The organism is Pseudoalteromonas sp. 68 DY56-GL68, from assembly GCF_041414825.1.
Classification (GTDB): Bacteria; Pseudomonadota; Gammaproteobacteria; order Enterobacterales; family Alteromonadaceae; genus Pseudoalteromonas.
The window spans coordinates 57,672-115,342 of sequence record NZ_JAOCZL010000025.1; the positions used below are offsets into that span (position 1 = coordinate 57,672).

At 41.5% G+C, this 57,671-nt stretch carries 42 protein-coding genes, 1 pseudogene and 1 riboswitch (1 of these 44 only partly in view); of the genes and pseudogenes, 24 read left to right on the forward strand and 19 right to left on the reverse strand.

Features of this window, described 5'->3' with window-relative positions; genetic code table 11:
* Positions 1-765, forward strand: partial view of an aldose epimerase family protein gene (locus tag NYF15_RS20785; protein ID WP_237120214.1) — the 3' portion only. The gene continues 447 nt to the left of window position 1, outside the view; 765 of the gene's 1,212 nt are visible here — the last part of the coding sequence; its start codon lies off the left edge, out of view; the stop codon is at positions 763-765.
* 12 nt (positions 766-777) lie between these two features.
* Positions 778-2,727, forward strand: coding sequence for an RICIN domain-containing protein (locus tag NYF15_RS20790; protein WP_237120215.1), 1,950 nt, complete (start codon positions 778-780; stop codon positions 2,725-2,727).
* 67 nt (positions 2,728-2,794) lie between these two features.
* On the opposite strand, the gene NYF15_RS20795 is transcribed toward NYF15_RS20790, so the two are convergent.
* From NYF15_RS20795 to NYF15_RS20810, 4 genes are all read right to left on the reverse strand, one after another.
* Positions 2,795-3,211, reverse strand: a complete 417-nt coding sequence (locus NYF15_RS20795; protein WP_371354553.1) for a hypothetical protein — start codon at positions 3,209-3,211, stop codon at positions 2,795-2,797.
* Between the two features lie 122 nt (positions 3,212-3,333).
* Positions 3,334-5,337: a methyl-accepting chemotaxis protein gene (locus NYF15_RS20800; protein ID WP_371354554.1), complete on the reverse strand. Its 2,004-nt coding sequence runs from the start codon at positions 5,335-5,337 to the stop codon at positions 3,334-3,336.
* A 195-nt stretch (positions 5,338-5,532) separates the two neighbouring features.
* Entirely contained in the window at positions 5,533-8,955 is a 3,423-nt protein-coding gene (locus tag NYF15_RS20805) for a LamG-like jellyroll fold domain-containing protein (protein WP_371354555.1), read from the reverse strand.
* A 343-nt stretch (positions 8,956-9,298) separates the two neighbouring features.
* Positions 9,299-10,261, reverse strand: a complete 963-nt coding sequence (locus tag NYF15_RS20810; RefSeq protein ID WP_054562986.1) for a glycoside hydrolase family 43 protein — start codon at positions 10,259-10,261, stop codon at positions 9,299-9,301.
* Between the two features lie 597 nt (positions 10,262-10,858).
* On the opposite strand from NYF15_RS20810, the gene NYF15_RS20815 reads away from it, so the two are divergent.
* The 4 genes from NYF15_RS20815 to NYF15_RS20830 all read left to right on the forward strand — a co-directional run bounded on the left by NYF15_RS20815 (position 10,859) and on the right by NYF15_RS20830 (position 18,261).
* Positions 10,859-13,696, forward strand: a complete 2,838-nt coding sequence (locus NYF15_RS20815) for a TonB-dependent receptor (RefSeq protein WP_371354556.1) — start codon at positions 10,859-10,861, stop codon at positions 13,694-13,696.
* Positions 13,697-13,965: 269 nt separating this feature from the next.
* Positions 13,966-15,303 carry an MFS transporter gene (locus NYF15_RS20820; protein ID WP_371354557.1) on the forward strand — a complete coding sequence of 446 codons (1,338 nt, stop codon included), beginning with the start codon at positions 13,966-13,968 and terminating at the stop codon, positions 15,301-15,303.
* Positions 15,304-15,380: 77 nt separating this feature from the next.
* Positions 15,381-17,825, forward strand: a complete 2,445-nt coding sequence (locus NYF15_RS20825; RefSeq protein WP_371354558.1) for a beta-L-arabinofuranosidase domain-containing protein — start codon at positions 15,381-15,383, stop codon at positions 17,823-17,825.
* 10 nt (positions 17,826-17,835) lie between these two features.
* Positions 17,836-18,261: an FKBP-type peptidyl-prolyl cis-trans isomerase gene (locus tag NYF15_RS20830; protein ID WP_371354559.1), complete on the forward strand. Its 426-nt coding sequence runs from the start codon at positions 17,836-17,838 to the stop codon at positions 18,259-18,261.
* Positions 18,262-18,344: 83 nt separating this feature from the next.
* On the opposite strand, the gene NYF15_RS20835 is transcribed toward NYF15_RS20830, so the two are convergent.
* Positions 18,345-19,319 carry an arabinan endo-1,5-alpha-L-arabinosidase gene (locus NYF15_RS20835; RefSeq protein WP_371354626.1) on the reverse strand — a complete coding sequence of 325 codons (975 nt, stop codon included), beginning with the start codon at positions 19,317-19,319 and terminating at the stop codon, positions 18,345-18,347.
* Between the two features lie 133 nt (positions 19,320-19,452).
* Between NYF15_RS20835 and NYF15_RS20840 the strand changes: the two genes are divergently transcribed.
* On the forward strand, positions 19,453-20,481 hold the full coding sequence (locus tag NYF15_RS20840; RefSeq protein ID WP_371354560.1) for a family 43 glycosylhydrolase: 1,029 nt from the start codon (positions 19,453-19,455) through the stop codon (positions 20,479-20,481).
* A gap of 42 nt (positions 20,482-20,523) precedes the next feature.
* Here the strand turns inward: NYF15_RS20840 and NYF15_RS20845 are convergent, their stop codons facing one another.
* Positions 20,524-22,152: a sodium:solute symporter gene (locus NYF15_RS20845; protein WP_237120223.1), complete on the reverse strand. Its 1,629-nt coding sequence runs from the start codon at positions 22,150-22,152 to the stop codon at positions 20,524-20,526.
* A gap of 260 nt (positions 22,153-22,412) precedes the next feature.
* Here NYF15_RS20845 and NYF15_RS20850 point away from each other — a divergent pair, with 260 nt between their 5' ends.
* The 4 genes from NYF15_RS20850 (at position 22,413) to NYF15_RS20865 (ending at position 25,708) form a co-directional block, all read left to right on the forward strand.
* Positions 22,413-23,135, forward strand: coding sequence for a FadR/GntR family transcriptional regulator (locus NYF15_RS20850; RefSeq protein WP_130150906.1), 723 nt, complete (start codon positions 22,413-22,415; stop codon positions 23,133-23,135).
* A gap of 45 nt (positions 23,136-23,180) precedes the next feature.
* Positions 23,181-23,960: an SDR family NAD(P)-dependent oxidoreductase gene (locus tag NYF15_RS20855; protein WP_105173867.1), complete on the forward strand. Its 780-nt coding sequence runs from the start codon at positions 23,181-23,183 to the stop codon at positions 23,958-23,960.
* 128 nt (positions 23,961-24,088) lie between these two features.
* Positions 24,089-24,796, forward strand: coding sequence for a sulfite exporter TauE/SafE family protein (locus NYF15_RS20860; protein WP_130150908.1), 708 nt, complete (start codon positions 24,089-24,091; stop codon positions 24,794-24,796).
* A gap of 36 nt (positions 24,797-24,832) precedes the next feature.
* Positions 24,833-25,708: an SMP-30/gluconolactonase/LRE family protein gene (locus tag NYF15_RS20865; protein WP_371354561.1), complete on the forward strand. Its 876-nt coding sequence runs from the start codon at positions 24,833-24,835 to the stop codon at positions 25,706-25,708.
* Here NYF15_RS20865 and NYF15_RS20870 read toward each other — a convergent pair.
* The 3 genes from NYF15_RS20870 to NYF15_RS20880 are packed head-to-tail and all read right to left on the reverse strand — an operon-like array spanning position 25,703 to position 27,997.
* Positions 25,703-26,590 (reverse strand): LysR family transcriptional regulator, encoded by an 888-nt coding sequence (locus NYF15_RS20870; RefSeq protein ID WP_130150909.1) that lies wholly within the window; start codon positions 26,588-26,590, stop codon positions 25,703-25,705. The genes NYF15_RS20865 and NYF15_RS20870 overlap by 6 nt on opposite strands.
* Positions 26,591-26,644: 54 nt before the next feature.
* The gene (locus NYF15_RS20875) at positions 26,645-27,511 is read right to left on the reverse strand and encodes a pirin family protein (protein WP_371354562.1); all 867 of its coding nucleotides are present in this window, start codon (positions 27,509-27,511) and stop codon (positions 26,645-26,647) included.
* Between the two features lie 60 nt (positions 27,512-27,571).
* Positions 27,572-27,997, reverse strand: coding sequence for a DoxX family protein (locus tag NYF15_RS20880; protein ID WP_371354563.1), 426 nt, complete (start codon positions 27,995-27,997; stop codon positions 27,572-27,574).
* A gap of 128 nt (positions 27,998-28,125) precedes the next feature.
* Between NYF15_RS20880 and NYF15_RS20885 the strand changes: the two genes are divergently transcribed.
* Positions 28,126-28,662, forward strand: a complete 537-nt coding sequence (locus tag NYF15_RS20885) for a hypothetical protein (RefSeq protein WP_371354564.1) — start codon at positions 28,126-28,128, stop codon at positions 28,660-28,662.
* Positions 28,663-28,688: 26 nt separating this feature from the next.
* Here NYF15_RS20885 and NYF15_RS20890 read toward each other — a convergent pair whose 3' ends face one another.
* From NYF15_RS20890 to NYF15_RS20915, 6 genes and pseudogenes are all read right to left on the reverse strand, one after another.
* Positions 28,689-29,531 (reverse strand): DUF4198 domain-containing protein, encoded by an 843-nt coding sequence (locus tag NYF15_RS20890; RefSeq protein WP_371354565.1) that lies wholly within the window; start codon positions 29,529-29,531, stop codon positions 28,689-28,691.
* Positions 29,532-29,540: 9 nt separating this feature from the next.
* Positions 29,541-30,041 (reverse strand): DUF2271 domain-containing protein, encoded by a 501-nt coding sequence (locus NYF15_RS20895; protein WP_055198551.1) that lies wholly within the window; start codon positions 30,039-30,041, stop codon positions 29,541-29,543.
* On the reverse strand, positions 30,041-30,673 hold the full coding sequence (locus NYF15_RS20900; protein ID WP_371354566.1) for a PepSY-associated TM helix domain-containing protein: 633 nt from the start codon (positions 30,671-30,673) through the stop codon (positions 30,041-30,043). Before NYF15_RS20900 ends, NYF15_RS20895 begins: the two co-directional genes overlap by 1 nt.
* A 203-nt stretch (positions 30,674-30,876) precedes the next feature.
* Positions 30,877-31,257: pseudogene (locus NYF15_RS20905) on the reverse strand (YbaN family protein); the annotation flags it as partial.
* A gap of 181 nt (positions 31,258-31,438) precedes the next feature.
* A complete protein-coding gene (locus NYF15_RS20910) occupies positions 31,439-32,764 on the reverse strand; it encodes a porin (RefSeq protein ID WP_371354567.1) in 1,326 nt (441 codons plus the stop codon).
* A 102-nt stretch (positions 32,765-32,866) separates the two neighbouring features.
* A complete protein-coding gene (locus NYF15_RS20915) occupies positions 32,867-33,355 on the reverse strand; it encodes a MarR family winged helix-turn-helix transcriptional regulator (protein WP_130150922.1) in 489 nt (162 codons plus the stop codon).
* Positions 33,356-33,685: 330 nt separating this feature from the next.
* On the opposite strand from NYF15_RS20915, the gene NYF15_RS20920 reads away from it, so the two are divergent.
* The 5 genes from NYF15_RS20920 (at position 33,686) to NYF15_RS20940 (ending at position 39,872) form a co-directional block, all read left to right on the forward strand.
* Complete coding sequence (locus NYF15_RS20920) at positions 33,686-34,537, forward strand: D-hexose-6-phosphate mutarotase (protein ID WP_371354569.1); 852 nt, start codon at positions 33,686-33,688, stop codon at positions 34,535-34,537.
* A 54-nt stretch (positions 34,538-34,591) separates the two neighbouring features.
* Positions 34,592-35,125: a PH domain-containing protein gene (locus tag NYF15_RS20925; RefSeq protein WP_371354570.1), complete on the forward strand. Its 534-nt coding sequence runs from the start codon at positions 34,592-34,594 to the stop codon at positions 35,123-35,125.
* Complete coding sequence (locus tag NYF15_RS20930; RefSeq protein WP_371354571.1) at positions 35,118-36,650, forward strand: PH domain-containing protein; 1,533 nt, start codon at positions 35,118-35,120, stop codon at positions 36,648-36,650. Before NYF15_RS20925 ends, NYF15_RS20930 begins: the two co-directional genes overlap by 8 nt.
* A 79-nt stretch (positions 36,651-36,729) precedes the next feature.
* Positions 36,730-36,972 (forward strand): hypothetical protein, encoded by a 243-nt coding sequence (locus NYF15_RS20935; protein WP_130150926.1) that lies wholly within the window; start codon positions 36,730-36,732, stop codon positions 36,970-36,972.
* Between the two features lie 77 nt (positions 36,973-37,049).
* Complete coding sequence (locus tag NYF15_RS20940; RefSeq protein ID WP_371354572.1) at positions 37,050-39,872, forward strand: TolB family protein; 2,823 nt, start codon at positions 37,050-37,052, stop codon at positions 39,870-39,872.
* A gap of 1 nt (position 39,873) precedes the next feature.
* Here the strand turns inward: NYF15_RS20940 and NYF15_RS20945 are convergent, their stop codons facing one another.
* Positions 39,874-41,013: a tetratricopeptide repeat protein gene (locus tag NYF15_RS20945; protein WP_371354573.1), complete on the reverse strand. Its 1,140-nt coding sequence runs from the start codon at positions 41,011-41,013 to the stop codon at positions 39,874-39,876.
* A 272-nt stretch (positions 41,014-41,285) separates the two neighbouring features.
* Between NYF15_RS20945 and NYF15_RS20950 the strand changes: the two genes are divergently transcribed.
* The gene (locus tag NYF15_RS20950) at positions 41,286-41,900 is read left to right on the forward strand and encodes a hypothetical protein (RefSeq protein WP_130150929.1); all 615 of its coding nucleotides are present in this window, start codon (positions 41,286-41,288) and stop codon (positions 41,898-41,900) included.
* Positions 41,901-41,950: 50 nt separating this feature from the next.
* Here the strand turns inward: NYF15_RS20950 and NYF15_RS20955 are convergent, their stop codons facing one another.
* The gene (locus NYF15_RS20955; protein WP_371354574.1) at positions 41,951-44,461 is read right to left on the reverse strand and encodes a zinc-dependent metalloprotease; all 2,511 of its coding nucleotides are present in this window, start codon (positions 44,459-44,461) and stop codon (positions 41,951-41,953) included.
* A gap of 253 nt (positions 44,462-44,714) precedes the next feature.
* Here NYF15_RS20955 and NYF15_RS20960 point away from each other — a divergent pair, with 253 nt between their 5' ends.
* The 5 genes from NYF15_RS20960 to NYF15_RS20980 all read left to right on the forward strand — a co-directional run bounded on the left by NYF15_RS20960 (position 44,715) and on the right by NYF15_RS20980 (position 52,591).
* Positions 44,715-45,890 carry an efflux RND transporter periplasmic adaptor subunit gene (locus NYF15_RS20960; RefSeq protein ID WP_130150931.1) on the forward strand — a complete coding sequence of 392 codons (1,176 nt, stop codon included), beginning with the start codon at positions 44,715-44,717 and terminating at the stop codon, positions 45,888-45,890.
* Between the two features lie 9 nt (positions 45,891-45,899).
* Positions 45,900-49,037, forward strand: coding sequence for an efflux RND transporter permease subunit (locus NYF15_RS20965; RefSeq protein WP_371354575.1), 3,138 nt, complete (start codon positions 45,900-45,902; stop codon positions 49,035-49,037).
* A 122-nt stretch (positions 49,038-49,159) separates the two neighbouring features.
* A riboswitch (cyclic di-GMP riboswitch) is annotated at positions 49,160-49,250 on the forward strand.
* Positions 49,251-49,363: 113 nt separating this feature from the next.
* On the forward strand, positions 49,364-49,933 hold the full coding sequence (locus NYF15_RS20970) for a hypothetical protein (RefSeq protein WP_062567491.1): 570 nt from the start codon (positions 49,364-49,366) through the stop codon (positions 49,931-49,933).
* Between the two features lie 109 nt (positions 49,934-50,042).
* Positions 50,043-52,118 (forward strand): S9 family peptidase, encoded by a 2,076-nt coding sequence (locus NYF15_RS20975; protein ID WP_371354576.1) that lies wholly within the window; start codon positions 50,043-50,045, stop codon positions 52,116-52,118.
* A 56-nt stretch (positions 52,119-52,174) separates the two neighbouring features.
* A complete protein-coding gene (locus NYF15_RS20980) occupies positions 52,175-52,591 on the forward strand; it encodes a hypothetical protein (protein WP_371354577.1) in 417 nt (138 codons plus the stop codon).
* A gap of 57 nt (positions 52,592-52,648) precedes the next feature.
* Here NYF15_RS20980 and NYF15_RS20985 read toward each other — a convergent pair whose 3' ends face one another.
* A complete protein-coding gene (locus tag NYF15_RS20985) occupies positions 52,649-53,380 on the reverse strand; it encodes a LytTR family transcriptional regulator DNA-binding domain-containing protein (protein ID WP_371354578.1) in 732 nt (243 codons plus the stop codon).
* Positions 53,381-53,596: 216 nt separating this feature from the next.
* On the opposite strand from NYF15_RS20985, the gene NYF15_RS20990 reads away from it, so the two are divergent.
* Positions 53,597-56,446: a TonB-dependent receptor domain-containing protein gene (locus NYF15_RS20990; RefSeq protein ID WP_371354579.1), complete on the forward strand. Its 2,850-nt coding sequence runs from the start codon at positions 53,597-53,599 to the stop codon at positions 56,444-56,446.
* A 476-nt stretch (positions 56,447-56,922) separates the two neighbouring features.
* Here the strand turns inward: NYF15_RS20990 and NYF15_RS20995 are convergent, their stop codons facing one another.
* Positions 56,923-57,396 carry a Dps family protein gene (locus tag NYF15_RS20995; RefSeq protein ID WP_062567494.1) on the reverse strand — a complete coding sequence of 158 codons (474 nt, stop codon included), beginning with the start codon at positions 57,394-57,396 and terminating at the stop codon, positions 56,923-56,925.
* Between the last annotated feature and the right edge of the window lie 275 nt (positions 57,397-57,671).

Genomic DNA, 57,671 nt, shown 5'->3' on the forward strand with positions numbered 1-57,671 from the left:
ACTAACGATGGTGACAACCACTTACATGGTGGTGTGCAAGGTTTCGATAAGAAAGTATGGAACATGACACCGTTCACGACGCAAAACAGCGCCGGTGTTACCCTAAGTTTAGTGAGCCCTGATGGTGACCAAGGTTACCCAGGTGAAGTAACCACAGAAGTGACTTACACGCTAACGAACAACAACACGCTAGATATGCAGTTTATTGCTACAACAAGCAAGCCTACCATCATCAATATGACGCAACACAGCTACTTCAACCTAGCGGGTAAAGGCGACATTCTTGATCACCAAATGCAAATTAACGCAAAAGCAATTACCCCTGTGGATGGCGGCTTGATCCCAACTGGTGAGTTGATGGATGTGGCTGGCACACCGTTTGACTTCCGTACTGCTAAAGCAATCGGTCAAGATATCAAAGCAAGCAACGAACAACTGAAACTTGGTAAAGGTTATGACCATAACTTTGTGCTTAAAGATACGCCAAGCAATGAACTTATTGAAGCAGCGACGGTTTATGAAGCAAATTCTGGCCGTACGTTAACTGTTTACACAGAAGAGCCTGCAGTACAGTTTTATTCAGGTAACTTCTTAGACGGTAGTACTGTGCAAGCGTCTGGCTTAGTGCATAACATGAGAAGTGGTTTTTGTTTAGAGCCACAGCATTTCCCTGATGCACCAAATCAGCCGACGTTCCCAAGCACAACATTACTACCAGGTGACGTGTATTCAACACGCATCGTGTACGAATTTGGTACAAAATAAAGGAACACAATCGTGAAAACAACAAAGCTTAAAAGCGCAATGCAAAAGGCCGGTTTAGCTAGCCTATTTGCCTTGTCGTTTGGCGCTCTGACGGGCTGTCAGACTACAGCTGAAGACAACACAGCTAAGAAAACTGACGTGGCAGCCACAGAAAAAGCGCCAATCCAAGATAATGGTATTTTTACCAACCCACTTTTTCCTAATGGTGCCGATCCATGGCTTGAGTACTGGGATGGTAACTATTACCTAACCACAACAACATGGACATCTGAGTTAGTGATGCGTAAATCACCAACACTCGCTGGCCTTGCTGATGCAACACCTGTCAATGTTTGGTCTGATTCAACCCCTGAGCGTTGTTGTAACTTCTGGGCGTTTGAGTTCCATCGCCTAAAAGGACCAAACGGCTACCGTTGGTACATGATGTACACAGCTGGTACTGATGGCACTTTAGATAACCAACACTTAAATGTATTAGAAAGTGCCGGTGACGATCCTATGGGTCCATACGAATACAAGGGCGCATTAATGCCTAACGTATGGAACATCGACGGTAACTACTTAACATACAAAGACAAGCTCTATGTGATCTACTCACAATGGCAAGGCGATCAGCAATTAAACATTATTGCTGAAATGGAAGATCCGTGGACACTGAAAGAGAACTCACCGCATACAGTGATCACGCGTCCTGAGCTAGATTGGGAAATCAGTGGCCGTAAAGTAACTGAAGGCGCTGAAATTTTACAGCACAATGGTCGTACGTTTATGACGTACTCAGCGAGCTTCTGTAATACCCCAGATTACAAACTAGGTATGCTTGAGCTTGTTGGTGACGATCCGCTTAAAGCGAGCAGCTGGAAAAAATACGACAAACCTGTATTTGAGCGTACAGAAGAAGTGTTTGGCCCTGGTCATAACGGCTTTTTCACGTCGCCAGACGGTACAGAAGACTGGTTAGTTTACCACGGTAATGATTCGGTAGAGCACGGTTGTAGTGCGACTCGTTCATTACGTGCGCAAAAATTTACTTGGAATGACGATGGCACGCCAAGCTTTGGTAAACCATTAACACCAGGCGTTGAAGTAGCACCGCCATCAGGTGAGTACGGCCCTCTTGTCACGCGAGTGCAAGGTCAACGTTATCAATTAGTGAATGCAACAAGCGGCTTATGTTTAGACATTGCAGCTGATCCGCAAGATGCACGTGCAGTTCAACGTCAGTGTGCAAGCACCAATGGTCAATGGGTTATTGATGCAACAACAGATGGTTTTGTTCGTTTAGCTAACCGTGAAGACAGCAAGTTCTTAGAGCTTGAAAGCTGTAATGACGCAAATAACGCCAAAGTACAATCTGCAGCATGGCGTAATAACTTCTGCCAGCAATGGAAAGTAGCACCAAGCACAGATGGTAATGTATCTATTACTAACCGTTACACAGGCAAGCCATTAGCGGTTGCTGGTTGTTCTGCCGCACAAAACCAAGCGGTTTTACAGCAAAGCGACGCAACAGCGTGTGGTGACTGGCAATTACGCCCAATGGGCAGTGTTGTTGTATTAAGTCAACAAAGTGGTAAAGCACTTAGCGTGGCAGATACAGTTAAAGCAGGTACTAATGTTGAGCAACAAGCTTATACGCATAAAGATGCACAGCAATGGTTCTTCACACCAACAGATACAGGCTATGTAAGCCTTAAACAAAGTGCTGACAGCGAGTTCTGTGCTGCGGTAGCTGATAATGCCTTAGTACCAGGTGCCAACGTAGAAATGGCTTCCTGTGCAGCGAAAACAGCACAGTGGCGCATTGCTCCAGTAGAAGGTGGTGGTGTTATGCTTATCAACCGCTACACAAAACAAGCACTTGGTTTAAGTAACTGTGGTTTAGCGGAAAACACTAACTTTGCACAACAACCTGATTTAGGTAACAAGTGCCAAGTGTTCCATCTGCGTGAACCAAATTAAGTTATAAGTAATAAATCGACTCAACCAAAGCCACTTCATTTATGAGTGGCTTTTTTTGCGCTCATTTTCACACCAGCGCACTAATTAATACCCCTGGATCGCTGATACCGGCCTCTTTCATTGCATCTGCGATAGCTTGGCTTAGTGACATAACTTGGTTTTGTAACTCCATGACTATTTCAAGTTGTATTTCGATTTGTGTTTTAACTGCATCATCTTGTTGGTTTTCTGAGGCTTGTAGTTTTGCAAGTTGCTCTTTTGCTTGCTCAAGTTGTTCTTTTAAAAGTTCTAACTGGGCGAGCATTTTTTGAATTGCAGCTGGCAGTTCACTCTTTTTTTCTTGCGCTTTTGTTTCTGCTGTTTGTTGTCCAGAAAGAGTTGCTCTCTCAGCAATAGAGAAACGATAGTCGGATGTCGTATCGTCTTTTGCCGTCGATTTTTGGTTATCTATGTTCAGGGCATGCGCTAACGAGTTAATATTCATCGCGGTTAAGTATAAGTGAAGGATAAATTAGTATCGGCAATGGGTACTATTTCTTTAGCTTTTATTTAATGTAGCACTGGAGCTGTTACCTCGATACCGACAAACTGGTATCGAGGTTTTGATTAATCTGCTTTAAAGAAACTAATTTGCCGTTTGAGCCCTTCGGCAAGGGTTTTTAAGTCGTCAGCAGAGCTTATTGTGCCTTGGGTACGAGATTCACTGTCTTTTGCAAGTTGACTTATTTGATGAAGGTTTTGTGTTATCTCTTGTGCAACCGTGCTTTGCTGATCGGTTGCTTCAGCAATGTTACTTGAGGAGCGGGTTAATTCCCCAATACTGATGGTAATAGACTCTAATTGCTCTCCTGTTTTTTTGCCTTCTTCTGAAGACTTAAGCCCTAGCTGCTGGCTTTGTTTCATCTTTTCTGCCGCCATGGTAACTTGGCTTTGTAGTTGCTCGATAGTTTGGCTTATTTCGACAATCGATTTTTGTGTGCGCTGAGCTAAAGTTCTGACCTCATCGGCAACAACTGCGAAGCCTCGTCCTTGTTCACCTGCTCTGGCCGCTTCAATTGCTGCATTTAGCGCTAATAAATTAGTTTGCTCAGCAATGGCATTAATAACTTCAGTCACTTTACTTATTTCATTGCTAGCATCATTCACTTTTTCTACCGCATCATGACTGTTATTAAGTTGCTGACTAAGCAGCATTAAATCATTGATGACTTGCGTTAATTGGCTTTGTCCTGATTGGGCATCTTTATCAACTTGAAGTGTCTGGTTCGCGCCTTCAGTGGCATTATGTGCAACATCTTTTATCGAGCACGACATTTGCTCTATTGCCGTTGCAATCTGTGCGGTTTGTGCCATCATTTCATGGGCTTCTTGACCATTTTGTTGTGCTAAGTGGTGAGCCGCAGATGCTTGTGTTTCAAGTTGTACTATTGATGTTTGTAAAGCCAGTATTAGCTTTTTAAGCTCCACAGACATTTTACTCACACTTGCCGTAATCGTTACAACTTCATTATCACTAGGCTGGTTAGTGGCTTCAATATACTGCAATAAGTCACCTTTACCCAGAGCATCAACTGTTTTGGTTAGTTTTTTTAGTGGTGCGAGCGTCTTTACTAGCCCCCAAAATAATAGAAGGGTAATCATGATTATGCCGGCGAGAGATGCCAGTGCATTTACACGCATTAATTGCCAGCTTTCGTCATTTAGCTCATGTGCTTTTACGCGAGCGAGTAGTGTCCAGTTCCAGCCTTTTACCTTTTTAGCAAGTGCAAACATCGTTTCACCTTGTTGGCTGGTATAATAGACATGTTCGTTTGAGTTGGTTTGCTCAATCGGCAATCCTTGCAAGGTTTGTTTTGTTAACTGTTCTCCTGATTGACTATGCGGACCTACAATAATTGTGTTATTGGCATTATTGAATAGTAACAGCTTTCCTGATTCTTCTATTGTTAGACTTGCAACAGACTCTCTGAGGGCATTAAGAGAGTCGTTTATATTAAAGCCAATATAAAGTATACCTATGACTCGGTTAGTACTATTTTTAATGGGCTTATAAACGGTCATGTATTCATTCCCGAAGAGTTTAGCGTACCCTTCATATTCTTCTCCCGCAATGAGCTTTTCGTAACCCGGGTGCTTGTTTCCTAGGTAAGTACCTACAGCGCGTTCGCCATTGTCTTTTTTTAATGATGTGGCAATACGGAAAAAATCATCACCATCTCTTACAAAAACTGTTGCATTGCCTTTTGTCAGATCTGCATAACGGTCGACCGTATTCATATTGTTATTAATTAATTCGCCGTTATGCGCTAATGACGGAACCTGATATTGACCGACTTGTGTTTTTTGTTCACTTAACGTAATTGAACCAGAGTACATATCGCTAAATACATTTGCATTTCGCCGTGCAATGGCAAGTAAGCTGTTATATTGAAGTTCGAGCAGAGATGATATTTGGTTAAGGTTAGCCTTGATCGTATGTTCACTTTTATTAGTTAAAATTGTTTTAGCACTGAAATAAGATGAGGCACCAACGATGGAGAATACACATAAGGATAATATAAATGCGAGTGCACCAATTTGTTTTGCTATAGGCCAGTTCCGAAAGTTCATAGTACGCCCTTTAAATAGTAGCATTGTGTATAAGTTAGTTATTAACCCATAAAATGCCAATGTATTGGTAATCTACTTATCGGCAGATCTACTTAATAATGAATGATTATTTTGTTTTAGGTAAGAAAAAAGCCGAGTTTTCACTCGGCCTTTCCTGACAACACATAAGTAAGGTGAGACAGCTCACCTTATCCGTTACTCTTCTTGTGCAGAAGCTGCGTCAAAGAGTGCTTTTATTTCTTCAGCACTGATTGCACCGTTGAAAATTTTCAGTTCATCAATAGCCCCGTTGTAGGGGGTGTCCCAGTAGTTAACACCGAGTGCAAACTCGTTGGTTTCACCAGGGACTGTAAATACACGTGGAAAACCATTTGTTTCTAGTTGCAGTTCACCATTCACGTACATTTTTAAAGCATTACCATTCGTACCATCGACTGTGAATGCAACATGTGTCCATTCTCTAAGAGGAATGCGACTATCTAACTCAGCATTATCGAAGAATGCGCCGTTATTTGCCCATAAGCGGGTAAGTGCAGTTCCAGACATTGATGGAACATAACTTAGCCATGAATTTGCACTTGCTCCTGCAAAGAATGCTGTCGTGTAATCAGTGAAGGTTTCTGGTTTAAGCCACATAGATACAGAGTAGTCATTGGTGGTAATTAGATTATCTGGTAAACGAACCCCCGAACCGTCAAGAAATACGGCTTGGCCTATAATGCCATCTACATAAGTAACATTGCCGCCAGTATTATTAATTAAACCACCAGTTGGTTTGCCAGCTGCGTAGGCATCATTTAGCGCACTTAAGTCACCTTCAAAGCTGTATTCAGCTGGTGCAAGTGATTTTAAGGTTACATCGAATGACTTGGTATCAGTGAAGTCTTTATATCGAATAGTGGCCGTTAATGTCACAACTTGGTCGCCAGCTGTCGCACTTGGCTGAGTGACAATAGCTGTGCCATTGACAGGTTTTAAATACTGTTCGTTGTTGGATGTCCAGCTAATACCTGATACAAACGGACCAACGCGAGGTAATTCAAAGCTTTCTCGTACTGCAGATAAGTCACCTAAATCAAGGGCATTTGTGATAAAGCCTTCAAACTGAGTTGAATCAGTTAAGTTGTTAATCGCTGCGCCGTTAATGTCTAAGCTATTGAGTGCGTAGTCATACACAATAAACTCATCAATTTGACCTTGGAACGGTAAGTCCCAGCCATAGTTTACACCTAGCGCAAAGTTGCCCGTTTGTGTACTAAAAAAGTCAGGGCGCGGCATGCTACCTGCAAGCTCACCATCACGGTATAGTGTTGCTGTACCATTTGCATAGGTAATGGCGATATGGTTCCAATCCATCATTGCTGGTGTTGCTGAGATTATTTGATTCCAGTTATCTGTGCCGTCTTCTTCTTGATAACGGCTCCATAGCATGGGTGTTGAGGTAAAGTGTGTATTACCCGGAATTAGACTCATCCAGCGAGCATCCGATGTTGCCGCAAAAAACGTTGGTGAGAAGTCAGTTAAAACCGTTGGTTTTAGCCAGTATGAAATGGTGTACTCATCGCCAGTGACAAGATCATCAGGTAAACGAACACCCGTTGCACCATCGAAGTTAAAGGCTTTACCTGTTTGGCCTTGTGCATATGTGGCTGTACCTACGCCAACATTGAGCATGTTGTTATCAGTTACATGGGCATCCTCAAGGTTGTTTAAGCCGTCGCTGAGTGAATCTTCGAATGCGTAGTGTGCAATCGCGTTTTTAAATTCTGGGCGGGCTTCAAGGTTTACATTGAAAGTTTTGGTTGTACTTTCGCCGTTGAGCGAAATATTCGCAGTTAAAGTAACTGCTTTATCGCCGCGATCTGGCGTTGGAATAAATACCGAACCCTCGCTGGTGATGTAGTATTCATCGCTACTCTCCCAGTTAATTGCTGCACCGTCTTTACCTTTTGTCGGTAATGAGTAGCCTTCGTCTGCAATCGATAATTCAGTTTTAATATCAAGCGCTTCTTGAACAGTATCAAGCACATTTGCAGTATCTGTGATTTCATCACGTTTACTTGCCCAAATGGTTGCACCTTCGCTTGATGTTGCCGATACAGTAACGGCCATTGCTTTAGTTGCATCATCCCATTGCCATTTAGCCACACCAAAGTAAGTACCAGAATCTAACTCAAGTTTAATATTTGAGTCATCAATCATGTACCAGATACCTGGATCATCACCGGTAACAGAATGATCTTCGTTAAGCGCAATATGCGTTGAACGAATAGCGTCGGTGTTAACCTCATTACCGTGGTTGATAAACTTGTAATAACCGTAAAGTTCATCTGCCACAACCATGTTGTCGCCTTCAAGCGGCACATAGCGTTGTGGTGAAGCCATTGGCCAACCTAATGAGTTAATAAACATTTCATGTACGCGAACTTGGTGCGCTTCTGAAATGGTTGGGAACTCAGTCGATGTTTGCGGGAAACGTGTATGCGTTACTAAAATATGACGACCTGTCGTCTCATCGTAGTAAGCTGAGTTATGACCAGGTGATTGGTAGCCCCATGCTGGTGCTGTTTCGCCAAGTTCTTGCGTGTACTCAAAGCCACCCATTAGTTTTTCGCCCACTTCCAGTCCGCCCATTGCAGCAATGTCGTTACCTGCGTTATCTAGGTATGGACCATCAGGTGTTTTTGAGCGAGCGACACGGATGTTGTAACCATCGTTTAGCGCAAAACCAGCTACTGAGTAGAATAAGTAGTAGTATTCACTTTCGGGGCTGTACATCACAAATGCACCTTCCATTGCTCGGAAGTCACCGCCTACTAGTTTTTTACCATAGCCTTGACCTGCTTCTGGCATACCGGTCTCTTCATTCATTGCTAGCACGAAAATACCGCCAGAGTAAGAGCCATAAACCATCCAAAGTTTGCCATCAGCATCATAGAATGCCGCTGGATCAATAGCATTCGGATCAACGGCACCATTCCATGTCGTTTGGCCGTTATCAAGTGGATAAGCTGTAAATTCAGCATCAGAGCGATAACCGCTACGTAAGAAAATACCTTTGTTTTTATAAGGGCCTTCAATACTGTCAGCTTCGGCTAAGCCAAGGTAAGAGCGGTTCCAGCACACTTCATCAACAACATCCGGTGTATCAGGGTTATCTTGTGCGCAGTGGTTATAGTAAAACCAAAATTTGCCATTTGGCGCTTTGATTACATCTGCTGCCCAGTTACCTGTGAAGCCATCTGTCCACTCAATACCTTCGGCAATTTCAGTGGTGTAGTTGAAATCAAATAGTGGACTCTCATTAACTGCTGCATTAGATGAAAGGCTTGAAATCATTTCCCAGTTCAAGAGATCTGTAGATTTAGCAGCTGCAAGGTGAGAGCCAAAAATATAATAGGTGTCGTCAACTTTAACGACTGAAGGATCGTGCACACTTACATTAGCCACCATGACGCTACCAGATTCAGTGTATTGAACACTGCTGCTTACACTTGGTTTTGCGCTTTGTGGCTCGGCAACCGCAGGGGATGAGTCAAGCTTAGTACCCTCTTCTTTACCACAACCTGTAACAGCCAAAGAGCAAGCTATGAGCATGGCTAATTTATTTAATTTCATTTTATGTGTCCTCTTGAAACTGGGATTATTTTTATTCGATTGTTGTCAATAAAATTGCCGCGTGCCTATATCAAACTAATAAGAACGTAGTATTGTAATTTTATAGTACGATTTGAAATGTGCAAATACTTTTGCAAAGGTAATTAAGATGTAAACGCAGGGTTTCATGTTTTACAATGTTTACAGGCGTATTTTTAATTTTTTTGAGAGGCTGATTTTGATGTTTTATGAGCTATATTTAGTTTTTTAAATTTAATATTAAGCTAAAAGAAGGCGAGGAATGTGTTTATTTGTATTACATTTAAACAATAAAAAAAGGCTCCTAAAGAGCCCTTTTTTGAAATTATTTGTCTTGTTTACTGAGGCCTTCAGTGGTCATAATAATGCGCTTTAGCGTGCCATCTTCATTGTAGTAAAGTGGCTCAATAGCGACCGAACGACGAAAACGTCCGCCACTTGGTTTGCCATCAATCGGTGGCACTGCACCAGTATGATAAATAAAGTAGTCTTTACCTTTGTATTCGATGATTGATTGGTGATTTGTTTCGCTGTTACCCGCTATTTCATTCAAGATTCCTTTATACTCCCAAGGTCCGTGAATACTTTTACTCATGGCATAACAGATCTTCTCAGGGAACTCACATGCGTACGAAACATAGTAGTTATCGTTTTTCTTATGAACCCATAACGCTTCGGTAAAGTTAGGCAAGTCTAGCGTTTTAATTTCACCATCAAGAGACAGTAAGTCGTCGCTTAGCTTAACGTATTTTGGCATTAAGTTACCAAAGAACATGTAAGTATCGCCGTTTTCCTCTGTATAAATAGCAGGGTCGATGTCGTCCCAATCATTTGGCGTATGTTTGGTCATGTCATCGGTCACAAGCGCATGGCCAATGGCATCTTTAAATGGACCTGTTGGTGATTTAGAGGTTGCAACACCAATTGCAAAACCGGGTTTTGTATCATTGTGGCGCACTGTGGTAAAGAAATAGAAAGTGCCATCACGCTCAATCATGTGTGAAGCCCATGCTTCGCCTTTAGCCCATTTAAAGTCAGTGGCTTTCATAATTGGGCCGTGTTTTTTCCAATTCACCATATCAGTAGAAGAAAAAGCCAGCCAGTCATGCATTTCAAAAAAGACATCATTATTAGGGGCTTCATCATGACCTGTATAAAGGTATACAGTGTCGTTGTGTACAAGTGCGGCAGGATCGGCAGTAAATACATCAGTAAATAATGGGTTCTGTGCAACGGCTAAACTGCTTGAGAAAAGTAAAGGCAGTGCTAAAGCTTTGAGTTTCTTCATGAGTGTCCTCTTTGACTAATAATTGTTGTTCGAGCTATTGCTTTGTCCACACTAAAATCTAACCTAAACGGCCCAAGTCATACGCACTGTACGTTAAATTATACTGGGTAACTGATTGTTTACATCGCAACAATTCAGCTAAGTGCAGCAAAAAGCAAGTTGATATTGTATTATTGTATTTCAATAATAGTAGCATCAAAATTTGCTGGGTAAATAACTTGTTAGCTCTTTTTGTTGCTTCTTATAAATTAAAATTGAATTGAGGTAATGTGTCTTTTATCTATATCTTAATGATTATTATGACCTTTATGTAGCTTTTTATATTGGCGAACAGTCTTTCATATATTTGTAACGTGCTATAATTAAAGCGTTTTTGTAAACATAGCGACACTTATTTTAATTTGTCATTTTGAGTTGACTGTCAAATAGTCATACAATATGATTAAAGTTCAGGCAGCAAAGTATTAACATAAAAACGTAGATTCACTCGCGCACCGTTTTGACAACACACGATGCACAACACAGTGATCTCGCTTCGGTAACTGAATGGGGAAAGTTCAGCGGACCGATATAACTATAATTTGGAGAACACCGCTTATGTTTAAAAGAACACACATAGCCAGTGCTGTAGTTATGGCATTTACTTGTCAATTTGCTTTTGCTCAAGAAGAAGCACCAAGCACTCCTGAGAATAGCGCTGATGAAATGGAAGTGATTCAGGTATCTGGTATTCGCGGCAGTTTAAACAAAGCGCTAGATGAAAAACGTGCAAGCGTTCAGATAGTCGATGCTATTGTTGCTGAAGATATTGGTAAGTTTCCTGATAATAACGTAGTTGAAGCATTACAACGTGTAACAGGTGTACAAACAACTGGCCGTGGTGCGGGTGAAGTGAGTCAAGTTTCAATTCGTGGCTTAACCGATGTAAATACAACCGTTAATGGCCGTGCTATTTTTACAGGGGCGGGCCGTGACGTATCACTACAAGACATTCCTGCGAGCCTTTTATCAGGCGTCACTGTTTATAAAACGCGTTCAGCAGATCAGATTGAACGTGGTATTGCTGGGGCTATTGACATTAAAACGCACCGTCCTTTTAACTTTGAAGGCGAAAAAGTCGTTTTAGCAGCGCGTGCAATTTATTCTGATCAGCCTGATGAAGTTGATCCAAATATTAGTGCTTTATTATCTAACCGTTGGGAAATCGACGGTGTGGGCGAGGTTGGAGCACTCGTTAATATCTCTTATGCAGAGACTCATTATCGCGACGACACAATGACGGCGGGTGCTGCATTTCCATTTTTTACTGACAAACCTCAATTCAATTACTCACCCTATTCACGCGTACCAAATGAGTTTTGGCCACAAGGTACAGAGTCTGGTCTTCCTACTGCTTCAGGATCGACATTAGATGTTAATGGAGAACCGACCGAATACCTATTAGCACGTGATGCAATATTTGGTACTTCATTCACAGGCCTTCGTAAGCGACCAGCGGCTTCAGTGTCTTTGCAATGGGCACCAGTCGATACACTTGAAATTACTGCAGAAGGCTTTTATACCGGTTACGAAAATGAGTCACAAAATGCGATGTGGTTCTCAAACACCTTTGAAAATGGCAATGGTAATATTGATACGCCAATTGTTTTCGATGGCACTAATGTGATTAAAGAGAAGCAGGCAATTGGCGCAGGTGGCTTCCAAAGTGGTGACTTCTCATACGGTAAGACAGACAGTTACTTATATGCACTTGGTGCCCAGTGGCAAGCAAGTGATTATTTAACAATTAATACTGAAGTTGTTTACCAAGACAGTGAATACGAAACAGATTTCTTCGCAATGCGCTTTGACCGCGTAGCGACGGGTCTTGATGTTGATTTTAATGATAAAGATGGTGTACCTGGTATTTCATTTTGGGACGATCCAAACACTGCGGTGAATGAAGCTGATATGGCTGCAATTGCTAACTGGAATGCAGGTACTGTTTACGATAACGGCGGCGGTAATGCTGGTGATGCGCTGACTTTTACCTTTGATGCAGAATACCTAATTGGTGGCACATATTTCGATAAAGTTAAATTTGGTGGTCGTTACGAAAAACGTACAGCACAAGAGTACACTCGTGCTCAAGATGCCATTATTCGAGATGAAAACGGAATAGCTATTATTACTTCTGTTGAGAGTTTAATTGAGCAAATTGCAGCAGCAGGTGGAGCTGGCAATGGTTCAGGCATTGTATTCCAAGTTGATGACTACTTTGATGGTCGTGCTGATGTGTTTGACAGCTTCGTCACAGCTGATGGCGGTTACATGCTAGATAATGGTAGTGCTGTTCGTAGTGTATATGGCATGGAAGCAGAAGACGTATACAAAACATTTGATATCGAAGAAAACTCATACGCACTTTATGCTACGACTAACTTTTTCATTACAGAAGATATCAGCGGTGAATTCGGGCTACGTTATGTCAGCTATGAGCAAGATATGGATTTTGTTGCTGAAGTCGGTGGGATGAACTCAAATGTATTCGAAGAAAGTTCAGCAAACGCAGATACCGATGCCTTATTACCAAGCTTGGTACTTAACTGGAATATCACAGATGATTTAGTGGGTCGTGTGGCGTACACCGAAACCCTTCGTATGCCTAATTTCGCTGATTTAAATGCATTACAGTACTGGTTTGATCCACTTACTGAAGGGGCGACATATGGCACTGGTAACGGTGGTAACCCAGATCTTAAACCAACAGAATCAAAGAACTACGATGTATCACTTGAATGGTACTTTGCAGATACAAGCTCGCTTTATGCCGCTTATTTTAAGCGTGAAATTGAAGGTTTGGTTGTTGCGGGTCGTAAGCAGGTTGTACGCGAAGGTGATGATGGCGTAACACGTCCATACGTATTAAGTGCACCCGTTAATGCTTCTAATGGTGAGCTGTCTGGTTTAGAAGTTGGTTTAGTTTACTTCCCTGAAGCGTTACCTGAATACTTAAATGGCTTAGGTGTGCAAGCTAGTTTCACCATGCTTGATTCATCACAAGATACACCTGAATTCAATCAGCTAGGTGAAATTTCAGGCTATGTTGATTCACAAATGGCCGGTGTTTCTGACGAGTCTTACAGTATCGTGGGTATCTACGAGCGTGATGCGTTCGATATGCGTTTATCTTATGTATGGCGTTCAGAGTTTTACACCGGTAATGAAGCTGCAATCTTTGCTAATCCTTTACAGTTCTGGAATCGTCCAGAGCAAAGCTTAGATTTTCAATTTAGCTACAATGTGAATGAAGATTTTGTTGTGACCTTTGATGCAACAAATATTCTTGATGATGTATATCAAAGCCATTACGGTGAAAATAATGACACGTTATTTAACTTTGGTAATGGTATTTACTCACGCACATTTGCATTGGGTGCACGTTATTCTTTCTAATTCTTAATTAGACCCAAAAGCCCCAGCTCTGCTGGGGTTTTTTATTCGTAAAGCGAGTATTTGCTATCGGTCGAAAAGAGTTGCGATTTAATTAGTATGATAATACTATTAATTAAATTAGCATTAAATTTACAAAAATAACGAACGCAATGGCCAAGCTGTGTACTATCTAAGGCTGTAAATTTATTTTATACGCAGTGTTGAAGGCTTGTCATCATTGCTCGAAATAGTGAGCGTGGCTCATTATTGACCATTTAGGGTGTTGTTGTATGGAATCTCAAAAATTATCCGTTGTAGAAAAGGTCGGCTTTGGTGCCGGTGACATGGCAGTGAATGTCATGGTAGCAGCGTTATTTTATTTTATGTCTTTCTTTTACACCGATATTTACGGACTTGATCCGGTTGATATGGGTGTGTTGTTTTTAGTGGCGCGTTTTGTTGATGCCTTTACCGATCCTTTAATGGGAGTGATCACCGATAAAGTGAAAACGCGTTGGGGTCAGTTCCGTCACTGGTTCTTATTTTTATCTGTGCCCTATGGTCTGTCGGTGATTTTACTCTTTACTACGCCTGATTTTGACTACAACATGAAACTAGCTTGGGCCTATGCGACTTACCTTTTCGCAACCTTAATGTTTACCGGTGTCGCTATTCCTTATATTTCTTACATTGGTGTCTTAACCGCCGATCCAAAAGAGCGTTTGTCAGCCAACGGCTACCGTATGTTTTTCGCTAAGATTGCCAATGTAGTGATTGTATTTTCAGTGCCGCTGCTTGCATCATATTGGGGAGATGGCAGCTTGTCGTATGGTTATAAACTGGCAATGGCGTTGGTATCGGCATGTGCCGTTGCACTGTTCTTATTTTGTTTTTTTACAACGCGCGAACGTATTACTCACGAGCCGCAAAAAGAAAGTGTGCTTACGCAATTAAAAGTGCTACTTAAAAACGATCAATGGTTACTACTGTGTGCGGCATGTGTACTTGGTACGCTTGGTTATGCTATTCGCGGCAGTGTTGCTATGTATTACGCAACCTATTATTTAGGCGTGCCTGATTTAGCAGGTGCCTTTACTAGTGCGGGTATTGCAGCATCTATTGTCTCTATGGTAGCAAGCACCTGGATCACCCAGCGCTACTGTAAAATGAAGTTATTCCGTCAATCACAAATTGCTGTGCTATTCATCTCATTGCTAATGTATTTTGTGGTGCAGCCAGGTGATGTAATGATGGCGTTTGTGCTGTATATCATCTTGTCATTTGTGGTTGATTTACACGCGCCAGTGTTCTGGTCTGCCATTGCTGAAGCCGTTGATTACGGTGAAATTAAAGACGGCGTTCGTGCATCGGGCCTATCGTTTGGTGGTATTTCATTCTGCCAAAAAGCCGGGGGCGGTTTAGCGGGCTTAGCGGGTGGTTTATTACTGGCATTTTTTGAGTACAAGCCTAACGTTGAGCAAACTGAATTTACCCTTATGGGCTTAGCACTGATGCTAACTATCATTCCTGGTGTATTTCATGCACTGCTTGGCTTGATCTTAAAAAAATACAAAATTACCGATGAGTACTATACGGATATGGTTATTCATAAGCGCCTACCACACTAACCATCCTTTAAGCGCACACACTTAAAAAGTGTGTGCGCTTTGCTCTTTAAAATAACAATTCGCTGGGAGACAACAGTATGAACACATTCAAAGTTAGCTATTTAGCAAGCGTTTGCGCTGCAATATTAACTGTGAGCGGTTGCAGTGAGCTGCCAACAGACAGTAAACAAGCGGTTTCTGTAGAGCATGCTGAACATACCAGCGAACAACATTTATTTGCCCTAAACCAAGTCAGTTTAAGTGCCAGCCCGTTTTTACATGCGCAGCAAATTAATGTGCGTTATTTATTAGCACTTCATCCTGATCAGCTACTTGCTCCTTACCTGCGTGAAGCCGGTCTTGAACCAAAAGCGCCTAACTATGGTAACTGGGAAAGCACAGGCCTTGATGGCCATATTGGTGGTCACTATCTTTCAGCCCTGAGCCTTGCATGGGCAGCCACGGGTGACGAAGAATTAAAGCAGCGTTTAGATTACATGCTAAGCGAGCTGGATCGCGCTCAACAAGCCACAGGTGGTTACTTAGGCGGTATCCCAAATGGCGATGAAATGTGGCAGCAGATCGAAAAGGGTGAAATCAAAGCTGATTTATTCAGCTTAAACGACCGCTGGGTGCCGCTTTATAACATCGATAAAATCTTTCATGGCTTGCGCGATGCATACGACGTAGCCGGCAGTGATAAAGCAAAACAAATGTTATTTAAGTTAGGCGAATGGTTCTTAGCGACCACTACTAAGCTAACTGATGAGCAAGTTCAACAAATGCTGTACTCAGAGCATGGTGGCTTAAATGATGTGTTTGCTGATATGTACTTTATTAGTGACGATGAGCGTTACTTAAAACTAGCTCGCCAGTTCTCTCATAACATCATTATTGAACCCTTATTACACAAAGAAGATAAGTTAACGGGCCTGCATGCCAATACGCAAATTCCAAAAATTATTGGTATGTTGAAAGTGGCTAATGCCAGCGATGATAAAGCATGGCAGCAAGGTGCTGACTTTTTCTGGAAAACAGTCAGCCAAGAGCGCTCAGTATCAATTGGCGGTAACTCAGTGCGTGAACATTTTCACGATAAAAGTGACTTCACGCCAATGGTTGAAGATGTTGAAGGCCCAGAAACCTGCAACACTTACAACATGATGAAACTTAGTAAGTTATTGTTCTTAAAAACCGGTGATACGCGTTATTTAGACTATTATGAGCGCGCCACATATAACCATATTTTATCGTCACAACACCCAGAGCATGGTGGTCTTGTTTACTTTACCTCGATGCGCCCTGGGCATTACCGAATGTATTCATCAGTGCAAGATTCAATGTGGTGTTGCGTAGGCTCAGGTATTGAAAATCACAGCAAATATGGTGAGTTGATTTATAGCAATACCGGTAAAGAGTTATGGGTGAACTTATTTATTCCGAGCACGTTAAATTGGCAACAACAGGGTTTACAGATCACCCAAGACAGCCAATTCCCAGATGATAACAAGGTCTCACTGACCGTGGATCGTTTGTCTGAAGGGCAAAGCACCGAGTCAGTAATTCATATTCGTAAGCCGTCTTGGCAGCAGGGTGAGCTGAGCTTTACTTTAAATGGAAAAGCTGTAAGCGCAACCGAAAAAGACGGTTATTACAGCATCAGCCATGCTTGGCAAAGCGGTGACAAACTTGCCTTTGAACTTAGCCCTAAGCTTTATACTGAGCAGCTACCTGATGGTCAGCATTATTATTCGGTGATGTACGGACCTGTTGTCATGGCTACCAAAGTACACGCTTTTGCAAATGAAAAGCTTAACTTTGTTGCCGATAATAGCCGTATGGGCCACATTGCCGCAGGGCCGACTTGTCCGCCAGAAGCTCTGCCAATTATGCTGAGTGAGCCAGAAAAGTTTATTGCCGATCTCACTCGTAAGCCAGGCCAAGAGCTCGCATTTATCGCCGATAAAAATGTGGCGATTGCTAAACAAGGTATCGATAACACCAAAAGCACAGAGTTAATTCCGTTCTTTCGCTTACACGATAGTCGTTATCAAGTGTATTGGCCGCAGCAAAGCGAAGCTGAGTTCACGCAATTTGTTGCCGATGCAAAAGCGGCTGAGCAAGCGAAAGAACAGCTTCGTTTATTAACCGTTGATCAAATTACGCCGGGTGAGCAACAACCTGAAGTTGAACACGATTTTAAAGGTGAAGGAACCCGTGCAGGTGTCAATAATGGCTACCATTGGCGCGATGCAACAGGTTGGTTTGAGTATCAGCTTAGTAACCCAGAACAAAAAGCGGTTGCTTTGCGTGTTCGCTATTTTATTGGCGATGTGAACCGTCACTTCTCTATTAATTTAAATGGTGAGCAATTAGCTGCAGTTAGTTTGCCTGTAGGTAGACCAACGGATGAGTTCTACACCATTGATTACCCATTAACAGAGGCAATGAAAAAGTCGACAACGCTGACCTTACGTTTTGCTGCCGACAAAGACTCTGTTGCCGGTGGTATCTATGGTATTCGTTTAATCAACGCACAATAAAGAGTTGGCTATGTTAAGCAACAATGCGTTTGCGACGGCTAAAGAGCATGTTTTACCGTCGCTTTTAGATAACAGCGCCGAGCAACACAGTTTTTACCAAACACCCACAGGGCTTGGTTATCGAATAATTGAGCAAGGTCAGGGGGATAAACCAAGTTGGGATGCCACAGTGACTGTGCATCAACGCCTTACCCTTAAAAATGGTCGGGTGTTATTCGATACTCGCAAGCAAGGCGCTGCTGTAGAGTACGAAATTGCAGAGGCGATAGTGGGCTTGCAAGAAGCATTGCAACTAATGAATAAAGGCAGCCGCTTTGAGGTGCTAATACCTGCGCATTTGGCGCGTGATGTGTACAGCGCATTTATTGAAGAAAAGCATCAGCAAGACTGCCAAAGCCCCATGCTCGTTGATATTACTTTGATTGATTTTAGTTGATAACACCTACTCTCAACCTCAAACGAGGTCATTAAAGCAAATAAAAAACCTGCAATTTTGCAGGTTTTTTGTGTGTTGAATAATTACTTCTTAAGCTTGGTTTTAAGCTTATTTAGGTCGGCTGGGTTAACAACCGGCCAATTGTTTTTCCAGCTCATAGGTAAAATACGTAGTTTTTGCACGCCGTTATCGGCTGTTTCGTAAGCGTGTAGCACTAAGTAGTCTTTGCCATCAAAGGTGTATGCGGCATTGTGGCCAAGGGCTGCCCAATCTTTGTTACCTTCAATAACTAAACTGCCGCCGCCATCAAGCATAGAGCGACCTTGTTGATCTAAATATGGGCCTTCGATGTTTTTACTGCGGCCTACGCGCACGTTGTAAGTACTTTCTACGCCACGGCAGCATTTATCAAACGAAACAAATAGGTAGTAATAGCCATTCTTTTTAAAGATATAGGGTGCTTCAATTGGGCCATGTTCCGTGTTTGGACGACTCGCAATGTGATGCCATTTTTCAGGTTTTGCTAAGCGCACCATATCATCATCAAGTTGTACTAGTTTAAGGCCACCCCAGAACGAACCAAAGCTCATCCATGGTGTGCCATTGTCATCTTCCATAATCGCAGGGTCGATAGCGTTCCAATCGTCACGATCTGGCACTGATTCAACCACTATGCCGTAGTCAATCCACTTGTAATCAGGTGACGCAGGATTAAGGGTTTCGTTAACCGTAACACCAATTGCTGAGGTGTTTTTGCCAAATGCAGAGACCGAGTAATAAAGGTAAAACTTACCATTTTTCTCGTACACATCAGGTGCCCATAAGTGGCCATCAAAGCTTGATGAGATACGCTTTGCCCAACTCGGCTCATCTTTAAAAACGCGGCCTGTGAGTTTCCAGTTGGTTAAATCTTTCGATTCATAATAGGTAATGCCTGGGCCTGTGCTAAATACATAGTACGTGTCGCCTTCTTTGGTCATTACCGGATCGTGTACTTCAACTTGCTTTGCAGATACGGCTGCGGCAGAAAAAAGTAGCCCTGTTGAAAGCCACTTCATTACTTGTGTCACGTTACTTACGGGTCTCATGCTTGAATACCTTTTGTTGTTTTAACTCTTGTGTTCATTCAGCTACTATATAATATGTAATACAATATTAACAATAAAATCGAGACGAAATACAGGACACATTATGCTCAAAAAATTATCTCAGCTAACGCTTCTTAGTGCGTTAAGCGCCTCACCAGTGTCAGCCCTTGCTGATGCTAATAGTAGCAAGACTTTAGCGCCAATTGACAACCCCATAGTACTCAAACGTGCTGATCCTTGGTTAGTTCGTGATGATAAAAGTGGCTGTTACACGTTTATTGGTAGTTCGCCGAAATTTGATGAAATTGAGCTGCGCCAAGCTTGTCGTTTAAACGATTTAAAATTAGCTGAGCCAAAGGTTATTTGGCAAAAGCGTGATAAAGGCCCAATGAGTGTCAATATTTGGGCTCCAGAGCTACATCAGATTGATGGCAGTTGGTATATCTACTTTGCCGCAGGTGATATCGAAAAGCCATTCAGTATTCGCATGTATGCACTTAAAAACGACAGTGCTAACCCGATGCAAGGTGAGTGGCAAGAAATGGGGCAAGTCACCAGCCACCTTGATAGCTTTTCGCTTGATGCCACAAGTTTTACGCACAAGGGGAAGCGTTATATGATTTGGGCGCAGCAGAACCAGCCTGCAACTTATAACTCAGCTTTATGGTTAGCTGAAATGGACTCACCAACATCAATTAAAGAGCCCATTATCGCGATTACAGAGCCAACCCTTGATTGGGAAGTGCAAGGCTACAAGGTAAACGAAGGTGCTGCAGTCATCACCCATGGCGATAAAATATTTGTCACTTATTCAGCCAGTGCCACCGATCATCGGTATGCGATGGGTTTGCTATGGGCAGATGTGAATGCTGATTTACTTGACCCTGTTAGTTGGCATAAGAAAGCTGAGCCAGTGTTTACCACCCATGCTGAGCTAGGACGTTTTGGCCCTGGGCACAACAGTTTTGTAAAAGCTGAAGATGGTGTAACTGATTTAATGATTTATCACAGTCGTGATTATAAAGAGCTGAAAGGCACACCGCTTACAGATCCTAATCGCCATGCGCGAGCACGCATTATTACGTGGGATAAAAACGGCTTTCCAGTGTTTTCACCAGAACTCGCTGATTAAAAAAGGCGCCAATTGGCGCCCTACAACTTTGGGAACGAACGATTACCAGAAGCGGTAGTAAATAAAGGCAGTAATACCAATAATACCTGCGGTATGAATGTAATCCCACTTATCTAAGCCTGCAGCCACTTCTTTCATGGTTGCTTTATCTAGGCTTGAGAAAGTCAGACCTTTCAATTGTTCTTCGTCTGCTTGCTTGGTGAAAATACTCACCACAATCATAATCGCAACGACCACGACAAATAGCAGAATACAGTAATATAACCAGTTCATTGTGGTGATCCACGCAAATGATGAACCTGTTAAATCATCTTTAAATGGCAGTAACACTAAGCGGATCATACCAAGTACAAAACCCGACACTAAGCCCACAAAACCCGCTGTTGGAGTGATGCGTTTACTACATAAACCGAGTAAGAATACTGCTGCAATACCTGGTGCAATAAGCGACTGCACACTTTGCAGATATTCATACAGCACATCGGCAATTAAGCTCATGACGGGTATCCACAATAGGCCTAATATAACAATTACGATAGTGGCAATACGGCCTACTTTAAGAAGGTGCTTCTCAGATGATTCAGGTTTGAATTTCTTATAAAAATCAATGGTAAATAAGGTTGCTGATGAGTTAAATAATGATGCTAATGAGCTCATAAGCGCCGCGACTAAACCACCAATTACAATTCCTTTAACGCCGGCTGGTAATAGCTCAGCAACTAACGTTGGGAAGGCTTGATCAGCACTTTCATAGCTAATAATACCCTTAACATTCAATGCGTATGCAATCATGCCTGGTACTAAGAAGATAAATACAGGAAGTAGCTTTAAGTAACCTGCGAACATGGTACCGCGACGGGCTTCTTTAATGCCTTTTGCAGATAAAACACGTTGTACGATGTATTGGTCTGTACACCAATACCAAAAACCAATAATGAATGAACCAAATACAATGCCTGGCCATGGGAATTCAGCATCTGAAGCACTACGTATAAGGTGCATATTAGCATCGTTGATACGCTCAACTTCTGCCCAGCCTCCAACTTTATCTAGACCAACCACTAATATGACTAAGGAGCCAATAATGAGCACTGGAGTTTGCAGCACTGAAGTCCACATAATGGCTTTCATACCACCAAGCACCGTATAAATACCGGTGATCACCACAAGGCCAATAGCTGAGATCCAGAAGAAGTCTATACCCCAAATGCTCTCGATACCTAAGATTGTTTTAAATGCAATACCGCCGGCATAAACCGTCACCGCTACCTTAGTTAATACATAACTAATCAATGAGATTACAGATAAAAAAGTACGTGATTTAGAGTTAAAGCGGCGCTCTAAGAATTCTGGCATGGTGTAGACTTTACTACTCCAATAGAAAGGCACGAAAATCCAACCGAGTAGTAGAATGATCCACGATTGCATCTCCCAGTGAGCCAGTGCCATACCCGATTGTGCACCTGAACCTGAAAGGCCCACTAAATGTTCCGAGCCAATGTTTGATGCGAAAATAGAGGCACCAATTACTAACCAACTTGCATTACGGCCCGCTAAAAAGTAATCAGCGGTGTCTTCTTCTTTTTGTCGCATAGACATCACGACAACGCCTAGTAACAGGACAAAAAATCCTGCCAGCACTGTCCAGTCTAAGGTACTCAGTTCGACCATTGTGTGTTCCACCTAATTATGAAAAGTGAATATTGTTTTATATTTGTCAAATAAAAATATTATATTATAAATAAGTTGAGTTAAAGAGATTTGTTAAAATAAGGTGACAGCCAGTACAGAAAATAGTGACTTAAAAGCTCGGTTTTTGTTCATTTATTCTGGGTGTTTTTATCTTTGTTATTGATTATAAAGAATAATTTGCAGGATGACGGAAGCAGTATATAAATGTATCATATACCCAGATCTTTTGAGGAACACTTATGGCGCGTTTAGAGAATTTAAACCTATCACAACAAGTTACCAATGAGCTTGGTAAAGCAATCATTGTTGGTGATTACAATACTGAAACGGGGCTACCAACCGAAGCACAATTATGTGAAGTGTATGGTATTAGTCGCACAGCTGTTCGTGAAGCAGTGAAAATGCTCGCTGCAAAAGGACTGATTTCTTCTCGTCCACGACAAGGTATTCGTGTGGAGTCAGCGGAGAACTGGAACTTATACGACACAAGCGTATTGAAATGGTTGCTTGAGAGCAGCCCATCATTATATGTATTAAAAGAGTTTTTGCAGGTTCGCTTGGCGATTGAACCACAAGCAGCGGCACTTGCTGCAAGAAAAGGCGATCAAGCAGCCATCGCAGAAATTAAAATTGCACTCGATAAAATGCAAGCGGCAGCAGAAGAGCCTGAAGGCGTAATGCATGAGCCAGACCTTGCCTTCCACACGGCAATTTTACACGCCAGTGGTAACCGTTTTTTCTATCAATTACGTGACTTTATTCGCACCGCATTGCATGTGAGTATTCAACATACTACACCCGCTAAAGGCAATAAGAAGGCCATCGCTGAAGAACACTTTAAAGTGTATAACGCAATTGCAAGCGGTGACCCTGAGCGTGCTAAAAACATGATGACGTACATGATTGATGAAGCAATGGCGTTTATTGAAAAAGAAATCGCTGATAAAGAAGCGGCTCAATAAGTATCGCTTCTTGACGTTGTAATTACTTTAAAACAAAAGGTTATCATGCCAAATTCAAACGAGCTAAAAACAGTTTACCCAAGCCTCGCTGGTAAGAGTGTGTTTATTACTGGCGGTGCATCGGGAATTGGTGAAGTAATGGTAACGCGGTTCTGTGAGCAGGGCGCGAAAGTCACCTTTGTTGATATTGCAACCGAGCAAAGTGATGCTTTATGCGCAAAATTAGCGGGTAAATATGAGTTTGATCCACAATTTATTCATTGTGACATACGTGATGTCGAAGCCTTAAAAGCGGCCATTGAGCAAACTCGCCAGCAACAGGGTGACATTGGTGTGTTAATTAATAACGCCGCCGATGACACCCGTCATGCCGCGGAAAATATGGATGTGAAATATTGGGAAGACAAGTTTGCCGTTAACTTACGCCCGTGCTTCTTTTCATCACAAGCAGTGGTTGAACACATGCAGCGTTTAGGTGGTGGTAGCATTATCAATATGGGGTCGGTAAGCTGGCGTATTAAGCAAACTGGCATGCCTGCCTACACAACAGCAAAAGCAGGGATTGAAGGTTTAACTCGTTCATTAGCTGCTTCTTATGGTAAAGATAATATTCGTGTAAATTCATTGGTGCCAGGTTGGGTGATGACAGAGCGTCAAATCACTCATTGGCTAACCCCAGAAATGATTGAAGATGTTCGTTTAAGTCAATGTATTAATGAAACAATTCAACCAGACCATGTTGTCAATGCCGCGTTGTTTTTAGCCGCTGATGACAGCTGCATGATGACAGCACAATCACTGATAGTAGATGCAGGTTGGACTTAATCTTTCAAAGCGATTGCAAAATAGCTAACTTGCGATAAAATTTTTTATGTAATTCAAATGATACTATAATAATAAAATATGGGTTATAGAATCAGCAGAGCTCATACTTAGGAAGGTGGTAAGAAAGTTTGACCGACTTTGTTCTTGTTTATTTAATTTTGATTATTGGCGCTTGCCTACAAAGTGTTATTGGCTTTGGGTTAGGTATGTTATGTGTGCCTGTCCTTTACTGGCTAATGCCAGAACTGGTACCAGGTCCTATGATTTTGAATGCGCTGTTTTTAACGTCGGTGTTAATGATAAAACACCGTGGTGCAATAGACATGAAACAAACGGGCATATCCATAATCGGTGGTGCAGTGGGGGTTATCTTCGCCGCTGTGGTGATGTGGTATGTCAATGCCAAGCAGTATCAACTCTTGCTCGGGGTGAGTATTTTGGTCGTGGTAGCTTTATCTGTTATAGGTATGAAACCGAAAATCTCCACAATCACTAGCTTGCTTGCGTCAATGTCATCGGGCTTTTTAGGGACCACGACTTCCGCTGGTGGCGCGCCGATGGGGTTACTTTATCAAGCTGAAGATAAAGACAAAATTAAAGCGAATCTGAGTGCCTTTTTCGTATTCATAAACCTGTTTGGCATTATTGTATTAATGCTTACAGGCTCTGCTGATATCAGCGATGTGAAGCTGTTTTTCTTATGTTTACCTGCAATTTTAACTGGTTGGGGTCTATCTTTTGTGATTAATAATAACCTCAATGAAAAGGCCATTCGCGGCATCATCTTGCTGGTGGCTGGTTTATCTGGTCTAGCACTTATTTTCATACACAGATAGAATGAGAATAGTTCAGCTTTTTGTGTAATGAAGCCAATGCTCGATGACACCATTAAAATAATCATTTCTAGCCAATGCCAATTAGGCGAAGGTGCCTATTTTGCAAAGGCGCATAACTGTTTATTTTGGGTCGATATTTTAGGGCAGCGTTTGTTTCGTTTAGACTGCCAGTCGATGCGCGTTAGCCAGTTTGCCATGCCAGAACCTATTTGTTGGGTGATGGAAACCGAGCAAGCAGAGTTAGTTGCAGGCTTTGCCAAAGGCGTTTATACGCTAAATAGTAAAGACTTTAGCCGTGAACTCCTTTATTCAATTGACCATGAACCTTCACAAAACCGCTTAAACGATGGTAAAACGTCTCGACAAGGTTTTGGCTTTTTTGGCTCAATGGACTCTCAAGAGCAAACTAATAGTGGCAAGCTATATCGTTTTGGCCATGGTCAAGCTCCGACAGCCGTTGATCATGACTACACCATTAGTAATGGCCCTGCGGTAAGTAAAAATGGTCAGTTTCTATACTCTACAGATTCAGATAAACAAACAATCTACCGCTTTACTCTGAGTGAACAAGGTGAGCTTGCTGATAAACAAGAATTTATTCGCTTTACTGACAATATGGGTTTTCCTGATGGCATGACCGTTGATAGCGAAGATCATCTGTGGGTTGCCGCGTGGAATGGCTATGGCGTGTACCGTTTTGCGCCAAGCGGTGAGCAAGTGCAGTTTATTCGCTTGCCCGCACCACGTGTTACCAGTGTCGCATTTGTTGGTGAAGAGCTTACGCACCTTGCGGTGACAACTGCGGCAGTAGGGCTCGAAGACTCAGTACTCGCTGATTACCCGCACAGTGGTGGCGTGTTTATTCTCGAGCCGGGCGTTAAAGGCATTGCTGAAACGCCTTTGAAGCTATAGGTTTTCCATTACTTGATAACGCAATTCGCCAAGAAATGCGCGTGCTGCAGGGCCCAGTTTGTCACCGTCTTTAAAGAGCAAATGTAATTTAGCGCTGCGACTGCTGTTATGGGTTAAATTGAGTGCCTTCATTTGCCCTGTCGCAAGTTGTTTTTCTATCGCGACTTTTGGTAACCACGCAAAGCCCAGTCCATTACTGATCATATCAATCGAAGTGCGCATATGAGTGACGGTCCAGCGCTGATCGGCACCTAACCAGCCACCATCTTGTTTGTGTTTATTCGCTGAATCGCGAACAACAATTTGGCGGTGTGATTTTAAATCTTCGAGGGTAATTTCACGCTCTATCCCATGCAAAGGGTGATCTGGATGGGCGACGGCAATAAACTCGATATCACATAATTCTTCATGAAAGTTTGCCGCAATTGGAAAGCCGGTAATGGCAATATCAACCTGATCGTTTTCGAGCAGTTCATTGCCCCCCATTAGCACAGACTCATGCAGCTCAATACGCAGTTGCGGGTATTGCGATGACGTGTCGTTAAGTACTTTATAAAGCAGTTGTTGTGGGAAAATGGCATCAACAGCAATGCGTAACTTACTTTCGATACCTTCACCCAAGGTTTGCCCTATGGCCTCAACTTTAGCAGCTTCATCGAGTAAGTAATTAGCACGGCGCAGCATCATTTCGCCGGCTTCAGTGAGCACGGTTTTGCGGCCTTGAATGCTGAATAATTTTACATTGAGTGCAGATTCAATTTTGCCAACTGCATTATGAATACTCGATTGGCTTTTATGAATACCTTGTGAGGCTTGGTTGAAGCCTCCAAATTCAACAACAGCACGAAACATGCGCCACTGTTCTAGCGTAATTCTTAGCATGATGTTCCTTTGCTTACTTAACTGCCTAATAGTACCTGTAAATGCTGAAAAAGTTTACTTTTTAGCAGTGGGCAACTCAATATACTCAAGTTCATCACCGGGGATGCTTGCAAAGCGCTGTGCTTGCCAATCTTGTTTTGCTTGCTCGATACGCTCTTTACTGTAAGCAACAAAGTTCCAGTGTAAATACGGGACTTTATTGAATTTACTGCCACCAAGTAAAATAAAGCGGCTGTGCACCAGAGTCGTTATTTCGTGTTCGCTGTCATCAAGTAGTACAAAGTCGCCTTGGGTATAGCGAGTATCAGCCACACTAATTTCACCGTAAATAACATACACAGCGGTTTCATGATGAGGATGCGGTTTAGTTATATGGCTACCTTGCTCTGCTACCGTATCTACATAAAACATCGGTGAGTAGCTTTTCACAGGGGAGCTTAAGCCATAGGCATCACCGACAATGAGTCGCATCAGCACGCCTTTTTCGATTTTCTCAGGCAATTGCTGTTTTTTGATATGTTCAAAACGCGGTGCTATTTCGGTCATACTCTCAGGTAAAGCAACCCAGCATTGCAGACCATTAATGTCGTGCTCGCTCGCCCGCACTTCAAGGCTTTCTCTTTCTGAGTGAACTATACCGCGACCTGCGGTCATCCAGTTAACATCGCCGGGTGCTATTTGCAGGCTATTACCTAGCGAATCGCGATGGTAAATACTGCCAGTAAATAAATAAGTGAGCGTTGATAAGCCAATATGAGGGTGAGGCCTCACATTTATGCCTTCACCGCGAGGAAAGTGATTTGGCCCCATGTGGTCAAAAAAGATAAATGGGCCAACCATTTTTTTGTCAAAATGAGGCAAGATGCGTTTTACATCGAGCCCACCAATATCATGGCTGATTGCTGTTAATAAAGTTGCCATATTCGCGCCCTCTTAAAAACAAATTCAGCCAATAACCTAGGTTATTGGCTGGGATAAATATTATGCCTGACTACGTTTTAACACTAGTTGATCTAGACTGATTTTGCCTGCACCAATACTTGCCAATGCTAAAAAGCCGCCTGCCATTGCAATGTTTTTGTAGAACATTAAAAATTGCATTTGATCATCAAGTTGAAAGTGGAATAACAAAGCACTCACTAGGCTGAAACCAGCAAAAGCGACAGCGGTTAGTTGTGTTAAAAAGCCCAGTAAAATAAATAACCCGCCAACAATTTCAAAGGCAATCACAAACGGCAGTAAGAACTCTGGTAAACCGACACTGCTCATGTACTGAGCAGTTGCATCAAAGAATTCTATTTTGCTAAAGCCGGTTAGTAAAAAGATCGCTGATAAACCAATACGTGCCAATAAAGTGCTAATATTTTGTAAGTGTGGTTGAGCTGAGATTAAAGTAAAAAGTTTCATAGTAGGTATCCTGTATAGTTAAGCAGTGTGTCTGCGATGGAGTAACTATAAGTTCACTTTAAAAGAGTTAAAAATTGTAAAATTAGCATTTATCATTCTTAAAAAAAGAATTTAAAAGGAGGTTAAATATGAAGTTGTTGTTATTAATAGGGTTTTGTTTTTCGGTGGCTACAAGTAGCTTGGTGTTTGCTGAACAAAACTTACCAAATAGTCGTCATTATGAGTTGCTAGCTTCAGATATTGCGGTGCAGCAAAGCTGGCAAGTTAAAGACACAATTAAAGGTTATGAGATGCTGGAATATCAAATTAACCTTAATAAAGGCACTACTTTAAAGGTTGATCTTGCTCCATCAAATTCAAGCAACTACTTTAATATTTTACCAAAAGGCAACCCAACCGCTTTATTTGTTGGCCCGGCAAAAGGTGAGCATGCTGAGCTTACAATTCCTGATAATGGCGATTATGTGATTCGGGTGTTTTTGATGCGCAATGCCGCACGCCGTGATGAGCAAAGTGAATTTACTGCCGATATCAGCGTCGTAAAAAGTACATTAAAAGGCATGCACCCAAGCTGGGATGTCGATGGTGATGGGATTAATGATTGCGAGAAAGACGGTAGCTGCGATCACACGGTTGACTACAGTCTTCCTCGAAAGTCTAATTAGGCCTTTGTTAAGGCCTAATTAGCGTATTATTCAGGCGCTACTTCAAGCGTTGTGAATAATGAGTAACGAACGTTATCGATATCGGCTTCTACTGGTTTTTGATCAACAGAGGCTTCAATCAAATACATATCAGCGTGAGCGAATGTCACCGTAAAGAAACCTTTTTTATCGGTTGTTACTTTAACTTCGTCACGCTCATTACGGTAGCGAGCACTACCACGAACAATAGCAAGCTCAACGTCAGCAGCTGGTTTGCCATCCATTAGTAATTGGAACTTAGCTTCTTCACCAGCAAATAGATCGTTCGGGTGAGTAGGGCCTGAAATTTCTAAGCCCTGACCAAGCAATGTTGGCTTAGAAGTACCATTACGGCTAACGAAAGTATCAACAGTTGCGATTGATTTTACAGTGCGCACGTCGGTTGCGCCTGCTGGTAGGTCTGCTTCTTTTTTACCTGCGAACACACGACCACGATTGCCATCTTTGTCTTTGTAGAAAGTCATTAGCATTGGCTTTTGCTGCATAGCAATATGGTAAGTACCATCTTGCGTTAAGCTTACTGCCGCTGAGTTTTTGCGTTTTAAGTAGTATGCACGAATCGTTTCTTCAACCGGTTTACCATTTGGAGCAAGGGCAATTAATAGGTTGTCGTCATACTCAGCGCCTTTTTCTTTCGGGCGGTATGCTTTATCTGGGCTAAATAACTCATTAGAAATACTGGCATCGATCATCACATAGTGAGTTTTCTCACCAGATAAAGAAGTGTGAGATGGCATTAACCAACGGGCGTGTGCTTGTGCATAGCCAGATGCAATTGCTGTGAAGGTCACGGCGCCGATCAGCGCCGTTTTTAATAATTTTAATTTCATTGTTTGTCCTTAATTACTGGTAATGGTAACAAAGCTAGTCGCGAACTCTTTTTCGCCTTTAATTGTGACTTTGCCGTCTTTCGTTAAGTCGATTTCAACGCGGGTGTAATCTCGGCCACCTTCTTCACGTACAACTTCAACATTTAGTAGGTAGCTACCAGGTTTAACTGGGTTCCCCTTTAAATCTTTACCTTGCCACTCAATGGTGTAAGTGCCTGGGCGTTTTGTTGCACCTGTTACACCATCAAAGCTGTCGTTGCTACGACCTGCTTTTCGCCACCACTGACGTAAGTCTTTAAACCATTCAGCTTTTTCGACCCAAAGTGCAATAGTGGTAACGTGTTTACGTTCAGGTGTTTCTAGCCATAACGCCACGTAAGGGCGATGATATGGAGAAACATCTAGCTCAGGTAAGGTAAATTCAACGGTTAGGTTGGGATCTTTTGCAAAGCTCAGTGGGCTGAATAAACAGCCAATTAGTAGAGCAACGAGTAAGTGGGCTTTTTTCATTAAGATACTCCTTTAAGTTGAGGCACCCAAACTAGATAAATAACCAAAGGCGTGGCAACACCAAGCAGCGTTAACCAAAGGCCAGCGGCACGTTTTTTACGGTTTTGAAAGAGAATAAATAATCCGGTAATAGCAAACAGAATCATCAAAACAGCTGAGATATCAATCACCCAGCTCCATGCTTCGCCTGTATGGCGGCCCTTGTGTAAGTCACCAATCAGACTCATAAAGCCACCAGTTTGATAATCAATATTAAGTTCACCGGTTTGAAAATCGATTTCGGCATAGGCAAAGCCAGCCGGAAGCGGGTAGTCGAGCATTACCAAGGCATCTTCTTTTTCCCACTCAATACTTTTTACATTGCTGAGTGAAAACTGCTGCTGCATGTAACCTTCAATCTCGGGATAGAGGCTTGGTAACGTGTCGAGGTTTGCTTGTGCTTTTTCGAATAACTCTGCAGAAACTAGAAGTTGGTTTTGTCCGTTTTGCTTGTCGTTTTCTAGCCAGTCAACATGGTTAAGGATAATACCGCTAATACAGAAAAGAATTAGCAAAAAAAACAATGCAGTTGAAAGGTATATATGCAAAGCACGGCTAACGCTATAAAACGTGCGCTTATTAATAGAAAACATAAAACAGGCAATTTGTTAAAGATACAAATATGATAATGATTTGCATTAATGATAACAAGTGAGTTTACGTTCTTTACATTTGTGTTTTAGAAGTGAATAGCGAGGTAAAACATGATGGCGACTTGTGTGCAAAGAAAGCAAGTAAGTAGCGTCAAGCGCACTTGTGAAGACATGTTTACTCGGATAAATGGAGGGTTATTTGTAGCTGACGGGCGGTTTATTAAATAACCCAATACGCCTACTTCAATCACGGCAACTAAATACATAACCCAAAAAGGCGCTGCGCTTTGTAATAAAAATATATAACCTAATGCCATACCAAAAGCAGCTAAAAACTTAGCACGGGTTGGTACAATTTTATGTTCTTGCCAGTGTCTAAGTGACTCTCCGTATCGAGGGTGATTTAGGAGCCAAGCAGAGAGTTTGGGTGAAGAACGTGTAAAGCAAGCTAAGGCTAAAATAAAGAAAATTGTTGTTGGCATGACAGGCAAAGCAATACCTATGATACCAAGCGCTACCATTAATAGACCAACCGCTTGATAGCAGCTGTTTTTAGATGCAGTTAATACAGCTCTTACATTCATAAATAGAGTTAAGCCAGAACAGTTCAAAAAAGCAAATGCTTGTTAATTACCTTTTTACCTTACTTTTTAACTTTAGCCTAGCCTAGATTTTTTAGCGAGTCGAGTCTCTATCCAAGAGGGTACTTAGTAAAAAGCCCAGTTAAAAACTGGGCTTTAATATTTCATTTACTATCAGTGGTTACTAGAAGTAATAACCTATGTTGATATTGAAGCGAGTTTCTGTTTCGTCGCTGTCACCAGCAACTGAGCCGCCTACAAATGGCTGATTTTTCGCTTGAACAAAATCAAAGTAGGTGAATAAGCCACCTGCTGCAACAGACACCCCAGTTACATTCATCCAAGTATCGGCGCTATTGTCTGACTTGTCATAAATAATGCCGTAGTCATTGTAAAACTGTAGGTCTGTAACAGGACCCCACTCGACAGGGAGGCTGTAGGCAATATTGGCATTAGTCATGGTTGCTTCAGCTGCGATGCTATCGTAAAAAGCATAAGCTCCGACAGCCATACGATTTACATTATCAATATCGTAATTATATTCGCCATGTTGCAGTTGGAAGTTCCATGGGCCAATAGTGCTATTTAAATGGACTGCCCAAGCATAGTAGTCACCAGCACGGTCTTCACCATCGTGTAGGCCACCTGATAGGGCAGATACACCTAGCTCTGTTTTGCCACCTTCATGCTCAAAGTGATAGCCGTAACGACCAGAGAAGGTGTTGTACTCACCAATAGCATTGCCTGGCTCGGCATAAATGCCTTCGTCTGCTGAACGGAAACCAACTACATCGTATGAGTAGCGATCGCTGCGATCATCAACATAACCGTCGACACCACCTAGCTCATCATTTTTGAAAAAACCAAGATCAATCTGCCAGTTATCGGCAATTTTTCGTTTGAATAGCACACCTAAATCGTGATCATCTTCCAAACCTACATAATAGGTTGTTCCAAAGAAGTAGTTGTGTGAATTATATGGCCAGTTACCAAAAGGAACTTTGGTTATACCTGCCTGCACTTGCCAGTCTTCAGCAAAGTCGTAGGCTGCATAGGCATATTTAACTGCTGTCATATAGTCAAAGAAACGAATTTCAGCATTTAGTTGCACATCACCGACATCCCCTGAAAAATTCAGTCTAAAGATATCGAAGTCGAAGTCACCACCACGGTTTTTGTTACCGTCATCATACGAGGTATAGCTGTAGTTTGTTCGCACAGCTCCACCAACATGAATACCAGATTCTTTTTTGTCTGATACAGTTTCAACAGCAGCAGTTTGCTCCTCAAGTTGCTTTTGTTGCCTTGCAACCTGTGCATCAATCTGCGCTTGTTTATCGGCTTGTTGCTGCGATTTTTCCTCGGCAGCATCAAGCTTGCTCTGGAGTTGCTGCATTTGCTCTTTAAGTAATTGCAGCTGTTTTTGAAGGTCATCTATTTCAGATGCCTGACTAAGACTAGAAGTAGTGCCCAAGGCGATTGCGAGGGCTAACTTTGAAAGTTTAAGCATGATTTTCGCTAGTGTTGGAATGGGTACTACTAGCATAGTTGATATTCACACTTAACCCAAGGGTAGCCACAAAAAATTAATATTAATCAACCAGTTTTGCAATTAACTATTGTGATCGAGTGATTTTGTTATGGCACCAACTTCTAATAGTGGTGATGCATCAAGCTGATCAGCATCCATCATTGCTGCAATACGTTGCATTGATGAAAGCAATAAGCTTTGCTCCCACTCTTCGAGGGCTGAAAATTTTTCTATGAAGTGCTCTTGCAATGGCTGAGGAGCTTGCTCTAAAAGTGCTTTGCCTTTTTCTGTTAAATACAAGCTGACGCGGCGCTTATCCATTTGACTGCGCACACGGGTGATAAGCTCTCTGTTTTCAATTCGGTCAAGAATATTGGTCACAGTTGCAGGGCTTAAGTTGACGTTTTGAGCAATACGACTTGCTGTGATGCCGTCTGTTTGTGCTACTTCATTCATGATAAGTAATTGCGGGCCTGTTAACCCAGACGTTTTGTTGAGCTGCTTAGAATGCAGATCGATTGCTCTGATTACTTTACGTAATGACACAAGTAGTTCGTCATACTTTTGCATGTTTTTGTCTCTTTAAAGGCGGCCTAGAACGACCGAAGCCGCGAAATATTACACATCAAATAAATTGAGTTCAAATAATTTGTGGCTATGTTTGCTATAAATAGCCTCATTTTCAGAGGAGATTTTTATTTGAGTAGTAATTAAATCTCGTTTGGTGTATCACATAATAATGTAGATGTTCTTTATAATTAAATAGCGCTTTTCGCCTGCACACGCACAAAGTAGTAAACAATTTCATCAAATAACTAAATATTATTTACTAACTACTATGGCTTTGGGTATTGTGGGGTTATTTAACTATCTCTTTTCTTTCATTTAATGGGACGAATTATGAAGCTATCGCCATCAGTTACGATTGAGCAAAGTGAGACTGGCCTTGAGTTTATTAAAGTAGCCAGTGAGTTTTGTGATGCCACTATCTTTTTGCAAGGTGCGCAAATTACAGAGTTTACACCGACAGGTAAAAAGCCATTACTGTGGGTTTCTCAGCAGGAAGATTATCAAGAAGGTAAGGGCGTTCGTGGTGGTATTCCAATTTGTTGGCCGTGGTTTGGTGTGAGCCAACATGAAGGCTGGCCTGCTCATGGTGTTGCTCGTACGGGACTTTGGCGTGCTGAACAGGTGAAAGAAGAGGAAAACTCGATCTACATCAGCTTGTCATTGCCAATGAATCAAATTGATGAAAAGTATTGGCCACACAAAACTAAACTATTGGTGGAATTTATTTTATCAACGAGTTTAGAAGTGCGTTTAACAACAACTAACCTTGATAGTGAAACACTTAATTTTACGCAGGCATTACATACTTATTTCCCAACGCCTGCGATTGAAGAAACTAAAGTTGATGGTTTACAGGGCTCTAAATATATAGAATTCGGTGAAGGTCCATTTGAGCAACATGATTTGGTTTCATTTGCTCGTGAAACCGACATGGTTTATACCCAGGCACAAGATACACAACGTATCATTACGCCAGATGGGATCATTGAAGTAAGCCGAGAAAATTCGCGGTCATGTGTGTTATGGAACCCGTGGATTGATAAATCAAAAAGGCTATCTAATTTTGCTGATGATGAATATCACGTGATGTTATGTTTAGAAGCCGCCAATGTACTTGAAGATAGCGTTGAGCTAGCGCCGGGTGACAAGCATACACTTGCTACCTCTCTTCGCTGGGTATAAAAAGTACCGAGTATGAGTAAGGCCAGTTAAGACTGGCCTTAACAAGGAACGATCGTGTTTAGTAATCAACAAATAGAAACCCTTCCACAGCATCAGCGCATACAATTTCAATCACTTGCAGATAATGCGATATGGCATGTACAACTAAATTGGTTGTTGTTTTATGTGCCTCTAATGGCCGTAATTATTACTGTAAGGCATTTTAATCCTGCCGTTAGCGAAGCCATTGCTACACCTTGGCTTCTGGTTTTGCCATTGTTGGTAATACTGTCGATGGTTTACAACCTTTACAGCGTCCGCGCTAAAGGGGTGGCAGTAAGAGAGCATGATATTGCCTTTAAGCGGGGGCTAATTTGGCAACAAATCACCTTATTGCCAATTTCTCGCGTGCAACACACCGAAATTCATCGCGGCCCAATTGAGCGAAAGTTAGGACTTGCAACACTCAGGCTTTACAGTGCAGGTGGCATGAGTGCTGACTTACATATCAGCGGGTTAACTGACCAGCAATGCAATGATGTCCGCCAGTTCGTGCAAAGTTATGGTGATAATGCAGCAACTCAAGAAAATGAGCTTGCCGATGAGTGATCAACAATGGCAACGCGTGTCGCCATGGGCGCTACTGTACTTTATTGTTCACTTTGCACTGCGCTTCATAAAAGATGGGCTGCTTAATTTACTGCCAATTTTGGTGTTATTTGTTACGCAAGTTGAACAAAAGCTGTTTTGGGGGCAAATAGCCGTTACCGTGGCCTCGTTAGTTTTAGTGCTGTATGCCTTTGCTTATTATCGTAATTTTAAATATCGCATAACGGATGGTAACGAAATACTGCTCAATAAAGGGGTATTCAAAAAAGAACGGCTAACCCTAAAATTTGCTCGCGTACAGAACGTAAACATAGCCGAACCTTTTTATTTTCAGCCGGTTAATTTGGTTAATTGTATTTTCGATGCCGCCGGTAGTAGTGCTCAAGAAGCTGTGATCCCGGGAGTGAAGCTTAGCTACGCCGAGCAAGTGCGCGAACAAGTTATGGAATTTAAGGCTCAGTTACAACAGCAAGAGCAGCTACCTATTGAGCAGGGCGAAGTAACAGATAAACCGACAACCTTAACGATCAGCAATGCTGAAATTGCTAAGTTTGGTTTGATGTCCAACATGGCAATATTGGCATTGGCTGCACTTGCTCCATTTATAAATGTGATTTTTGAGTACCTCGAAAAAACCATCATAAACCGCCTAGAGACCATACTGAATGAGCAAGCTGCGTTCATTGGCAGTGCAGCTGCAATCACTGTGTTAATTATGGTTGTAGCCATTGTTTTATGTGCCATTTTACTTTCTGTTGTCATGGCCTTAGTGCGCTTTTTTAACTTTCAGCTGTACTTTCAAGACGGTAAGTTTAAGCGTGTGGCAGGTTTATTTGAGCGCCAGCAACTCTCGATCAGCGTGTCGAAAATTCAAAGTGTGCAAATTAAACAAAATATTATTGCCAAGTTCCTTAATCGCTATACCTTAATTTGCCCACAAGTGAGTAGTGGTGGTGTGGCAGCTGGGGTTGCGGCACATAAAAATAAACAAACGTTAGTGATGCCAGTAATCACCAAAGAGCAAGTAAAAGCCGTATGTGGCTGGTTATTTCCATGGTTTGTTGATTTAACAGAGCTTAACTTTATTAAGCCTGAGCGAGTTTTACTTTATAAAAATACGTTTTTATATGTAATTCTACCCACTGTATTTTCTGCTTTAATTTTCAATGCCTTATTTGATGCTGCTACGATGTTGTGGAGCATTGTCGTGGGCTTAGTTTTGATGATCGGTGTGTTTTTGAATTATCAAAAAACGGGTCTGGCTATGTATCAACATGACGGCCGTTTTTTTGCCGTATTTAAAACCGGCATACTGGGTGTGCAGTATCGTGTTTTTGAAATCTATAGAGCGCAAAGCGTCACCACAATAAGCACTTATTTAATGCGCCGATCACAGCTTAAGAGCTTGTATATACAACTGGCTTCTGGCTCTGTATCAATGCCTTACTTAAAAGCAGAGCTGGCTGAGCAGTTTGCTGATTTCGCCCTATATGAAATAGAGGGCGTTGAGCGGAATTGGTTTTAAATGAAAATGATTCTCAATATTATTGACCTGTTTGGGTTTTTGAGTATACTTTCTCAAAAGCTACAGAAGGAGGTGCGCGATGATATATTTTCTGCCTATTTTAGCCATTACAGGTATTGTCGGCTTACTTTGCTATGCTCGCAACAAGAAGGAGTGTAAAGGCCTTTGCGTAAGCTGTGCAGTGACTTGTATTGCTTTGCTTGTAACAGGCGCGATGGCTCTTGCGGGTCTGGGGGCACTTAGAAGCAGTATTATGTTTGCAGCGACAATATTTATTGTTTACCAATTACTAGGCTTGGTTCGCCCGATTAAAATTGAATAGTTTCTTACATTTTTTAACTACCCACTTGCCAAAAAGCAACGCATACTAATCCTGAAATAACAAAGTCAGGGATTAAGATGATAAAAGCATTGTTGATTGGTACTTTACTTGTTGCTGGGCACGCGTTTAGTCAAGAAGTATGGCAAACAATTCATACTGAGCATTTCAATGTCCATTTTAGTACAGAGAATCAGCAATGGGCTCAATCAGCGGCAACCGAGCTGGAAATTGTTCGCAATAAGGTATTAAAACAACAAAACCGCGCGTTGGATGAAGTGATTGATGTTGTTGTTTTTGATCCATTTAACGCATCTAATGGCTTTGCTTTACCGGTTACAATAAAGCCCTTAATGGCTTTATTTACGACACCTCCACAATCAGATTCGATGATTGCCAATACAGATAGTTGGCAGCAATTACTCATTTTGCATGAGTACATCCATTTGGTTCATTTGGCTCAGCCTACGCGCAGCTTACCTCGACAAGCAATTAGAAATATTTGGGATCTCTACGATTTATCACAAAGCGATATGCCTCGCTGGGTTGCTGAGGGTTATGCGACGCTATTAGAATCAAAAATGACGGGGCGTGGCCGTTTATACGATAATCTTTCAGAAGCGATACTGGTTGAATTTGCACAGCAAGGCGCACTGCCAAGCTATGGCCAATTAAATCGTACTGAAGACAGTTATATGGCCGGATCAATGGCGTATTTAATGGGCGCTCGCTTTCTGGCTTGGTTAGAAGATAACTATTCTCCAAACACCCTTGATGCTGTGTGGACACGGATGCAAGCGGTTAAATCGCGCGATTTTAATGACGCTTTTAGCGGTGTATTTGGCGACTCACCTGAGCGGCTTTATCGTCGCTTTATTGCTGAATATACTTATAAAGCAATGGCTAAAGAGGTGAGTGAGCAAACACTTACAAGTGAGCTTTGGTTAGAGCTTGATTTATATGCATCAAACCCAGTTTTAAGTTTAGATAATAGTAAACTCGCTATTGTAGAGCGAAACAAAGATGATGAAACGCGGCTAGTTATTTATAGCACAGCCGATAATCAACAAGCAGCAGATGATTTTGCAAAGCAGCAACAACAGCTACTCGATGACGATCCTGCAGATATTGCCGATAGAGCACCGAGTGTGTTTAAACGTAAACAAAAGCACGTGCTTCATCAAATCAATAAGCAGGGTATAAAGAATCCGCAGTGGTTAGACGAAGATACACTGTTTTTTACCGCCACAACAACCGTTGGTAAAGGCTCAATTCAAGGTATCTCGGACTTATATCGCTATGATATCGAAACTGGTGAGATAAGTGCATTGACCCATCATGCGGGGCTGCGTCGTTTTACAATTAGCGATAACGGACAAACTGTTTACGCTGAGCAAACTAGGCATGGCTTCTCGGAGTTGGTGCGTTTTGATCTTAATACGGGTGTCTCTACGCCTTTATTTAAGAAGAGCCTAGAAACGGTTTATGACTATCCATTACTAAGTCCTAATAAAACTAAGCTTGCATATTTAAAAGTGGCACTGAATGCAAATTGGCAGTTGTATATACAAGATATGAACTCCCAGCAATCAATAGCTGTGCCTATGCCTGAGGGCTATCAGTATGTGTCACAACCTAATTGGCAAGCAGATGGCAAAGGGCTTTATTTTGTCGCTGGTAAGAATGCCGCTCTCGATTTGTATCATTATGATCTTAGCCGCAACTCACTACGCCAATTAACACAAGGGCAAGAAGCCGTTGCATACCCAATGGCAATGAATAATGGTGAACTTTTGTATTTATCGATCACTGCTGAAGGGCCAGATATAAAGCATTTTGCAGAGCAACCACAAGGATTAGAGGTTGCTGAGTTGGCAAGTAATACAGCGCCACCGCGAGGGCAAGTAACGAGCGAAGTGTTACCTGAAGCGAAGATTTACAAGCAAAGCCCAACAGAGCCAGCCAATTATGATATTTGGCAGCAAAAACCCACCTTTTCGCTGGCATCTCAGTATTATTCGGCTTCATCTTCGCTTCTTACCATTGGGCTAAAAAGTAACGACTTTTTAAAGCAGCTCGATTTACAAGCAGGCTATAGTGTTGATTTACATGATAAAGCACTAGAGGGAGTGTTTGCGGCAGCTAAATACTCAGCGTTTGATTTAAAGTTTAAAGCGCTGCTATTTGATTACGACCTTGAATCGGCAAAACAGTACCATTCAAACACGCCGCTAAATGTCAGTAACACAGGGGCACATTTTGCCATGAGTTACCCGATGCAGTTTCAGCAGTTAAATATCACACCGACCTTAAGTTACAACTACAGTGATTATGCTAAAGGTGACGATCAATGGCTAAAGCTAGGACTTAAGCAGCAATGGCAACATGATAGACAGCGTTATGGTCTTAGTCAGTCGTTGAGAGCTGAATGGTTATCCGGTGATGCTGACTCAAATAATTGGCAGGGCTATAACTTTGCCACCGTACTAAGCGGTTATGCCTTTGATATTCCGGTTTATGTTAATTTTGCTCAGCAATATCGTGATGACAGTACCCTTGCGCTTGGCGGTTATGAGTCAAACCTAATTAATAAAGACACGCAAAGTGGCTTTGTTAGTGCACCTGAATTGCCATTTTTTAGCCAGCTTGGTAACCGTTATAAAGGTTATGGCGGGGGGATTAGTTATAAAGATTCATTACCTTGGCTTTACTACCAACAGCATCAAGTTGATAACCGAGTCTATGCGCAAAGCTACGGCCTCAAGTGGCGAGGAGACTTTAGCTTTGGTCTGGGACCTGCGGGTTTGAATGATGTAAATATTGATTTTGGCGTCGCCCGAGTAGAAAGCGACGACTTTGAAAATGATCTACGTGCTTGGCTAAGTTTTTACTACTCGCTATAACTTAGTGTTGGTCTTTTAAGGCGAAAAGCTTGGCGTGGTATAGCGCAAGTTTTTCGTCTTTATTTTCTATCTCAATGGCTTTTTCTAACCACTCCTTAGTGCTTTGTTCATTACCTTGCTGGTAACTAATAATCGCTAACTCCACATAGGGTTCTGATAAATAAGGGGCTAGTGCTATAGCATCTTCCAGCTGCTGTTTTGCTTTGTAAAACTGGCCATTATTACGAGCGTTAATCGCTGTTGTGAGTAATTCGAATGGATCCTGCTCTAGCATCGCTAACTGTGAATTGAGCTGTTCTGCTAATGAGTGATCATCTAGTTGTTTGGCCAGCACTACGTAATTATGTAGTAAATTCGTATCGCTAAAGCCATAGTGCATTGCTGTTTGATAAATATGTTTTGCCCCAGCTAAATCACCTACTTGACGATGTAAAACAGCTGCTAAATTATAAAGCGAGGCTGCATTTGGTGTGTATTCATTGGCTTTTAAAATATAACTGTAGCTTAAATCGAATTGTTTTAAGGCCAGAGCTTGTGCAGCTAAGTTACTATAATAGCGGCTGATTAAATCTTTGAGCTCAGCATGGCCTGAATAAAAACTACCACGAGACGGAAAATAGTCAATTATACTGCCAGGTGGTACAAGGTAATTATCATCTTCATTTAAAGGGGCATAGACTTTGGTGCGAAAATGGCCCGATACATACACGATGTTATTTTGTTTACTGTACACAGGTTCACTCGACACCGCTTGGAAACCTGTTTTTAGCCCTACTAGTTGCGCATATGCGTGAGTTAAAATAGCTAAGCTAATACAATTCCCTTCATGCTCTTGAAGGGTCTGTTCGGCGTTGAGTGTAGCGCTAAAGTAATTGAAGTTGGTGAGCTTATTTTCTAAGTAATGATAAAGAATTTGGTCGTCTCTTAAACCTTTACCTTGGCGTTCGGTAAAATAATCAAGGAAACGTTTTTGCTCATCATCAGGCAATGCAAACAACTTTGGATCTGTTAGTTCAATGTGTTCAAAATTTGCTGCGTTTAATAGACTGGCAACACTTGGAGGAGTAGGGGCTTGTTGCTCTGTACTCTTACATCCTACTAAAAAAGCGCTTAGAACAAGTGTAAATAAAATTGACTTCATAGAACTGCCCTCCTGGCCATTATCTATTCAATGTACCTAGATTCGAGTAACTATTCAAGTTGCTAGTTAGTGTCATTGATTATAAACACCTTGTACGGAAATCTTGCCACTTTCAGCTTGGCTGTTTTTTCTACCTCGTTGCTTTCTCTGTGGGCCTCATTAAAATGCCGCGCTCTTTTAAATCACTTAAAAAACAGTTATTTACATGTTTAGTGGCAGTGATTGATAAATTACTAACTTATTAACTAAATTGTAACGAGATGGGGGTTGTTTTGGCGCACTTTTTGCCGATTATTTCATGCTTTATTCTAGCGTTTAGCTTTTATCCGCTATTAAATAAGATTCGTAAAAATCGTAGTGTGTCGGGCGTATCACTGTTGATGATGAGTTTTGGTGTCGCGCAGAGCATCTACTTCATTACTTACAATTTATATTTTCAACGTTTTTACATGGTACTGCCGTTTATTGTAACGGGCATGCTCAGCGGTTTAATTCTCTATTACTTTGTTCGATATAACGCAGCTCGCCAGCAGCGAATGCAGTTAGCAGGATTGTTAGTACTGTGTGTTGTACCATTTACTTTGCTGCTCAGTCCGACGCTTGATATGGCCACTGTGCTTAACTGGTTAACTTATGTTGGCTTGGTGATGAGCTCGATTCGTGTTATGCCGCAAACTTATAAAACCATTAAAAGTGGTGATATTAGTAATTTAAGTGCTCGTTACTTTAGTCTGCAATTTGTTGCTGGTAGTTGTGGCCTTGGCGCTGAGCTGTCGATGGCTGCACCGAGTGTATCGCATATTTTAACGTTTGTGATGATCTTACTAACAAACGCGGCGCAACTTGGTTGTATCCAATATTACAAGTCACGCCCTGCAATGGCATAGGCGAAACAATGAGTAAAAAGGCTGCCAATTGGCAGCCTTTTTACTGTTGGTTAAGCGTCTAATGCTTTGCTAATTAAGCGATTAATATATTGTTTATGCGCTTTAGCAGCAGTATCTGCTCCCCAAGGAGTGCTGATATCAGCAATTTGGTTAAGTTGATAAAGAGCCGCAGCTTTAGCGAGATTATCGTGCTTGCTGGCTTTAGTTAAACCGACAATGGCAATCAGTTGATTCACATATTCAACTTGTAAGTTATGGCTTAATGTATTTGCTTTTTTGCCGTCGACAAAAATGCTTGTTGTTAAGTCATTCATAAATTGGTTAAGTGAATACTCATTACCGTACATAGCACTGTCTGAAATACGCAGCATCACAGCAGGGTGTAATAGCTGAGCAAGTACCAGCTTTTGCATGCCTAAAATCATACCATGTGGTTTAGGATCTTCATTTTTACCATAATGATTAAAACCGCGGCGCTGTTGTAGTAGGTAGTTATACAGAGGCTGCATGTTAGCAAGTACATTTGGCGAGAATACTTTGTCGGCTAAAATCTGCATGGCTTGTTGTTGGCGTTCAAGTGAAACAGGAGTCAATGGTGCGCCATTTTTATCATCACCTACGACATTGCGTTCTACATAAACACCACCTATTTGACGCGACACCACGCCTGCTTGTGTTCTATAGCTAGCAAATAAAATATTAGCTGAAGTAACTAGTTGTTGAAATGACTCACCTTCAACGGTGGCTTTGTCTTTAAGTTCAGTAAATAACTTATTGATAAGTGCCATGCGATCATTAGCGTAAGCTGCAGGGTTAGATGACATATCGCCAATCATTACACGAGGGTCGATATGGCGACCCGGTGCACGCATGTCATCAGCATCATTACCAAATGCGAGTGCATGCTCTGATGAGCGAGCGAGAATTTTTTCAAGGCGTTGTTGCTCAGCATCTTCATCGGCTAGTGCTTGGCTATAGCCATATTCAATCGCCCAATCATCATAAGGGCCAGGCTTAGTTTGGAATATATCGCCTTGTTGCATGCCAATAGGCGCAATGTTGGCCGGTGCATAATCCATCACCGAGCCTGTCACGATCCCTTGCGTTTTACTCTTGTCGTGAACTTCTTTTTCATCCCATAAAATCGATGACTTCATGTTGTGGTTTAACCCCAGTGTGTGACCTACTTCATGGAGAATAAGCTGGGTTAAGCCTTGGCGTAAAATTTCTTTATCTTCAATACTGGCTCCAGCACCTAACCCTTTTGCAAGTAGCATGTTTTCTTGAATAGTGTGACCTAATGAACAGTGTAAGTTAGGATTATTTTCGTCAGAGGTTAATGAGGCTGCGCCTTGCGTATATAAGGTCTCATACATCCAGCGATTTTTCATAAAAACATACTCTAACATGATGTCAGAGCCTAAGATCTCACCGGTTAATGGGTTAGCAAGGGCTGGCCCATAACCACCAAAAGGTGGGCGTGGAGAGGCTGTCCAGCGTAATACGTTGTAGTTTATATCGCCAGCATCCCAATCTGCATCGTCAGGTTGAATTTTTACTTGAATAGCGTTTTTAATGCCCGCTTTTTCAAATGAAGGGTTCCATGCAAGCACTGCGTCACGAATCGTATCACGCCACTCAATAGGGGTGGTGTTTTCAATCCACCAAGTAATTGGTTTGACTGGCTCAGAAAGTGCAGCTGTAGGGTCTTTCTTTTGTAAATCCCAACGCTTGATTACGTCCTCGTAAGGTGCCCAGTCAGCAGAAGTCATATTATCAAATTGGTTTGTGAAGTAACCGATACGTGCATCATCGTGGCGCGGCTGATAATTGTTTTTTGGTAAAGCGACAAAGGAATGCTGTACTTTAATCGATACATTACGAGGGTCACTTATTGCTTCAGAGCCACGTACACTAGGATTGGCATTGGTAAACACATAATCGACAGTGATATCTAAATTGTTTGGGTAAGGACGATGCTGAACAATGCGCGATTTTTTATCGTCTAATTTTCCTAATTTGAAACGCTTTTTAGCATTTTTATCGTCTGGATTTGGCCAAGGAGATATCTTGTGTAATGCTTCACTTATAAGCAGTTTATCAACATTAAATGCTATTTTATCGTTTTCTTCTTTCTCAATTTTGATGCTAGCTAGCACTGCTTCACTGATATTTGCATCAGCAGAGCGAGCAAGGGCAGAGTGTTGATCAAATTTATAACGAGGGGTTTTGCTTATAATATCAATACGGTCAAAATATTTTCTAAATTCAATGAGTTTTGTTTCACGGTACGCACCTCTGAAGTGACCAGCATCGGTCACACCATCTACGGTATGTGCAAAATAGACAAAGGGTGTATCAAGTTGTGATTGGTCTATGACCATTAGGTTTTCACCGGTTTTTTCATCTTGATAAAGAGTAAAAATACCTGAGTATTCGGTTTTATCTTTAATCATTTCAGCCAGTGTTTCAGGCTTTTTTTCTTCTTTCTTGGCTGCAAGTGCATGCCCATTTATGGCAAAAGCAATGCTTAACGCCAAAGCAATATTGGTTATTTTCATTTTTAGTCGTTCCATTTGTTTTTTCAGGCACGAGTTTAATGAAATTGCTAATTGATAGAAGTTTGTTTGTTAACAAGTGTAAAGCACTATCTCTAATGCCATGAAAAGTTGAGAGTTTTATTTAGTAACAAATTATTTTTAGCTGCTGATGGTGTATTTGGCTCTTTTTGTAACAGTTACTTACAAATGTCACATTAATGTTTCTGTCAGCTTTGGTATGATAAGGGCAGTAAAAATTTAAAAGGTGTAAGTTATGCGCACGAATGTATTGAAATGGATGTTACCATTTGCTGCTTTAGCCCTTGGTATTGCTGGCTTTGTAGGTATTAATGCTATTGCCCAAGAGCCACAAGATAAAGAGGTGGTTGACTCTAGACCTCTTGTTAGAGTGGAAACTATCTCAAGTGATGACCATCAAGTTATTATTAACAGTTATGGTGAGGTTAGGCCGCTCGAAAGTACTTTGCTTGCATCTCAAGTTGCGGGTGAAGTCACAAGCTGGCATCCAAATTTTGTTGCGGGTGGCATTGTTGCTCGCGGTGAAGTGCTATTCACGATTGAAAAAGACAATTACGAGGCGGCCGTTTTACAAGCTGAAGCTTCATTGGCGAGTGCTCAAGCTGCATTAATTGAAGAGCAAGCGCAAGCAAAGGTAGCGCTTGATGAAGCCAAGCGTTATCCAGAACGTGAGCGTACTGACTTATTCCTACGAAAACCACAAGTTTTAAGTGCGCAAGCTGCGGTTAAATCGGCTCAAGCTGCACTGAAACGTGCAGAGCGAGACTTAGCTCGATGCGAAGTAAAAGCACCTTATGATGCGTTAGTGATAAGCCGTGAAATTGGTGTGGGTCAATATATTAATGTGGGCAATCAGGTTGCCGAGCTAAACAATATTGAAAGTGCTGAAATTATTGTGCCTATCGCAGGATTCGACAGCGTGTTCTTACCTAAACGTATTAAAGGCATTAAGGCCACGATTATCAATAAAGGCTTAAATAGCTTTACCCGTGAGGCGGTGGTGGACCGTGACTTGGGTGTCGTTGATAACGCAACACGTATGAGTAACTTGGTTGTTCGTGTCGATGACCCATATGGTTTAAAGCATGATGTACAACCCATTAAATTTGGCGCTTATGTGCAGGTTAATTTTGCCGGCGCCACATTGCAAAATATCTATCGCCTACCGCAATCATTGGTAAACAATCAAACTGTTTGGGTGGTTAACGATGAACAAAAATTAGAGCCGCGTAAAGTGACTGTAGTTCGCGAAGAAGGTGAATATTTTTATATTAGCGATGGCTTAAATATTGATGATCAGCTTGTACTGACACTGCCTGAGTACCCGCAAGCGGGTATGGAAGTAAAAGTAGCCGGTATGCAAGAAATGACAAGCGATGCAGGTGAAACTGCTGCTGTCGAAAAGCTGTAAGGTGGCTGTATGAGTGATACAACAACACAGAAGCAGTCTGGTTTAATCGCCTATTTTGCTAATAACTCGGTCGCTGCAAACTTAATGATGTTTTTTATCCTTGCTATGGGGATACTAAGCTACTTTACCATTCAGCGTCAGATGTTTCCGAATATTGAGATCAATTATATTGAGGTGCAAGCTAATTACCCTGGGGCCTCACCACAAGAAATTGAAGAAAGTATTCTGATTAAAATTGAAGAGTCGCTCAAAGATGTGACCGAAATTAAACGTGGTGTTTACCGCGCATTTCGTAACAATGGGCGTGCTAGCTTAGAAATTAATACCGATGCAGAATTAACCGACGTTCTTGATAAAGTAAAACTTCGCGTTGACGGAATTGCGACCTTTCCTGCGGGGATGGAGCCGGTGACTATTAGTCAGGTTGAGTTTCGTCAAGATGTTATTGGGATGACATTAGTCGGTGATGTGCCACTCACAGAATTAAAGCCAATAGCTAATCAAATTGAAGATGAGTTATTGCAGTTATCAAATGTGTCTTTGGTGCAAAATGATGTGCCGCTTGATGAAATTGCAATTGAAATTGATCCAGATTCTCTGCGCCAATATAACTTAACATTAAGCGATGTTGCTAATGCTGTACGTCGCTACTCAGCGAATATTTCAGCAGGTCAATTACGCACTGATGCAGGGATTATTTCTGTACGTGTTGAAAACCAATATTACAGTGGTGATGAGTTCCGTCAAATCCCTGTAAAGGTGGGAGCTAACGGTGCGAAAGTCTTGTTACAAGACATTGCTGTTATAAAAGATCAGTTCACAGAGGGTGAGCGTTACTTTAAATTCAATGGCGAAAATGCAGTGTATTTATCGGTTAAAGCTACGAAAGAGCAAAATATGATCCCCGTTGCGGACTCGGTGAAAGCATACATAGATAAAAAGAACAAAGAGCTGCCTGTGGGTTTACGTCTAGAGCCACTAATGGACATGACGTATTACTTGAATGCGCGTTTAGACATGATGAAAAGTAACCTTTTTCAAGGTGCTATCTTAGTGGCTATCATGTTGTCTATCTTCTTGCGATTTAAACTAGCTCTTTGGGTAATGATTGGTTTACCAATTTGTTTCTTAGGTGCAATGATGATGATGCCTGTTTTTGGTATCACTATTAACATTGTATCTCTATTTGCGTTCATTATGGTGCTGGGGATTGTCGTTGACGATGCAATTGTCATAGGGGAAAGTGCCTACACTGAGATAGAGAAAAAAGGAGGCGGCGTCGTTAACGTTGTGAACGGTGCCAAACGTGTAGCAACTCCGGCAACGTTTGGGGTATTAACGACGATTGCTGTATTTGCGCCATTTACTTTATCAAGTGGCCCAGAAAGTGCTTTTTTCTACGGTATCGCGGTCGTTGTTATTTTATGTCTGGTATTTAGTTTAATAGAATCAAAGCTTATTTTACCTGCGCACATTGCCCATACTCACTTTCCACCTATCAATCCTGAGAGTTGGCGAGCACGTTTTAACAAGCGCTTCTTTAATTTTGTGAATGGCCCGTATAAACGCTTTATTGAGCGTTGTGTTGAATGGCGTTGGTTAGTGTTATTCTCATTTATTGGCCTTTTGATTTTGACATTCGCTTTAATTTCGTCAAATCAAGTACGTGTTGTACCAACACCAAAAGTACCGCATGACTTTCCGCAAATTAATTTGGAAATGAATGAAAATGCGTCTGATATACAGACCATTGAAGCAATTCGTGAAATTGAAGCCATGGTTAAAAAGGTTGATCAAGAGACAGAACGTGAGTTTGGTCACACATTATTACGTGATATTTTGGTCTTTAACCAAGGGCGTACTGAAGCACAAATTTTAGCACCATTGGTAGATGAGGACTTGCGTCCATATAATGCTTTTGAGCTATCGCGACGTTGGCGTGAGCAGATGCCAAACATTGCTGGTGTTAAATCATTGCAAATCTACGACGATGTAAATGGTGGCGGCAATGATGGCGAGTTTGGATACCTGCTTTATGGGCCCGATGTTGATACTTTAAATGATGCGGGTCGTCGCTTTATTCAGTTGCTGCAACAGCAAAAAGGCTTATTTGATATTAGCTCGACAATTGACCCTGCTAGTAAAGAAGTCCAACTTAGCTTAAAACCTGTTGCTTACGATTTAGGTTTAGACCTTGCTACAATTGCTAATCAAGTTGGTGCAAGCTTCTACGGCGGAGAAGCGCAGCGTGTAATTCGTCGTGGTGAAGAAGTACGTGTAATGGTGCGTTACCCTAAATTAACGCGCGAAGCATTTGCTTCTTTAAAACATGCGGTAGTGACGACACCTGCTGGCAAAGAAGTACTGCTTGGTGATGTAGTTGAACTAACTGAAAAGCCAGGGATTAGTTATATTCGCCGTGAAGGTGGCTATCGCACTGTGTATATCTACGGCAGCATTGACGAAGAAACCATAGAACCAGGTGAAGTGGTCAAGCAGGTCGACGATGTACTACTGCCACAGCTCAAAGAAGAATTTCCATCAGTGAAAACTGAATTAGGCGGTGCTATTGAAGAGCAGCAAGCACAGGCGAATGAGCAATTAATGTTTTTCGCTGCGGGGATGTTCTTAGTGTATATCTTACTTGCGGTGCCACTAAAAAGTTATTCACAACCATTGATCGTTATGTCGGTGATTCCGTTTAGCTTGACCGGTGCTATTTGGGGGCATTATTGGTTTGATTTAGATATTAGCTTAATGTCAGGCTTTGGCTTAATTGCTGCTGCTGGGGTGGTGATCAATGACTCTTTAGTTATGACTGACTTTGTGAACCAAGCTCGACGAGAGGGAATGTCAACTCGCCAAGCTGTTATTGAAGCAGGTTGTGCACGCTTTAGAGCAATAACCTTAACGTCAATTACAACCTTTGCTGGCGTACTTCCTATTATGTTTGAAACAAGCTTGCAGGCAAGGTTTGTTATTCCTATGGCAGTGGCCCTTGGTTTTGCAGTGATGTTTGCAACTCTCATTACATTGGTACTTGTTCCTTGTCTGTATATCGTGATGAGTGATGTAGGCCATGTGTTCTTACGCTTTTTCCGTTCAATGAAAGAGCTCATACCAAATCGACGTGCGGTAAGAGATTAATAACTAAGCCAACCTTCGGGTTGGCTTTTTATAGCTTATTTGTGACTAGTAATTGCTTGTTATGCATATCTTTCGGTTACATTCTTTTGTTTGATTTGTTTTCAACTGAGGATTATACTCATTTCAGTTTTTGGCAAACTAACCGAAAGGTTAGGACGCAAAGTTTCCGGTCTAAGGTTTTGATTACAACACTATGATAGCGGGGCCGCTGAAAAGCGCACATTCTTCGTGCTTTGGATCTATTGCCTCAAACTAAAATTGTTTTTATTTTGTACGGCTGTTATTGGATAGTACCTACTAGCTGTTCTTAGGGTGTTACTTTGTTTATGCATATGTCACTGGCTTCTGGAAAGTGGTTGCCGATAGGTTGCTTAAATCATCATACTCAGCTTTTTGTTGGGGATAAGGTGGTCGTGACTTTTTATGATGCACAAGGTGAGTTAGCTGATTTGTCATTTCAGTACCCTATCACTAGCTCTGATGAGGGTGAGCCTCATAATTGGCCTCGTTCAATTGCTGAGCATATAAATGTACACATGCCCATGATTCGAGCAGGAAAAATAACAGAGCAGGGTCTCATCGTTGCATATCGGCTCAATCAGATTTATGCCTTAGAAAGCACGGGTATAACCCATGTAAAAGTGGCATTTAACTGTATTGCGAAGTGCGAAAAGCAAATAAAGGATAAAAATCAAGAGTATGATTATGTTTATCCGCAAGCATGCAATGCTTACAGCTCAGGTGTAAAAGTATTACAACCAAAGACAGGCCATATTTATATGTGTAAACCTTGGCCGTATACAGAGTTTTGTCGTGTGAAAGAATCACATAACCCACTCTATGAACCTGGTGTGGGTAAAAGTTGGCCCATGGCATGGCAGCAAGTATCACATTGATAGTTTCCCCCTAAATGCTATTTAGCATTGTTTGGCCCACTCAATTTGAGTGGGCTTTTTTATTTCTGTGTTAGACTCGGGTCATTCGTTTTTAATCGTGGTTTTTCCTGTGTCGCAAAATTCTTATTCTTTGTCTTTATTAACGCCTACCCCTGTAGCTAAAAAACAACCTCATCAACTAACAGCTCATCAATTAACTCGTACTGATAATTACTACTGGATGCGTGATGATGAGCGCGAGAATGTAGACGTGTTGGCACATTTACATGCAGAAAATGAATATTGTGAAAAACAGCTTGCCAGTATTAAACCGCTACGAGAAGTATTATTTAACGAACTAAAAGAGCGGATAGTTAAGGATGATAATACCTTTCCTGTAAAGGATGGCCTGTTCTGGTATCACTCAGAAGTTCGTGGTGATGATGAATATGCGCGCCATTATCGAAGTAGTTCACTCGAAGCCCACGACAAGCAGTTATTGTTAGATGTAAACCAATTAGCCAGTGATTACGAATTTTATGAACTAGGTGAAGTCGCAATTAGTCCTGATGAGCAATTACTTGCTTATTCTGAAGATACCGAAGGCCGCCGTATTTACACCGCGCGTTTTAAAAATATTGCCAGTGGCGAAGTATTCAGCGATGTACTTGAAAACACGGAAGGGCAAATTGTTTGGGCTAACGACAGTAAAACAGTCTTTTATGTCAAAAAAGATCTACAAACTTTATTGGGTTTTCAGGTGTATCGCCATGTGTTAGGTACCCCACAAGCAGATGATGTTTTAGTGTATGAAGAACAGGATAAAAGCTTTTTTCTGGGGCTTGGTAAGAGTCGAGATGAAAGCTTAATTATTATTGATTTAGCTACGACTGAAACGAACGATACTTGGGTACTTGACGCTAACAATCCCGAGGGGGAGTTCAGTGCGTTAATGCCGCGTGAAGAAGGCCATGAGTTTGACGTTGATAAGCTTGGCGATACTTTTTATATAGTCACAAATTGGCAAGCCAAAAACTTCCGTTTAATGACTGCCACAACCGACACAATTGCTACAAAAGAACAGTGGCAGGAGCATACTGCGCACCGTCATAATGTGCTATTGGAAGGGGTCGAAATATTCAATGACTATCTTGTTTTAACTGAGCGAGAGCTTGGTCAAACCCGCTTTGTGGTTGTTGATAAGCAGGAAGAGCGACTCACATTAGAGTTTGATGACCCTTGTTATTATGCCGCAATAGCGATGAACCCTGAGCCTAACACTCGCTTTGCACGTATTTATTACTCAAGTCTAACAACACCAGGTTCATTGTATGATGTTGATTTAAAAACGGGCAACAAAACGTTATTAAAACAACAGCAAGTACTTGGTGAATTTGACCCAGAGCACTATCGTTCAGAACGACTAATGATCACCGTAAGAGATGGTGAGCAAGTACCAGTGTCATTGGTGTATCGTATTGATAAATTTAATCAAGATGGCTCTAACCCTTTGTTGCAATATGGGTATGGTGCTTATGGCGTTACCACGGATCCGAGTTTTTCTAGTTGTTTATTGAGCCTGCTTGACCGTGGTTTTGTTTATGCCATTGCCCATATTCGTGGCGGTGAAATGCTAGGTCGTCATTGGTATGAACAAGGTAAAAAACAGCATAAACAAAATAGCTTTAACGATTTTATTGATGTTACTCGCTCACTCACTGAGCAAGGCTATGCACATCCACAGAAGGTGTTTGCCTCAGGGGGAAGTGCTGGCGGTTTATTAATGGGGGCTGTGGTAAATCAAGCACCAGAGCTTTATTTAGGCGTGGGCTGTCACGTACCTTTTTTAGATGTGCTGACAACCATGCTTGATGAGAGTATTCCCCTTACAACAAATGAGTATGATGAGTGGGGTAACCCAAATGATCCCGACTTTTACGAGGTCATTAACGCTTATTCCCCATACGATAATATTACGGCTCAAGCCTACCCAAATATATTAGTAACAACGGGTTTTCATGACTCGCAAGTACAATACTGGGAGCCGATGAAATGGGTTGCGAAATTGCGCGAAATAAAAACAGACGACAATATTGTTGTGTTTAAAACGGATATGGATGCCGGACACGGAGGCGCTTCTGGACGCTTTAAAAGCCTGGAAGAAAAAGCGCTTGAGATGGCCTTTTTTATGGCTCTATTAGGTTGAAAATAACCATTTTAAAGCTAATATTACCTTAAATGTAGTAAGAGTGATGTTTGGTTATGTTTAAGCCCCATGGGGAGTGGTTTTATAAAATAAGCCCTCCTTGCGTATTTATTGAGTTTAGAGGCTGTGTTAATAAAGAGGCGTTTGTTGACTTCACGAATAAAATAGCAGACGAAATAACAGGCAACTCAATAAAAAACCTTCATCATTTAATTATAAACGTTAAGCAGTTTGAATTAGCCACAGCAGAAAGCGTTCATATAGCAAAAGCTTATTTTGAAACGGTTAAATCACGTGGCTATAAACAAGTTGATTATGTGGCGCCTAATAGTGTGGCTCAAAGTTTGATAGAGTCTGTGTGGAAAGACAGTGGACTCAGGGTGACCTTTCATAAAGATATAAATAGCTTCCTTGAAATTAATCCGCAGTGTGAAGAAATGCGAGCTTGGTTAGAGTCAGCAACAAAACTATAAGCTTGCCCATTTTGGCTTTTATTTAATGAGCTTGCAAAGTACCTAGTGGGTTATTGCTCAGATCCCTAAAATACCTTCTAGATTCATTTTAAAACGGCGCGATAAATTTAAAATCGCATTGCTTTTTAAAATGACTTTATAATCACCACAGTCGGTCGGTATCAACTCACTGATTGCTTTTTTACGAACTAAAGTAGAGCGATGAATACGAATAAACCCCTTACTTGCCAGCTTCTCTGTTAAGTTTTTCATCGTTTCGCGGTGTAATATTGGGCGAGGACTATCTTGGCAATGTAACTCTACATAGTTACCAGCCCCATTTATCCATACGATTTCTTCAATATCTACGAGCCTCACTTTGCCTACATCCCGAACGATTAAATGAGAGTTTTCTTGTTCTTCTAAGTGCCTTTGATGATGTGCGTTGACAAGCGGACACAAGTGAATAAGCTTTTCAAAACATTGGTTTATACGCATAGAATTTGCAGTCGTAAGTATAAAGTCAATAGCGCCTATTTCATAAGCTAAGTTCGCTAATTGCGCTGAGTCAGCAACAATAACGAGCTTTAAATGCTTGGCTAGCTCCGTTAGTTGTAGCAACTCAAGTGAAATAGGTGACGAGTTAAGTTGATAAAACGCAACGTGAGTATTTTCAAAATTAAAGTTACTAATGTTATTAATAACAGTGACGGCGTTAAAGCTATGATGCCGTGTTATTGCGCTTTCAAGCACTTGTGCAAATTGCGGCTCAGTTATATTTATTATGCTGTTAAATAAAATGCTTTGCATTGTAGCTCCGAATGTAGCGTACCTGTTAAAAACAATAAGACCGTGTCTGTTCCTATTTTCTATTCAAATTATTTTACAATTTAGTTATCCCTCAAAATATTCCACTTATCCCTAATTTTAATCCGCTTACAAAATGCAGCTATCTGAAATGCATAAAGCCAAATAGTGTGGCGAGCTGTAACTAAGTGGTTACAAATAATTTTCAGGGGAATTACCATGATAAAAAACGAAAAAAATCCACGTCCATTATTTGTCTATTCTGCAATTGCGATGGCAATGATGGGAGGCGTGTCGGTAAATGCGGTGGCACAGGATGAAGGTGTCGAAAAAGTAGAGCGAATTGAGGTGACAGGTTCTCGTATAAAACGAGCCGATGTTGAAGGTGCGTCCCCTGTGACATCAATTGGGCGTGTGGCGATTGAATCATCGGGTGTACAAAATATTGGTGAGCTACTACAGACGGTAGCGCAAGCTGATTTATCGGGCTTAACGCAACTTACAAATAATACAAATGGTAATGATGGCTCACAGACTATTTCACTGCGAAATTTAGGAGATAATCGCACGCTAGTTCTAGTTGATGGTCGACGTTTTCTAGCTCTTGGTGGAGGGCAAGTCGATATATCTCAGATTCCAATTGCAATTGTTGAACGTGTCGATATTCTGACTGATGGTGCTTCTGCAGTATACGGCTCAGATGCTATTTCTGGTGTGGTAAACATTATTACAAAAAATGGCTTCGAAGGGGTTAGTTTAGATGTCACTGTTGGTGCAAATTTGGAAGGAGATGGAGAGCACAAACAAGCTGGTATTTCGATTGGTACGATAAAAGATAAAACATCTTTATTCTTAAACATCTCAAAGTCAGAAGAAAAAGAAATTAGTGCTGGCGATCGAGATATTTCACAATACCCTGTTGCTCATATACCAGCAGAGCGAGGAAGTGCATTTGGGCTTTTTGGTATATTTAACACTTCCGATGGCTTTGTTTCTCTGAACCCCGATCGAGAGGGCCCAGGGCTACGAACTGCAGCAGATTTTGAACCATTTGGTACTAAGCATCGCTATAATTTTGCGCCCACGAATTACTTAAAGACACCTTCAGATCGTTTTAATGTATTTGCAAAAGTAAACCATGAATTTAGTGACGAGCTTAGAGGTTTTATTGATTTTACTTATAATCAACGCAAGTCTGTAACTCAAATAGCTGCAGTGCCACTAACTGCAGGATTTGCAGGGCCTCAGTGGGAAATCCCATTTAGCAAAGATAGTATATATAACCCATTCGGTGAGGATTTATCGTCTTTTGGCTTTCGTACTTTACCAATAGGTCCTCGTACTAGTATACAAGACTATGACACTTATTTTATTACAGGTGGTTTTGAAGGCGAGTTTGAATTTGCTGATCGTAGTTTTATTTGGGATGTTTCGATGTCTCGTGGGGATTCAAGCCGTAATGAGCATGGTGAAAACTTTGTTAACTTACAAAACCTTCGTAATGCGGTTGGACCTTCATTCATTGAAGGTGGTATTGCTCAATGTGGTACTCCAGATAATGTTATTGCGGGTTGCGTACCGTTAAATATTTTTAATGGTGAAACAGGTTTCACTGAAGAGATGGCTCGCTATATTGGTTATGAGTTCAATGAGCAAGTGCGCACGGGAGCTACTAACTTCGCAGCAAATATTTCAGGTGACTTGTTTGAATTACCTGCTGGCTGGCTAGCATTTGCTGCTGGGGTTGAGCGACGTGTCAATACATTCAGTGATAGCCCTGACTCACTAGTAGCTGCTGGTTTAAGCTCAAACAACTTCCGTGAGCCTACTAGTGGTAAGCAAACAGCAGAAGAAGCTTACTTTGAATTTGTAGTCCCAGTTTTAGCTGACTTACCTGGTGTCGAACGTCTTGAGGTTAGCGTTGCTGGTCGTTTTTCTGATTTCGAAAATAGTGGTCTTGTAGGCACGCAATCTGTTGATTCTGATTTTGATAATGAAAGCTTTAAAGTAGGTTTTACATGGCGTGTATATGAAGACTTGATGCTGCGTGGTAATTACGCTGATACATTTAGAGCCCCTTCTATAAATAACTTGTTTGCAGGTGGTGGTGAAGGCTTCCCATCAGTGCAAGACCCTTGTAACACTACCCAATTTGGCTTGCAATCTGCTGCAACTCAAGCTCGCTGTATGGCTGATAATGTTCCTAGTGGAGGCTCTATTCAGCCAACTGGGCAACTGAGAGAGTTGAATGGTGGTAATGTAAATTTACAACCTGAAGAAGGAAACACTGTAACCTTTGGATTTGTTTATAATCCAAGTTGGTTAGAAGGATTTGATATTAGTGTTGATTATTACAAAATTGAACTAGAAGAAGCGCTATCAACGTTAGATGCAGGTGATATGCTTACACGATGCTATGTTCAAAATGATGAGAATTTCTGTGGGTTTGTTGAAAGGCGTGAGGATGGGCGAGTAGAAACTGTCCGAACTTCACAGTTTAACTTAGCTCAATTGGAGGTTGAAGGTTACGACTTCAATGCAAATTACCGCTTTGATACTCATGACTTCGGTAGTTTTGCGATGCGATTAACAGGTTCTTATACTGATAAATATCGTTTTGCAGGTGAAGATGAGCGAATCAGTGATGTAGATAATCAAGTGGCAGCTATTGATAGTGATATCTTGCGTTGGCGTGGAACCTTCAATACGACATGGACTTATAATGATTTATCTGTCACTTGGGGTATGCGATATACTAGCGATATTACTGAAAGCTGTTCCATACCAGAAGATTTTGTTGAGCGAGGCATCGCGACAAGGGAGCTATGTAATCAGCGCGGTAGAACAAGTGAAGACAATCCAAATGGCCTAAATCATGTGGGTAGCGTAACGTACCATGATTTATCTGCGAGCTATGCATTGCCATGGCAAGCTAGTGTTCGTGTAGGTATGCGAAATATATTTCGTAAAGATCCTCCAGTAGCATTGAACCCATTCGCTAATTCATTTTACTCAGTTCATGATATCCCAGGTGGTACTTGGTTTATGAACTATAAACAAGACTTCTAAAGTTGTTGAAGGCCTCAAAAATAGAGGCCTTTTTAATATTTATAGGTCAGTTTAAAAATCTAATTTGTATTAAATAAGTGATTTAATGCCACTTATACCAATAAAAACGCCACTGATAACAGTGGCGTTGTTGTATCGAATAAGAGGCTTTAATGTAGATCATGAATCGCTTGTTGTTTAACGATTTTCCCTACGTAAAGCCCTCTTTCGAGGGCTTTTTATTTGCTCAAAGATTTATCATTTCGACTCTATAAATATTCATATTTACAAGTTATTTGGTCATCCAGTTGGATTTAAAAAAGGATATAGCGAGCAGGCTAAAATACACTTTATGAATGCAAACCCGTTAAGCCCAATAAAAACGCCACTAATAACAGTGGCGTTGTTGTATGGATACTCAGAGTCTAATGTAGAAAATGAGTTATTCGTTATTTAACTATATTTCCTACGCAAGCCCTCCTAGAGGGCTTTTATATTTAACCTAAGTAAGATTTTAGCATCCAAACTAGTTTCTCTTGCTCTTTAATGTAGTCACTCATCAGCGCCGCAGAGCCTTCATCGTCAGCATCACCTGCTTGAGATAAAATATCGCGTTGCATTTGGATGAGTGTACTGTAGCCTGCTAATAAGTTTTCTACTGCAGCAGTGCCTTCAGTAATATTTTTTGCTTCGCTTATCTTACTTGCTTCAATGTACTCTGAAAATGCGTGTACTGGTGTGCCGCCTAAAGTCAGAATACGCTCCGCAATTTCATCAACTTTTTCAAGTAATAAGTTATAAATCTCTTCAAATTTAAGGTGTAATTCAAAAAAGTTACGACCTTTGATATTCCAATGAAAGCCACGTGCGTTCATGTATTGAATTTGGTAGCAGCTTAATAAAGAGTTTAGTGATTTTACGATATCTTCACTTTTTGCGCTGTTTAAACCAATTGCATTTACCTGTGACATAGATTGCTCCTTAAAAATAGCTGTTAATATTTTACTTTACTTGCTAGTGCGTGAGATTAAGTATTAGCCATTTCCAGTAATCTGTAAAATGGTTTAATTCGAACATGGTGATAGTTTAAACCTATCGGTGGCTGTTTTAGTTAATTTTCACACTATCAATATAAGATTGGATGACCTATTACATAGGTTCGGGGCGAGAGAGCAAAAAATCTACCTAAAAGCGTGATTATTTTAAAATAAGGCAGATAACATGATCTAAAACAAGGTTTAGATTG

Bases quoted from the DNA above. Each gene is read 5' to 3' on its own strand.
- NYF15_RS20795 (WP_371354553.1), bottom strand. From the start codon at position 3,211: ATGAATATTAACTCGTTAGCGCATGCCCTGAACATAGATAACCAAAAA.
- NYF15_RS20800 (WP_371354554.1), bottom strand. From the start codon at position 5,337: ATGAACTTTCGGAACTGGCCTATAGCAAAACAAATTGGTGCACTCGCA.
- NYF15_RS20805 (WP_371354555.1), bottom strand. From the start codon at position 8,955: ATGAAATTAAATAAATTAGCCATGCTCATAGCTTGCTCTTTGGCTGTT.
- NYF15_RS20810 (WP_054562986.1), bottom strand. From the start codon at position 10,261: ATGAAGAAACTCAAAGCTTTAGCACTGCCTTTACTTTTCTCAAGCAGT.
- NYF15_RS20815 (WP_371354556.1), top strand. From the start codon at position 10,859: ATGTTTAAAAGAACACACATAGCCAGTGCTGTAGTTATGGCATTTACT.
- NYF15_RS20820 (WP_371354557.1), top strand. From the start codon at position 13,966: ATGGAATCTCAAAAATTATCCGTTGTAGAAAAGGTCGGCTTTGGTGCC.
- NYF15_RS20825 (WP_371354558.1), top strand. From the start codon at position 15,381: ATGAACACATTCAAAGTTAGCTATTTAGCAAGCGTTTGCGCTGCAATA.
- NYF15_RS20830 (WP_371354559.1), top strand. From the start codon at position 17,836: ATGTTAAGCAACAATGCGTTTGCGACGGCTAAAGAGCATGTTTTACCG.
- NYF15_RS20835 (WP_371354626.1), bottom strand. From the start codon at position 19,319: ATGAAGTGGCTTTCAACAGGGCTACTTTTTTCTGCCGCAGCCGTATCT.
- NYF15_RS20840 (WP_371354560.1), top strand. From the start codon at position 19,453: ATGCTCAAAAAATTATCTCAGCTAACGCTTCTTAGTGCGTTAAGCGCC.
- NYF15_RS20845 (WP_237120223.1), bottom strand. From the start codon at position 22,152: ATGGTCGAACTGAGTACCTTAGACTGGACAGTGCTGGCAGGATTTTTT.
- NYF15_RS20850 (WP_130150906.1), top strand. From the start codon at position 22,413: ATGGCGCGTTTAGAGAATTTAAACCTATCACAACAAGTTACCAATGAG.
- NYF15_RS20855 (WP_105173867.1), top strand. From the start codon at position 23,181: ATGCCAAATTCAAACGAGCTAAAAACAGTTTACCCAAGCCTCGCTGGT.
- NYF15_RS20865 (WP_371354561.1), top strand. From the start codon at position 24,833: ATGCTCGATGACACCATTAAAATAATCATTTCTAGCCAATGCCAATTA.
- NYF15_RS20870 (WP_130150909.1), bottom strand. From the start codon at position 26,590: ATGCTAAGAATTACGCTAGAACAGTGGCGCATGTTTCGTGCTGTTGTT.
- NYF15_RS20875 (WP_371354562.1), bottom strand. From the start codon at position 27,511: ATGGCAACTTTATTAACAGCAATCAGCCATGATATTGGTGGGCTCGAT.
- NYF15_RS20880 (WP_371354563.1), bottom strand. From the start codon at position 27,997: ATGAAACTTTTTACTTTAATCTCAGCTCAACCACACTTACAAAATATT.
- NYF15_RS20885 (WP_371354564.1), top strand. From the start codon at position 28,126: ATGAAGTTGTTGTTATTAATAGGGTTTTGTTTTTCGGTGGCTACAAGT.
- NYF15_RS20890 (WP_371354565.1), bottom strand. From the start codon at position 29,531: ATGAAATTAAAATTATTAAAAACGGCGCTGATCGGCGCCGTGACCTTC.
- NYF15_RS20895 (WP_055198551.1), bottom strand. From the start codon at position 30,041: ATGAAAAAAGCCCACTTACTCGTTGCTCTACTAATTGGCTGTTTATTC.
- NYF15_RS20900 (WP_371354566.1), bottom strand. From the start codon at position 30,673: ATGTTTTCTATTAATAAGCGCACGTTTTATAGCGTTAGCCGTGCTTTG.
- NYF15_RS20910 (WP_371354567.1), bottom strand. From the start codon at position 32,764: ATGCTTAAACTTTCAAAGTTAGCCCTCGCAATCGCCTTGGGCACTACT.
- NYF15_RS20915 (WP_130150922.1), bottom strand. From the start codon at position 33,355: ATGCAAAAGTATGACGAACTACTTGTGTCATTACGTAAAGTAATCAGA.
- NYF15_RS20920 (WP_371354569.1), top strand. From the start codon at position 33,686: ATGAAGCTATCGCCATCAGTTACGATTGAGCAAAGTGAGACTGGCCTT.
- NYF15_RS20930 (WP_371354571.1), top strand. From the start codon at position 35,118: ATGAGTGATCAACAATGGCAACGCGTGTCGCCATGGGCGCTACTGTAC.
- NYF15_RS20935 (WP_130150926.1), top strand. From the start codon at position 36,730: ATGATATATTTTCTGCCTATTTTAGCCATTACAGGTATTGTCGGCTTA.
- NYF15_RS20940 (WP_371354572.1), top strand. From the start codon at position 37,050: ATGATAAAAGCATTGTTGATTGGTACTTTACTTGTTGCTGGGCACGCG.
- NYF15_RS20945 (WP_371354573.1), bottom strand. From the start codon at position 41,013: ATGAAGTCAATTTTATTTACACTTGTTCTAAGCGCTTTTTTAGTAGGA.
- NYF15_RS20955 (WP_371354574.1), bottom strand. From the start codon at position 44,461: ATGAAAATAACCAATATTGCTTTGGCGTTAAGCATTGCTTTTGCCATA.
- NYF15_RS20960 (WP_130150931.1), top strand. From the start codon at position 44,715: ATGCGCACGAATGTATTGAAATGGATGTTACCATTTGCTGCTTTAGCC.
- NYF15_RS20965 (WP_371354575.1), top strand. From the start codon at position 45,900: ATGAGTGATACAACAACACAGAAGCAGTCTGGTTTAATCGCCTATTTT.
- NYF15_RS20970 (WP_062567491.1), top strand. From the start codon at position 49,364: ATGCATATGTCACTGGCTTCTGGAAAGTGGTTGCCGATAGGTTGCTTA.
- NYF15_RS20980 (WP_371354577.1), top strand. From the start codon at position 52,175: ATGTTTAAGCCCCATGGGGAGTGGTTTTATAAAATAAGCCCTCCTTGC.
- NYF15_RS20985 (WP_371354578.1), bottom strand. From the start codon at position 53,380: ATGCAAAGCATTTTATTTAACAGCATAATAAATATAACTGAGCCGCAA.
- NYF15_RS20990 (WP_371354579.1), top strand. From the start codon at position 53,597: ATGATAAAAAACGAAAAAAATCCACGTCCATTATTTGTCTATTCTGCA.
- NYF15_RS20995 (WP_062567494.1), bottom strand. From the start codon at position 57,396: ATGTCACAGGTAAATGCAATTGGTTTAAACAGCGCAAAAAGTGAAGAT.